Origin of the sequence: Olleya marilimosa CAM030 (genome assembly GCF_000518485.1) — a bacterium.
Lineage (GTDB): Bacteria > Bacteroidota > Bacteroidia > Flavobacteriales > Flavobacteriaceae > Olleya > Olleya marilimosa.
On the sequence record NZ_KI912443.1, the window covers coordinates 173015 to 230685 of the forward strand.

43 protein-coding genes (2 of these 43 running past the window's edge) are annotated in these 57671 nt (G+C 32.5%); 31 read left to right on the forward strand and 12 right to left on the reverse strand.

Annotated elements, in window-relative coordinates; all coding sequences use genetic code 11:
- From rpsB to M890_RS0114740, 7 genes are all read right to left on the reverse strand, one after another.
- Positions 1–64, reverse strand: partial view of a 30S ribosomal protein S2 gene (rpsB, locus tag M890_RS0114710; protein WP_028284247.1) — the start only. 707 nt of this gene lie to the left of the window's left edge; the window shows 64 of its 771 coding nt (coding positions 1–64); it begins with the start codon at positions 62–64; the stop codon falls past the left edge of the window.
- A 155-nt stretch (positions 65–219) separates the two neighbouring features.
- Positions 220–606 carry a 30S ribosomal protein S9 gene (gene rpsI / locus M890_RS0114715; RefSeq protein WP_028284248.1) on the reverse strand — a complete coding sequence of 129 codons (387 nt, stop codon included), beginning with the start codon at positions 604–606 and terminating at the stop codon, positions 220–222.
- The gene (gene rplM, locus M890_RS0114720; protein WP_028284249.1) at positions 606–1061 is read right to left on the reverse strand and encodes a 50S ribosomal protein L13; all 456 of its coding nucleotides are present in this window, start codon (positions 1059–1061) and stop codon (positions 606–608) included. Before rplM ends, rpsI begins: the two co-directional genes overlap by 1 nt.
- A gap of 192 nt (positions 1062–1253) precedes the next feature.
- Entirely contained in the window at positions 1254–4172 is a 2919-nt protein-coding gene (locus M890_RS0114725) for an alpha-amylase family glycosyl hydrolase (RefSeq protein ID WP_028284250.1), read from the reverse strand.
- 75 nt (positions 4173–4247) lie between these two features.
- Positions 4248–5624, reverse strand: coding sequence for a SusF/SusE family carbohydrate-binding protein (locus M890_RS0114730; RefSeq protein WP_028284251.1), 1377 nt, complete (start codon positions 5622–5624; stop codon positions 4248–4250).
- A 15-nt stretch (positions 5625–5639) separates the two neighbouring features.
- Complete coding sequence (locus M890_RS0114735; RefSeq protein WP_028284252.1) at positions 5640–7181, reverse strand: RagB/SusD family nutrient uptake outer membrane protein; 1542 nt, start codon at positions 7179–7181, stop codon at positions 5640–5642.
- A gap of 12 nt (positions 7182–7193) precedes the next feature.
- Complete coding sequence (locus tag M890_RS0114740) at positions 7194–10316, reverse strand: SusC/RagA family TonB-linked outer membrane protein (protein ID WP_028284253.1); 3123 nt, start codon at positions 10314–10316, stop codon at positions 7194–7196.
- A 268-nt stretch (positions 10317–10584) separates the two neighbouring features.
- Between M890_RS0114740 and M890_RS0114745 the strand changes: the two genes are divergently transcribed.
- From M890_RS0114745 to M890_RS0114785, 9 genes are all read left to right on the forward strand, one after another.
- A complete protein-coding gene (locus tag M890_RS0114745; RefSeq protein WP_028284254.1) occupies positions 10585–11625 on the forward strand; it encodes a LacI family DNA-binding transcriptional regulator in 1041 nt (346 codons plus the stop codon).
- Between the two features lie 132 nt (positions 11626–11757).
- The gene (locus M890_RS0114750; protein ID WP_028284255.1) at positions 11758–13131 is read left to right on the forward strand and encodes an MFS transporter; all 1374 of its coding nucleotides are present in this window, start codon (positions 11758–11760) and stop codon (positions 13129–13131) included.
- A gap of 3 nt (positions 13132–13134) precedes the next feature.
- Positions 13135–13791, forward strand: coding sequence for a beta-phosphoglucomutase (pgmB, locus tag M890_RS0114755; RefSeq protein WP_028284256.1), 657 nt, complete (start codon positions 13135–13137; stop codon positions 13789–13791).
- A 60-nt stretch (positions 13792–13851) separates the two neighbouring features.
- Complete coding sequence (locus M890_RS0114760; RefSeq protein ID WP_028284257.1) at positions 13852–16158, forward strand: maltose phosphorylase MdxK; 2307 nt, start codon at positions 13852–13854, stop codon at positions 16156–16158.
- 20 nt (positions 16159–16178) lie between these two features.
- Complete coding sequence (locus M890_RS0114765; protein ID WP_028284258.1) at positions 16179–18098, forward strand: glycoside hydrolase family 13 protein; 1920 nt, start codon at positions 16179–16181, stop codon at positions 18096–18098.
- Between the two features lie 72 nt (positions 18099–18170).
- Positions 18171–21647: a TIM-barrel domain-containing protein gene (locus M890_RS16295; RefSeq protein ID WP_051437560.1), complete on the forward strand. Its 3477-nt coding sequence runs from the start codon at positions 18171–18173 to the stop codon at positions 21645–21647.
- 7 nt (positions 21648–21654) lie between these two features.
- Positions 21655–23328, forward strand: a complete 1674-nt coding sequence (locus M890_RS0114775) for an alpha-amylase family glycosyl hydrolase (RefSeq protein WP_028284259.1) — start codon at positions 21655–21657, stop codon at positions 23326–23328.
- Positions 23329–23336: 8 nt separating this feature from the next.
- On the forward strand, positions 23337–24758 hold the full coding sequence (locus M890_RS0114780) for an alpha-amylase family glycosyl hydrolase (protein WP_028284260.1): 1422 nt from the start codon (positions 23337–23339) through the stop codon (positions 24756–24758).
- Positions 24759–24884: 126 nt separating this feature from the next.
- The gene (locus M890_RS0114785; protein WP_157243306.1) at positions 24885–27272 is read left to right on the forward strand and encodes a GAF domain-containing protein; all 2388 of its coding nucleotides are present in this window, start codon (positions 24885–24887) and stop codon (positions 27270–27272) included.
- On the opposite strand, the gene M890_RS0114790 is transcribed toward M890_RS0114785, so the two are convergent.
- A complete protein-coding gene (locus M890_RS0114790) occupies positions 27262–28536 on the reverse strand; it encodes a Pycsar system effector family protein (RefSeq protein WP_028284262.1) in 1275 nt (424 codons plus the stop codon). The genes M890_RS0114785 and M890_RS0114790 overlap by 11 nt on opposite strands.
- Before the next feature lie 55 nt (positions 28537–28591).
- On the opposite strand from M890_RS0114790, the gene M890_RS0114795 reads away from it, so the two are divergent.
- Both M890_RS0114795 and M890_RS0114800 read left to right on the forward strand, forming a co-directional pair.
- Entirely contained in the window at positions 28592–32302 is a 3711-nt protein-coding gene (locus M890_RS0114795; RefSeq protein ID WP_028284263.1) for a metallophosphoesterase, read from the forward strand.
- A 10-nt stretch (positions 32303–32312) separates the two neighbouring features.
- Positions 32313–33599, forward strand: coding sequence for a DUF2254 domain-containing protein (locus M890_RS0114800; protein WP_028284264.1), 1287 nt, complete (start codon positions 32313–32315; stop codon positions 33597–33599).
- Here the strand turns inward: M890_RS0114800 and M890_RS0114805 are convergent.
- A complete protein-coding gene (locus M890_RS0114805) occupies positions 33594–34400 on the reverse strand; it encodes an SdiA-regulated domain-containing protein (protein ID WP_028284265.1) in 807 nt (268 codons plus the stop codon). The genes M890_RS0114800 and M890_RS0114805 overlap by 6 nt on opposite strands.
- A gap of 85 nt (positions 34401–34485) precedes the next feature.
- Between M890_RS0114805 and M890_RS0114810 the strand changes: the two genes are divergently transcribed.
- From M890_RS0114810 to M890_RS0114820, 3 genes are read left to right on the forward strand one after another with little or no spacing between them, the layout of a single operon-like run.
- Positions 34486–35172 carry a glycerophosphodiester phosphodiesterase gene (locus M890_RS0114810; protein ID WP_028284266.1) on the forward strand — a complete coding sequence of 229 codons (687 nt, stop codon included), beginning with the start codon at positions 34486–34488 and terminating at the stop codon, positions 35170–35172.
- Positions 35169–36380 carry a BaiN/RdsA family NAD(P)/FAD-dependent oxidoreductase gene (locus tag M890_RS0114815; RefSeq protein ID WP_051437561.1) on the forward strand — a complete coding sequence of 404 codons (1212 nt, stop codon included), beginning with the start codon at positions 35169–35171 and terminating at the stop codon, positions 36378–36380. Before M890_RS0114810 ends, M890_RS0114815 begins: the two co-directional genes overlap by 4 nt.
- A 3-nt stretch (positions 36381–36383) precedes the next feature.
- Positions 36384–36917, forward strand: a complete 534-nt coding sequence (locus M890_RS0114820; protein WP_028284268.1) for a DUF1697 domain-containing protein — start codon at positions 36384–36386, stop codon at positions 36915–36917.
- On the opposite strand, the gene M890_RS0114825 is transcribed toward M890_RS0114820, so the two are convergent.
- The gene (locus M890_RS0114825; RefSeq protein ID WP_028284269.1) at positions 36914–37474 is read right to left on the reverse strand and encodes a TetR/AcrR family transcriptional regulator; all 561 of its coding nucleotides are present in this window, start codon (positions 37472–37474) and stop codon (positions 36914–36916) included. The genes M890_RS0114820 and M890_RS0114825 overlap by 4 nt on opposite strands.
- Positions 37475–37680: 206 nt before the next feature.
- Between M890_RS0114825 and M890_RS0114830 the strand changes: the two genes are divergently transcribed.
- From M890_RS0114830 to M890_RS0114850, 4 genes are all read left to right on the forward strand, one after another.
- Positions 37681–38763 (forward strand): diphosphomevalonate decarboxylase, encoded by a 1083-nt coding sequence (locus tag M890_RS0114830; RefSeq protein ID WP_028284270.1) that lies wholly within the window; start codon positions 37681–37683, stop codon positions 38761–38763.
- A gap of 27 nt (positions 38764–38790) precedes the next feature.
- Positions 38791–39720: a mevalonate kinase family protein gene (locus tag M890_RS0114835; protein WP_028284271.1), complete on the forward strand. Its 930-nt coding sequence runs from the start codon at positions 38791–38793 to the stop codon at positions 39718–39720.
- Between the two features lie 141 nt (positions 39721–39861).
- Positions 39862–40767: a geranylgeranylglycerol-phosphate geranylgeranyltransferase gene (locus M890_RS0114845; RefSeq protein ID WP_028284272.1), complete on the forward strand. Its 906-nt coding sequence runs from the start codon at positions 39862–39864 to the stop codon at positions 40765–40767.
- 76 nt (positions 40768–40843) lie between these two features.
- Positions 40844–41692, forward strand: a complete 849-nt coding sequence (locus tag M890_RS0114850; protein WP_028284273.1) for a pseudouridine synthase — start codon at positions 40844–40846, stop codon at positions 41690–41692.
- Positions 41693–41782: 90 nt separating this feature from the next.
- Here M890_RS0114850 and yihA read toward each other — a convergent pair whose 3' ends face one another.
- Positions 41783–42388 (reverse strand): ribosome biogenesis GTP-binding protein YihA/YsxC, encoded by a 606-nt coding sequence (gene yihA / locus M890_RS0114855; protein WP_028284274.1) that lies wholly within the window; start codon positions 42386–42388, stop codon positions 41783–41785.
- A gap of 71 nt (positions 42389–42459) precedes the next feature.
- Entirely contained in the window at positions 42460–43224 is a 765-nt protein-coding gene (locus M890_RS0114860) for an alpha/beta fold hydrolase (RefSeq protein WP_028284275.1), read from the reverse strand.
- A gap of 279 nt (positions 43225–43503) precedes the next feature.
- Here M890_RS0114860 and mraZ point away from each other — a divergent pair, with 279 nt between their 5' ends.
- The 13 genes from mraZ to ftsZ all read left to right on the forward strand — a co-directional run.
- Positions 43504–43974, forward strand: coding sequence for a division/cell wall cluster transcriptional repressor MraZ (gene mraZ / locus M890_RS0114865; protein WP_028284276.1), 471 nt, complete (start codon positions 43504–43506; stop codon positions 43972–43974).
- Complete coding sequence (gene rsmH, locus M890_RS0114870) at positions 43958–44857, forward strand: 16S rRNA (cytosine(1402)-N(4))-methyltransferase RsmH (protein ID WP_232219162.1); 900 nt, start codon at positions 43958–43960, stop codon at positions 44855–44857. Before mraZ ends, rsmH begins: the two co-directional genes overlap by 17 nt.
- Before the next feature lie 2 nt (positions 44858–44859).
- The gene (locus M890_RS0114875; RefSeq protein ID WP_028284278.1) at positions 44860–45177 is read left to right on the forward strand and encodes an FtsL-like putative cell division protein; all 318 of its coding nucleotides are present in this window, start codon (positions 44860–44862) and stop codon (positions 45175–45177) included.
- Positions 45178–45239: 62 nt separating this feature from the next.
- Positions 45240–47192, forward strand: coding sequence for a PASTA domain-containing penicillin-binding protein (locus tag M890_RS0114880; protein ID WP_051437562.1), 1953 nt, complete (start codon positions 45240–45242; stop codon positions 47190–47192).
- Entirely contained in the window at positions 47189–48652 is a 1464-nt protein-coding gene (locus M890_RS0114885; RefSeq protein ID WP_028284280.1) for a UDP-N-acetylmuramoyl-L-alanyl-D-glutamate--2,6-diaminopimelate ligase, read from the forward strand. The genes M890_RS0114880 and M890_RS0114885 overlap by 4 nt, the downstream gene beginning before the upstream one ends.
- Before the next feature lie 62 nt (positions 48653–48714).
- Complete coding sequence (gene mraY, locus M890_RS0114890; protein ID WP_028284281.1) at positions 48715–49947, forward strand: phospho-N-acetylmuramoyl-pentapeptide-transferase; 1233 nt, start codon at positions 48715–48717, stop codon at positions 49945–49947.
- A gap of 43 nt (positions 49948–49990) precedes the next feature.
- The gene (gene murD, locus M890_RS0114895; RefSeq protein ID WP_028284282.1) at positions 49991–51328 is read left to right on the forward strand and encodes a UDP-N-acetylmuramoyl-L-alanine--D-glutamate ligase; all 1338 of its coding nucleotides are present in this window, start codon (positions 49991–49993) and stop codon (positions 51326–51328) included.
- A 45-nt stretch (positions 51329–51373) separates the two neighbouring features.
- On the forward strand, positions 51374–52582 hold the full coding sequence (locus M890_RS0114900) for an FtsW/RodA/SpoVE family cell cycle protein (protein ID WP_028284283.1): 1209 nt from the start codon (positions 51374–51376) through the stop codon (positions 52580–52582).
- A 56-nt stretch (positions 52583–52638) separates the two neighbouring features.
- Positions 52639–53745: an undecaprenyldiphospho-muramoylpentapeptide beta-N-acetylglucosaminyltransferase gene (gene murG / locus M890_RS0114905; protein ID WP_028284284.1), complete on the forward strand. Its 1107-nt coding sequence runs from the start codon at positions 52639–52641 to the stop codon at positions 53743–53745.
- On the forward strand, positions 53745–55097 hold the full coding sequence (murC, locus tag M890_RS0114910; protein ID WP_028284285.1) for a UDP-N-acetylmuramate--L-alanine ligase: 1353 nt from the start codon (positions 53745–53747) through the stop codon (positions 55095–55097). The genes murG and murC overlap by 1 nt, the downstream gene beginning before the upstream one ends.
- A complete protein-coding gene (locus tag M890_RS0114915) occupies positions 55087–55806 on the forward strand; it encodes a cell division protein FtsQ/DivIB (RefSeq protein WP_028284286.1) in 720 nt (239 codons plus the stop codon). Before murC ends, M890_RS0114915 begins: the two co-directional genes overlap by 11 nt.
- Positions 55807–55809: 3 nt before the next feature.
- A complete protein-coding gene (ftsA, locus tag M890_RS0114920) occupies positions 55810–57135 on the forward strand; it encodes a cell division protein FtsA (protein WP_028284287.1) in 1326 nt (441 codons plus the stop codon).
- 71 nt (positions 57136–57206) lie between these two features.
- Positions 57207–57671, forward strand: the beginning of a protein-coding gene (ftsZ, locus tag M890_RS0114925) for a cell division protein FtsZ (RefSeq protein WP_028284288.1). It continues 1509 nt past the right edge of the window; only the first 465 of its 1974 coding nucleotides appear in the window; the start codon lies at positions 57207–57209; its stop codon lies off the right edge, out of view.

Genomic DNA, 57671 nt, shown 5'->3' on the forward strand with positions numbered 1-57671 from the left:
ACTTACGTGTAAGGTGACCAAAGTGTACACCTGCTTCAAGTAATTCTTTTACTTCTACTGCCATTTTGTAATAGTTTACGTTCTGTTGAATTAGCAATGTTCCATTTGCTTTATGCTTTTGGCTTCATTTAGATGCTAAACTAAATCCTGTTTTTACACTAGGACAACAATAACTGTTTGATTTTTTGTTTTGTGTTGAAAATAAATTCAACAAAGGTATTAACGTTTAGAGAATTGGAATTTCTTACGCGCTTTTTTCTGTCCGAATTTTTTACGCTCAACCATTCTTGGGTCTCTTGTTAATAAACCTTCAGGCTTTAAGATTAATCTGTTTTCAGCATCTAATTCGCACATTGCACGAGAGATTGCTAAACGAACAGCTTCAGCTTGACCTGTGATACCTCCTCCAAATACATTTACTTTAATATCAAAAGCACCTTCATTATCTGTTAAAGCTAATGGTTGGTTTACTTTGTATTGTAATGTTGCAGTATCGAAGTAGTCTTTAATGTCTTTTTTGTTAATCGTAATATTACCTTTTCCTTCAGATAGGTAAACACGAGCAACTGCGGTCTTACGACGACCAATTTTGTGAATTACTTCCATTACTTGAATTCGTTTAAGTTAATTACTGTTGGCTTTTGTGCTTCATGTGAATGAGCTGCACCAACAACAACATTTAAATTACGGAATAATGTTGCACCTAATTTGTTTTTAGGTAACATTCCTTTTACTGATTTTTCTACTAATCTTGCTGGATCTTTTCCAAACATTTCTGTAGCAGTTAAACTTCTTTGACCACCTGGATAACCTGTGTGACGAATGTACGTTTTGTCATTCCATTTGTTTCCAGTTAAGTTGATTTTTTCTGAATTGATAACAATTACGTTATCTCCACAATCAACGTGTGGTGTGAAGCTAGGTTTGTGTTTTCCTCTTAAAAGTTTTGCAACTTTAGAAGCTAAACGACCTAATGATTGACCTTCAGCATCTACTAAAACCCACTGCTTATCTGCAGTTGCTTTGTTTGCTGAAATCGTTTTGTAGCTTAATGTGTCCACGTTATTAATTATTTTTTATTAAACATTCCTCTCTCAAAAAGAGTTTGCAAATTTACGATTATATATTTGATTACCAAATACTGATAGCACTTATTTTTAATAAGTTTGTTCATATCTTTTTGAGTATCAAAATGCACTACAAAAAAGCTTCAATTAAATATTGAAGCTTTTTATATGATTACAGGTGTTAATTTAAGATTTTATTAGTTTGGATATTTTAGTTTGTCCGTTAGTGTCTTCTAACTGTATTATATATAATCCGTTAACTAAATTTTCAATATTAAATTGATGTCCTGCGTCAAATGTTCCTTTGTATTCAATTAACTGTTTTCCTGACACGTCTAAGATTTTAACTCCTGTTATTTTAGTTGTTAATTTAAAGGACGTTTTTGCAGGATTAGGATATAATTTAAAGTTATCGGTAATTTCAAATTGATCTGTGCTTAGGCTTTGTGGTACCGAATTACCATATATTTTAAACTCTCCTGCTGGTATTGTTATTGGTGTTGCAGTGTTGCTAACATTTATAAATGTACTATTTGTAGGGTCCATTAAATCATACCATGTACCTGTATACGGAAAATCTGGTGTTACGTTTTGTGATGTAACATCAAAGTTTGCTAATATGACTACGTTTTTTAATTCTGTAGATGGTATTGTGTTATCAAAAATATAAATTCTTGGTGTTAGCGTATCTACATTTGGGTTACTACTGTCATTAATTATATAATCCCCTTCAAAGACAGCTTCGTTTACCTTTAAGTCGTTAATCCTAGACCAATCATTATATACTTGACTTCTATTAACGTCAGTAAGCCATCCATTTGTCCATTGTGGTTGTGGTTTTGTATCTAGTTTACAATTACCATCAATAGCATCTGCTTCAGTATTTACAGTCCCATTATTACATGTATAAATAGAGTTTTCCATAGCAAGTTCTCCAAAATGCCAAATCATTTTAGGTCCAGGTATGGTTAATGATACTGCACCTAAAGCAGACATTCTTTTAGTTGCTATTTCTAAATTAGTAACATTATGGCTAGCATTACTGCTGTTTCCAAATTGGATGTTTTTATACATTAGGCGTTCTTCATCATGACTTTCTGGATAACCAACTAATCTTGGAGCATCATAATTACGACTTGCATCTTTATGACCCATTCTGCTAATGTCTGTACCAGAGCTATAACCCATTGTTAATTGATTGTAAGGGTCTGTCATTTTTCCCCAAAGCATGATACCTTTGCCTTCATCTATTCTATAATCAGCCCATTCTTTTTCTTCTACAGCGCTTCCGCCAAATCCTAAATGTTCAAATATAACGTAGTGGTCTGGATCCAAACTCCATGAGTAATCTGCATATTCTTTTAAAATAGCGACTCTGTCTGCTTGGTAGGCATTAGTTTGTGTCTCTCCTGAAGAGGCGTTTTGAGTAAATCCTTTAGTTAGATCCCATCTAAATCCATCAATTTTATATTCTTCGATCCATTGTTTTACAACTCTTTTAGAATATACTTTTGTGAATGAGTTTGAGTGGTCAAAATCAGAACCAACACTGTAACTATGTGTTGCGACTTGATTAAAATATGGGTTTTCACTACTTGGTTCTCCCCAACCGTCTCCATCTGCATCATCCATCCACATACGTACCATTGGGTTACGCCCAAATGCGTGGTTTAGTGCAAGGTCTAATATTACAGCAATTCCGTTTTGATGACAAATATCGATAAGCTCTTTAAGTTTGTCTTCTGTACCATAGTATTTGTCTAAAGCCATATGAAAAGAGGTATTATATCCCCAACTTTCATTGCCTTCAAATTCCATAATTGGCATTAATTGAATAGCATTGATGTTTAGATTTTTAAAATAATCTATTCTATCTATTATATCCTGAAAGTTTTTATTTGCGTCAAAGTCTCTAACTAATACTTCATATATTACTAGATCTTCTTTTTTTGGTTTTTCAAAATTAGTTACTACCCATGGGTAATCTGTTTGACCAGTTTGTAGAACAGTGACCTCTCTATCTTGACCAATTGGATAGGTTGGAATATTTGGATATGAAGTTGTAGGAATATAAGGATCATCAAAAGGTGATAAGACTAACGTTGAATAAGGGTCTGCAACTTTAACTAATTTAGGAGAATTAGCTAAAGGAGTTTTATCTACAACCCAATATTGATAGGTTTCTATTTGTCCAGGAGTTAAACCAGTTAATGTTATCCAGTATTTATTATTTCTTGTTGGATCTCTTTTCATGGCGTAACTACTGTCTGGCTGCCAATTATTAAAACTTCCTGCTACGTAAACAAAGTCCTTGCCTTGTGCATATAGCACTAATGTTGCTTTTGTTGGATCAGCAGGATCGTATGTAATTCCATCTTGATAGTTGGTCGGCATAATAGCAAAAGTACTACCAGGATCCACAACTACTGAGAAAGATTTTGTTTTAGTTTGTCCACCAACTGTTACATCTAAAATGTAGTTTTTGTTTACTGTTATAGCTGTGTCCTGAAAGTTATACGAAGACACGCCATTTTGAGTGTTAATAGTTGTTCCATCTGCACTTAAAACGTAGTTTGCAGATCCACCAGTATTATTAGCAGAAATGTCAAAGTTACTTCCAGCATCAATAATTGTTGTTGAATTGTCTTCAGGAGTAGTTAAAATGACTTGGAATGAGCCAACATCCTCAAGTATATCTTGAGACTTTTTGTCTCCTGAAGCGTCTTTAGCTTTTAAAAGAAATCCAATACGTCCAATGCCAGTCCTATTATAAAAGTCTTGTGGTATAAACGAAATAGAATATGTATCGTTTCCAGCATTATAGGTTAGCAGGTTTGGTGTAGTAGCATTAGAAGAGTCTGTCCAATCACCATTATTTGGAGCGTCTTGTTGATTAATTAAATTTAAATCGTATGACCATGACCAAAGATAAAGTTCATTATTTATAACGTTCCAAGTAGCTTCGTTAATACTGCTACCATTAAAAGTAAGTGTTACCATCTGGTCTTCTTCAATTGTTGAAGGAGTAACACTGTAAGTTACATTTTGTTGTTGCGCTAATGTAATTTGACACAACAAAAAAATAAAAAATATAATTTTTTTCATAGCGAAGTTAGTTTTAAAAAAAGAGGCAGCTTACCAAATAGGATGCTGCCTCTTAATTAATATTCAAATTAATTATTATTTAGTTATAAATACATATGTTGGAGCACTAGGATCTGTAAAATCTAATTTAATATCATAAACTCCAGCAGTTACAACAATGTTATTATCACTATCAGTATCTAATACACCATCAAGTGTTGCATCACCATAGTTAGTTAAAGACCAATCTTCATTTAAGCGTATTTTAATTTCGCCATCAATTAAGGTCACGTTTTCTGCTAACCATTGTGAGTCTGTTAAAGGTGTAAAAGTAGCATCAGGACCTGCGTTACCCCAATCATTATAACCAGAACCTACAACTCCCCATAAATCAGTTGGCACTAATGTGTAAGAAAAATCGTTTAAGTTTATAGTCATTAAATAGAATCCTGCAGTTACAGCAATGTTGTTATCACTATCAGTATCTAATACACCATCAAGTGTTGCATCACCATAGTTTGGTAATCCCCAATCTTGATTAAATCTAACTTTCATCTCACCATCAATTAGTTTAACACCTACTTTAAAAGTATCTGTTGTGTAATCATAATGGAATTTAGCATCAGGTCCAGCATTTCCCCAATCGTTGTATGCAGAACCAACAATTCCGTAAGAAAAAGCTTCAATAGTATAAGCTAATGTGTTTGTGTTAAATACAATTTTATAGTCTCCAGCAGTTACTGCTATGTTATTATCGTTATCAGCATCAAAAACTCCATCTAAAGTTGCATCTCCATAATTAGGTAGTGACCAATCATTACTTTGTCTAACTTTAAACTCTCCATCTTTTAAATTAACATAAGCTACCACAACATCAGGATCTGAAGTTGTGTAAAATGGTAAGTCTGGACCAGCATTTCCCCAATCGTTAGCTGCAGATCCTACAACTCCCCAAATAGATGGTTCTATTCCAGATCCACCACCACCATTAGTAGTAGGAGGTAAGTAAACGTTTAATACTTGTGGAAAAGACATTAACTCTGTTCCATTTCCAGTATCACCAACGTAAGCTCTTAATCTAAAAGTAATACTTCCTGCATTTAGCTCTGGTGTTGCAGGATCGTTATTTAAACCTGCTTCTTCCGCAATAGATAACATGTCTCCAATAGTCACAGCTAGCTCATTAGCACTTGTTGTTTCTACAACAACCATATCTGTAAAGTCTCCAGTTAATGAACGTTGTAGCTCATAAGACGTATTAGTAGGGACATTAAAATTAGCATCATCCCAAGTAAATCTTTCTGCGATGTTACTAGACGCTTGAGATGTTAAAACATATTGTTCTAAAAAAGAATTTGAAAAGGTAAAATCACCTGTTGGAGCTGCTGTGAAAACTAAATCATCGTCTTCTTGACAAGAGTTAAAGCCAATCATAGCGATAACTACAAGTAATAAAATTTTAAAATTTTTCATTGTTATTTTATTTAGTTAGTAACCTGTATTTTGTTGTAAATTTGGATTTGCTTCTAAAGCTGTTTGTGGAATAGGAAATACATTATATGTGTCAGGAATTGAAGTTCCGTTTAAAGTTCCACCTTTCCAAGGCCATAAGTAGCTTCCTCCTGTAAATTTTCCAAAACGAATTAAATCTGTTCTTCTGTGTCCTTCAAGGTTTAATTCTCTACCTCTTTCATCTATGATAAAGTCTAAGTTTAACTCTCCCATTGAAATAGTTGTTGCATGTGATCGTGTTCTTACTAAATTAACATAGTTTAAAGCGTCTGTCATGCTTGCTCCAGCTGCACCACGAAGTGCACATTCTGCATACATAAGGTAAGCGTCTGCTAAACGGTATAAAGGAAAATCTGTTCCAGAAAAACTTGTAGGAGTATATTCTGAATTAAATGTTGTGTTTCTAAATTTTGTTGAAGGATAACCATCTGTCCATACAGTGTAGTCATTCATTTCATAGTTGTGACCTTCAGTCCAAAATAAATCAGCTCTATCATCTGTAGATGTGTCTAAATCTCCAAATAATCCATACCAAGCTTTAGTGGCTCTGTGTCCTTGCCAACCTTCTGTTGCTCCAAATTCTGAAATAGTTATTGTGTCTGGACTTAAGCTTCCGTTTACAATATAAGTTGTGTTTCCATAACTTTGGCTTACAATTGGATCTGCGATTAGTGGATAAATAATTTCTGTAGACATATCATTATCTCCTGAGAAATTTTCAACAAAATTATCTGTTAAGGTATAACCACCTTCAGTAATAACTTTATTTACATAAATATATGCTTGATCATATCTTGGTGTCCCTGTATAGACTTCAGCATTTAAATAAAGTTTTGCTAATAACATGTCTACAACGTAGGTGTTTGCTCTTCCATAACCGTTAAAGGTTCCTATTAATGGTTCAATTTCTAAAAGTTCAGACTCTACGTAATTAAATAGTTCTTCTCTTGAAGATTCAGGTAAAAGTTCTGATTGACCAAAGTTTTCATCAGTAGCTAAAACACCTTTTCCAAAAACATCGATTACATAAAAGTAAGCTAGCGCTCTTAAAAATCTTACCTCAGATACAACTGACTCGCCAGCATCAGTGCTTGCGCTATTTAATACATTAAGTAAGTTGTTACATTGAGGGATTGTGTAGTAAGCTCTGTTATATAAATATCTAAAAAACTTATTATTACTTGTCCATTCTGATGTTGTTGTAAGTTGATCTAATCCATCATCTCCCCAACGATTTTTCATTCCGTCTGCAGTAAAGTCTTGTAAATTTACAATTCCTCTTAAAAAAGGAGATTCTCCTGCGTCGTCACTTATATCAGAACTTCCAGGACCACTTGGACCTGACAATGCAAATGATGCATATAGTCTAGATAAAATACCTTCTACAGCATTTGGATCATTTTCTAATAATTGTTCCAAAGTTAATTCTACTTTAGGCGCTGTGTCAAGGTCATCAACACAAGACGATAGTGTTGTAAATAACGCTAGCCCTAAAACTGTTAATATTATTTTTTTCATGTTCATAGTTTTTTAAAAATCAATATTCACACCCATGCTAATTGTTGTAGGTCTTGGATAGAAAGCACCATCAATACCACCATTATTTTCTGGATCTTGACCTTCGTAATTAGTAATAATAAATGGATTGTTAACCGATCCATAAATTCTCATACTTGTGTTTTTAATAAAATTACTATCAAAGTTATAACCTACAACAATGTTTTGACATCTTAAAAATGATGCATCTTGTAGGAAGTAATCTGAAAACTGAGTATTACCAATAACTTCATCAAACACAGGGTTAGCTGCACCATCATAAAAGTTTAAAACATTTGTAATACTTGTGTTGTTGTTTGGCTCTGCACTACCTGTGTGGCCATATCTTAATTCATTAAAGTCATAAAGTTTTCCGTCTAATTGTCCTCTAAAACTTGCTGATAAATCCCAGTTTTTGTAGTTAACATTTAGTCCAAAACCAAACGTCCAATTAGGTGCTAAAGCCTCAAAGTACTTATCGTCTTCTGTTATTTGATTGTCACCATTTAAATCTACAAAAGCACCAGGAATTGGGTTTCCAGAAGCATCGTATACTTGTTTAAATACACCAGCTAAACCAGGTTCTTCCCCTAATTTATTAAAAAACAAATTAGAACCTGTTCCTAAAAGACCTCCTCCAATTCTTAAAGTGTTTATACCACCTAAATCAGTTACTTCTGTTGTAGCGTAGCTAATGTTTCCGTTAAACGATAGGTTGAAATCTTCATTCTGAACAGGGTTAAGGTTTAGGTTAAGTTCAAAACCTTCACTTTCTGTTGTTCCTACGTTTTTAATAAATGAATCTGTTAAACCTTGTCCTGGCGGAATTAAAGCATCTGTTAATAGGTCTGTTGTCTCTCTCTTAAAGATGTCAAAAGAACCACTAATTAAGCTGTTTTTAAAGAAGTTGAAGTCTAAACCTAAGTTGTAAGTTGATGTTTTTTCCCAAGTTAACCCTGTTTGAAATGGTAATGCCGAATATAAATTAGCACCTGGAAGGTATTGACTGTTTTGAGATCCTACTGCAAAAAGTGGGCTAGTTGGATAAAACGTCCCAACTGCTCCTGAAATATTTTGTTGACCTGTCTTACCATAACCTAATCTTAATTTTAAGTCGTTTACAAAGTTAACATCCTTTAAAAAGTTTTCTTGTTTGATTTTCCAAGCTAAAGCTGCTGCTGGAAAAAATCCCCATGCTTCTTCTGCCCAAATATCATCGGTTACAAAAAATGACGAACCATCTGCTCTTAATGATACAGTTACTAGGTACTTGTCTAATATGTTTACGTTAGTACGTCCAAAAAACGATTGTAAGTTTTGATCGTTATAATATCTATTATTAGGGTTTTCTGGATTAAAATCTACTTCTCTAAAACCTGTATCTACGTTGTTACGGAAACGATCGCTATTTCCATCTGTTTTAAAGTTTTGGTAAGAATAACCCAATTGTACATCATATCTAGTTATTAAGCCTTCTTCTATATTTTTAGCATATTGTAAATACGAATCAAAAGTAGCGTTAGTAATGTGTTGTCTCTCTCTATAGCTAACACCTGGATTAAAAACTACTGCATTATCATTTGTAGTATCAATACCAAATGCAGAAATGGCATTATTGTCAAAGCTTTCTTTTATTTTAGAACGTGATGCGTCTAATCCAACATTTACAACCGCTTTTAATTCTGGTAAAAAAGGCATGGTATAATCAAATTCTACATTTCCTAAAAATCTGTAAGCTCTTTCAGGTCTTTCTCTTTGCTCTAATAGTGCTAATGGGTTTGATTGTCCATCAATTAATAATCTTGTACCATCTAAAGCTGTATTAGTATAGTATCCTCCAAAAATCGAATTATTATCATACACAGGTTTTGTTGGGTCAAAAACAATTGCACCTCCCAACGCACCACCTGCATCTGTAGCATTTTTATCTACAAAAGTTAATTTAGCATTGGCATCAATTTTTAAATTATCATTTAATAATTTTGGAGATAATTTAAAGGCAGCACTATAACGTTTATAATCGTCTGTTCTTACAACACCTTCTAAATCACTATAACCTACAGAAGCTCTAAAAGGTAATACACCTCCAAGGTTAGCTCTAACACTAAAGTTGGTATTACTAGAAATAGCAGTTCTTAAAATGGCATCTCTCCAATTAGTGTCATAAACAGCTCTGTTTTCTGTTCCCGTGATATTTCCATCCGTATCGTAAATATTTACCTGGATAATGCTAGAAGGTTCAGTGGTTGAAACTTCTCCAACTGGTACTCCTAATTCTGATTGGTATGTTGGATGATATTGTTTAATAAAACGAACATATTCTTCGCTATTCATCATATCTAAACCTTCACCTGCACTATCAACTGACACATTAGTGGAAAATGTATATTTTGCTTCGCCAGAAGTTCCTTTTTTAGTTGTAATAATAATAACACCATTAGATGCTCTAGATCCATAAATAGCAGTAGCAGAAGCATCTTTTAAAATAGAAAAGCTTTCTACATCATTTGGGTTAATTAATGATAAAGGGTTTGATACTCCAGCTGGATTTTGACCTCCAAGAGCAACACCATCAATTACAATTAATGGACTGTTATCGGCAAATAAAGATGCGCCACCACGTATTCTAATTGTTGGAGCAGAGTCAGGTGATCCACCACTATCGGTAATTCTTACACCTGCTGCTTTACCTCGTAATAATTGATCTGTAGATGTAATGGCTCCTTTATTAAAATCTTCAGAAGTAACAACATCCACAGATCCTGTTAAGTCTTCTTTTTTAACACTACCATATCCTATAATAACGACTTCTTCAAGTTGCGCAGCGTCCTCTACTAAACTTACATCAATTTTTGATTGTCCGTTATAAGTAATTTCTTGAGATAAATAGCCAATGTAAGAAAAGACTAATACATCTCCGTTTTCAACCTCTAGAGTATAATTACCATCAAAATCGGTTGCTGTTCCTCTGGATGTATCCTTAATTATAACATTAACCGTAGGTATTGGTAAGGCTGTAGCTTGTTCTGTAACTGTACCTGTGACTGTACTTTGCGCAAGTATAATCGTTGGTAAAAACAGTAAAGCTAATAGTAGCCTTTTAAAAATTGTTTTCATACAATAATATTAAGTTAGTTTAAATTTTAAATGTATATTTTTACTTCTCGATGATAAATCTATGTAAATTTTATGTTAATATTTTGTCACCTCTTGTATATCAGGCAACGAAAACGTTTTCGTGTTGACAACTTTTTGAGTATTTAAGATTATTGCCTACTAAATAATGAATTATCGTCATTTTTTAATGGATATTTGACCTAATCCAATAAGTTTAACCTCTTATATTTGATAAATCTTAATCAAGTATTTCATTTTTATTATACTTATGAAAAAAAAAATCACCCTAAAACAAATAGCTAGAGAACTAGATGTGTCAATATCTACTGTGTCTAAAGCACTTAGAAATAGTATAGAAATTAGTGAAGACACACGTCAAAAAGTACAAGCTTTTGCTAAGTTTTATAACTACAGACCAAATAATATAGCATTAAGTTTAAAAAATAGAAAGACTAAAACTATAGGTATTATTATTCCAGAAATAGTACATCACTTTTTCTCTAAAGTTATTAGTGGTATTGAGGCTGTTGCTAATAAACGAGGTTATAATGTTATTGTAGGATTGTCCAACGAGTCCTTTGCTAAGGAGGTAATTAACATGGAAATGTTAGCTAACGGAAGTATAGATGGTTTTATATTGTCTATAGCTAAAGAAACCTTGCAACAACAAGATTATCATCATTTTACTGAAACCATTAGTCAAGGTATGCCCATTGTTATGTTTGATCGTGTTGTAAATGATATAAAATGTGATAAGGTAATTGTAGATGATGCCCAAGGCGCAAAAAAAGCAGTGACAAAATTAATTCATAATGGTTGTAAAAATATCGCAATTATAACTACTAAAGATTACGTAAGCGTTGGTAAGTTAAGAACACAAGGTTATTTGGATGCTTTAGAGGCACACAAAATAAACCCTAAAGCGAGCTTAGTTTTAAAGGTTGATGACGAATTATTATCTGAAGACCATTTAGATTCTCTTGAAAAAGAAATAGAACACTTATTTAATAAAAACAAAAAACTTGACGGAATTTTTGCAGTTAACGAGCTTTATGCAATCACAGCAATGAAGGTTGCTAGAAAGCTTGGCTTAAAAATGCCAGAAGATTTGCAAATCATTGGTTTTACAGATGGTGTCTTGTCTAAACACGCTGTGCCAACTTTAACAACAGTAAGTCAGCATGGTCAAAAAATTGGTGAAAAAGCTGCCGAATTATTGATAAATAATTTAGAAAGAGAAGATGAAGAAGACATCTACGAAACAGTAATTATTGAAACTGAATTAATAGAACGTGAGTCCACAAAATAAAAAATTAACATTGCTCATTTAAAAACTTTTATATCTTTACAGCATTCAAAACTTATATTTTTACTTCTCAGGTAATATAGTTTTGATAGGTTTTTTCGCTTATCAAATAGTATCAACTAATAAAATACTATTATGAAAAAACGCACGCTTGGCTTTTGGGAAATCTGGAACATGAGTTTTGGTTTTCTAGGAATCCAATTTGGTTTTGCATTACAAGGAGGCTTCATGTCTCGAATATTTCAAACATTAGGAGCAAGTAAAGACGAAATCCCATTATTATGGATTGCAGCACCTTTAACTGGTTTATTGGTTCAGCCAATAATTGGTTACATGAGTGATCGTACTTGGAGTGTTAAATGGGGAAGACGTAGACCGTTTTTCTTAATTGGAGCAATCTTAAGTTCGTTAGCATTATTTTTTGTGCCTTATTCTCCAGCACTGTGGGTAGCAGCAGGATTTTTATGGATTTTAGATGCTTCAATCAATGTGTCCATGGAACCCTTTAGGGCTTTAGTAGCAGATAAATTACCTGACTCTCAAAGATCTTATGGATTTGTTGTACAAACCTTAATTATAGGTATTGGTACTTGGGTTGCTAGTAATTTACCATGGATGGTGTCTCAATTTGGAGTTAGCGATTCTGCAGACTCTGGTGTAATTACAGACTCAGTTAAAATTGCTTTTGCAATAGGCGCATTTGTTTTTTTAGCTAGTATCCTTTACACTGTTTTTACTACAACAGAATATCCTCCAGAAGACATGGAAGAGTTTAATCGCGAAAAAGCTAAAAAGAACAACTTCATTCCAGACATTTTAAATAATATTGGTAACATGCCATTAACTATGAAAAAATTAGGAGTCATCCAATTCTTTTCTTGGTTTGCCTTTTTTACTATGTGGAGTTTAGCTAATCCAGCACTTACAGAGCATGTGTTTAATACTCCTGCTCCAATAGAAAGTGCTTTTGATATGGCAGATACTGTGCAAAAAGCTGCATTTGACACACAAAATACAGCCTTTCAAAAATCATCAAATTTAGTAGGTTCAGCAATGGGTGTATATGGATTATCCTCTATGGCTTTTGCATTATTACTAGTGCTATATACAGCCAAAAGGCGCATAAACCGTAAGCTAGTACATATGGTATCACTAATGTTAGGTGGTGTAGGGTTTTTGTTAATGAATTATGCTTCACCAGAACACTTAAAGTATTGCTTTATTCTTATTGGTTTTGCTTGGGGAAGTATTCTGTCCATGCCATATGCTATGTTATCTAGTTCAGTAGACCCAAAAAAAATGGGTGTAATTATGGGAATATTCAACATGTTTATTGTAATCCCACAAATTATTGCAGCTCTTGGAGGTATTAATTTTATATCAAGTTTATTAGGAGAAGAAACAATAAATGCGATGACAGTTGCAGGAATTAGTTTAATAATTGCAGGTCTTTGCAACTTATTAATTACAAACAAAAATGCAATTTCATATCAAGCAGAAGAAATTTAAAAGATGAATAAAAAAGGATTCATATTCGATTTAGATGGTGTCATAGTAGACACTGCAAAATATCACTTTTTAGCTTGGCAAAACCTTGCTAAAAGTATAGATATAGATTTTACACACGAGCAAAACGAACAACTTAAAGGTGTTAGCCGAGTAAAATCATTAGAAAAAATACTGGAATGGGGAAATAAAACCATTTCAGAAGAGCTATTTACCTCGTTAATGGGTAAAAAAAATGAAGAATATCTAAGCTTCATTTCAAAAATGACAGATGAAGAAATTTTATCAGATGTACCAAGAGTATTAGATTATTTAATAGAAAAGGCACAGCCAATTTCCTTGGGTTCTGCAAGTAAAAATGCACGACCAATTTTAGAAAAAGTCCATTTGCTTTCAAAGTTTGATGCTATTGTGGATGGAAACGATGTTAGTAAAGCAAAACCAAATCCAGAAGTGTTTTTAATAGCTGCACAACATTTAAACATGAAACCAGAAGATTGTATTGTTTTTGAAGATTCTGTAGCTGGTGTTCAAGCTGCAAATACTGCAAATATGATTTCTATTGGTATTGGTGAAAAAGACGTATTACATGAAGCAGATTACATTTTTTCAGATTTTACTGAAATTGAAAATAGCTTTATAGAAGAATTAATAAATAGATAAAAAATGTTGAAAGTCACGCTTATTTTATTCAAAGTGATTTTCATCAAAAAAATATAAAAAATGAATCAAGATTATATACAACCAGACAATTGGTCTATAATTGAAGAAGGCTTTGATAAAGAAAGAGTAAAGTCGTCAGAAAGTTTATTTAGCATCGGAAATGGTGCAATGGGTCAACGTGCTAATTTTGAAGAACAATACACAGGTCCAACCTTTCAAGGAAGCTACATTGCAGGCGTTTATTATCCTGACAAAACCAGAGTTGGTTGGTGGAAAAATGGCTATCCAGAGTATTTTGCTAAAGTGCTAAATGCACCAAATTGGATAGGTATTAATATAGAAATTAATGGCGAACAATTAGATTTAAACACGTGTGTTTCGGTGTCTAATTTTAGACGAGAACTTAACATGCAAGAAGGTTGGTTGTCTAGATCGTTTACTGCAACACTTCAAAATAATTTAGAAATTGAAGTGAAAGCACTTCGTTTTTTAAGCTTAGATTTAGATGAGGTTGGAGCTATAAATTACCAAGTAACACCTTTAAACGGAGAAGCGACTATTAAGTTTCAACCGTATTTAGATTCAGGTATTACAAATGAAGATACCAATTGGGACGACCAATTTTGGGATACTTTAAACGTAAGTACAGAAAACGAGCAAGCGTTTATTGAAGCCAAAACCATGAAAACAGGTTTTCATACTTGTACATTTATGCAGTCTTCGGTTTTTGTAAATAATACAAAACAAGACCAAACACCAAAAGTAGATAAACAAGCAAACACTGTTTCATTTACGTATACAGTTTCTGTAAATGCAGGTGAAACTGCAAGCATCCAAAAGTTTGGTGGTTATACAGTAGATAGAAATCACGATAAGAATCAGTTAGTTTCAGCAGCTAAAAAAGCATTAGATACTGCTTCAAATTTAGGATTCAATGCACTTTTAAATAAGCAAAAAGAGGCTTGGTCAAAAATTTGGGAAATGTCAGACATTACCATCGATGGTGATGTAAAAGCACAACAAGGTATTCGTTTTAATATTTTCCAATTAAACCAAACCTATTTAGGTAAAGATTCTACCTTAAACATTGGTCCAAAAGGATTTACAGGAGAAAAGTATGGAGGAAGTACTTATTGGGATACCGAAGCGTATTGTATTCCTTTTTATATGGCTACCAAAGATCAAAAAGTAGCACGAAGCTTACTGCAATATCGTTATAATCATTTAGAAAAAGCGATTGAAAATGCAGAAAAATTAGGTTTCAAAAATGGAGCTGCTTTGTATCCAATGGTAACCATGAATGGTGAAGAATGCCATAACGAATGGGAAATTACCTTTGAAGAAATCCACAGAAATGGAGCCATCGCATTTGCCATTTTTAACTACTATCGTTATACAGGAGATTACAGCTATATTCCAGAAATGGGATTGGAAGTGCTTATCGGAATTGCTAGATTCTGGCAACAACGCGCAACCTTTTCTACAGACAAAAATAAGTATGTTATTTTAGGTGTTACAGGTCCTAATGAATATGAAAACAACATCAATAATAACTTTTATACCAACTATTTAGCTAAATGGTGTATTGATTATGCTTTAGAGCAAATCGAAAAAGTAAAAGAAGGTCATCACGAAGATTATTTGCGTATTGCTGGAAAAACAAAGATTACTCACGAAGAGTTACATACTTGGAAAAAAGTAGCAGATAACATGTTTTTTCCTTATTCTGAAAAGCACCAAGTATACTTACAACAAGATGGCTTTTTAGATAAAGAATTAATTACGGTTGCCGATTTACCAAAAGCTGATAGACCAATAAACCAAAAATGGAGTTGGGACCGCATTTTACGTTCGCCATACATCAAACAAGCAGATACGTTACAAGGCTTTTACTTCTTTGAAGATCAATTTACAACCGAAGAATTAAAGCGTCATTTCGATTTTTACGAGCCATTTACAGTACATGAAAGTTCACTTTCTCCTTGTGTACACAGTATTCAAGCTGCTAAATTAGACCAAATGGAACAAGCGTATACCTTCTATTTACGTACCTCTCGTTTAGATTTAGACGATTATAATAAAGAGGTAGAAGAAGGCTTACACATTACCAGTATGGCTGGAACTTGGATGAGTATTGTAGAAGGTTTTGGTGGTATGCGTGTTAAAAACGATACGTTACATTTTGAACCTCGTATTCCTAAAGAATGGGAAGCGTATTCATTTAAAGTAAACTTTAGAGATCAAATTTTAAAAGTGAATGTGTCACAATCTGAAACGACTTTCGAGTTAGAAGGTAATACAGATTTAAACATTCAAGTAAATAATAATTTGGTAACGGTATCTCCAAATAATTTGGTGAAAATTTAAAACTAAACACACTAATTAAGATGAAAAAAATAATACAGATAGCATTAATCATTTTAATTAGTGTTAGTTTTTCTTGTGAAAATAAAACTGAAAAACTAACAACTTATGAAGTTGTAACTGGAGTTAAAAACGACATTGAGCGTATAGAACCTCCACACTGGTGGACAGGTTTTACTAATACACAAGTACAATTATTGGTGAAGCATCCAAACATTTCGGAAGCAACACCTAGTATAAATTATGAAGGCGTTTCTATTAAAAAAGTGCATAAAGCAGATAGCCCTAATTATCTGTTTTTAGATTTAAATATTTCAGAAAGTGCTAAAGCAGGACAATTCAATATTCATTTTAAATTTAATGAAGAAAAGGAACTCGTTCAAACTTACGAAGTAAAAGCACGTTTAAAAGAGGCTTCCGATTATCAAGGTTTTGATAGTACAGATGCTATTTATTTAATCACTCCAGATCGTTTTGGAAATGGCGATACTTCTAATGATATAAAGGAAGGTTTAAAGGAAAAAACCATCAATAGAAAAGACGATTATGCACGTCATGGTGGTGATTTACGAGGTATTATTCAGCATTTAGATTATATAGAAGATATGGGTTTTACACAAATTTGGTCGTGTCCTTTATTAACTAATGATATGCCAAGGTCTTCGTATCATGGTTATGCGATGACCGATTTTTACCAAGTAGATCCACGTTACGGAAGCTTAGAAGAATACCAAGAGTTAGCTACAAAAGCCAAAGAGAAAGGTATGGGTTTAATCATGGATCAAGTTGCTAATCATTGCGGAAGTGCACATTGGTGGATGCAAGATTTACCGTTTAAAGACTGGGTGAACCAACAAGACAGTTTTGAGAATAATAAACCATTAAATAATTCCAACCACAGACGTACCAGTAACCAAGATTTGTATGCTTCCAAACGCGATAAAAAAGAAATGGCAGAAGGTTGGTTTGTACCAACAATGCCAGATTTAAATCAGCGTAATCCGTTTATGGCAAACTATATTATTCAGAATAGTATTTGGTGGGTTGAAACATTAAATCTTAGCGGAATTCGTCAAGACACCTATCCTTATCCAGATAAAAATTTCATGTCTAATTGGGCAGGAGCTATCATGAACGAATATCCTAACTTTAGTATTGTTGGTGAAGAATGGAGTACCAATCCGTTATTAATTGCCTATTGGCAAGAAGGTCATGACAATAAAGATGGTTACGATTCTAATTTAAGATCGACTATGGATTTTGCTATGCAAAAAAATACGGTCGATGCTTTAAATGAAGACGAAAAATGGGATACTGGATTGGTGAAAATATATGAAGGGTTGGCTAACGATTTTGCCTATGCATCACCAAAAGATATTATGGCATTTCCAGATAATCATGATATGAGTCGCATTTTTACACAGCTAAAAGGAGATGTGCCAAATACCAAAATGGCATTGAGTTATTTACTGACTTTACCTAGAATTCCGCAAATATATTATGGTACAGAAATACTAATGCATGACTTTGAAAAACCTGGCGATCATGGTTTAATTCGTACCGATTTTCCAGGAGGTTGGCAAGGAGATGCTGTTAATGCATTTTCAGGTGAAGGCTTAACAGATGCACAAAAAGACATGCAGTTATTCCTTAAAAAAGTATTGAATTATAGAAAATCTAGTGATGCCATCCATAATGGAAAAACCATTCATTTTGCTCCATTTATGGGAACATATTTTTTATTTAGAGTGATTGAAGGTGAAACGTTTGTTCATATCATAAATAAAAATGAAGAACCAATTACTATCGATTTAAATCGTTACGAAGAAGTCGGTTTAAACGGAAAAACATTAAAAAATATCATCACTGGTGAAACTTTCAAGTGGCAAGATGAAATTATCTTAAGCGAAAGAGGAAGTTTGTTATTAACCACAAAAATATAATTGGTTGTCATTCCGCACTTGATGCGAAAATCAAAGATTCAGTATATCCTAATCTGCTCTTAAAGATTAAATATGAAAAAAATATTATACATATTATCCTTTTTACTATTTCAAGTAACAGTTGCACAAGTCACAATAATTATTGATGAACTTCCAAAAGACACACCAAAAGACGCATCCCTATTTATTTCAGGAGATTTTGAAGGTTGGTCTGGTGGACATAAAGATTACCAATTGCAGCAAGTAAATGGACAGTACCAAATCACGCTTCCTAAAACAGAACAACGCATTTTATATAAGTTTACCTTAGGGAATTGGGAGACTTCAGAAAGCACCAATACAGGTGAAAAAATAGATAATCGTATCTATAAATTTACAGAACCTAACGACACAATACATGTAAAAATCGCTGGTTGGAGCCATTTGTTTGATGCTAAGGAAGTTTCTACAGCTTCAAAAAATGTTTCCATTATTTCAGAAACTTTCAATATACCACAACTTAATAGAAAACGTCGTGTTTGGATTTATTTACCTCCAGATTATAATACATCAAAACAAGATTATCCTGTTGTGTATATGCATGATGGTCAAAATATTTTTGATGCTAAAACCTCTGGTTATGGTGAGTGGAATGTAGACGAAACTTTAGATAAATTATTTAAAGACAACCTAAAACTTATTGTGGTTGGTGTAGATAATGGTACTTCTAAACGATTAGATGAATATTCTCCATGGGTAAACAACAAATATGGTGGAGGCGAAGGTGAAGCCTATGTCAATTTTATTGTAAACACATTAAAACCTTATATAGACACTAATTATAACACCAAAAAGGATAGAAATAATACAGCAATTTTTGGAAGCTCTATGGGAGGATTAATTTCGCATTATGCTGCTTTAAAACACCCAACAGTTTTTGGTAAAGTTGGCGTGTATTCTCCTGCATTTTGGTTTGCTCCAGAAGTTAAAGCATTTACTAAACAGCATGCTAATCTTCAAAATACAAAAATGTACTTTTTAGCAGGAGGAAAGGAAGGCGAAAAAGCAGGCTATGATGAGATTAGTCAAACCGTTACAGACATGAATAGTATTACTTCTATTTTAAAAAATAACGGTTTTCCTGAAAAAAATATACAATCTAAAGTCGTTCCAGAAGGAAAACATAATGAAGCACTTTGGAGTAATAATTTTGAGGAAGCCATTACTTGGTTATTTGAAGATGCAATGCAAAAAAGAGAGTTCAAGATAGCAAGCTTTCAAGACAATCAATTACATATTCAGGTTTCAGATGGAAATTATAAAATGCATTTTTACCATCCTGAAATTATCGAAACTACATTTTTACCAAAAGGAGAAGTATTTAATAAAAAGTCACACGCAGTTGTTTTAGACAAAGTATTTTCTGATGTAAAATTTAATGAAACAGCTTCAGAAATTCGTTTTCATTCTGAAAAATTAACAGTAAAAATCACAAAAGCACCTTTTCATATTTCGTATTGGAAAGATGGAAAAGAAGTCACTTCTGTAAAAAATGGCTATCAAAAAACAGACGACTTTGAAACCATTAGTTTCAACCTAAAACCTGAAGAAGTGTTGTATGGTGGAGGCGCGAGAGCATTAGGTATGAACCGAAGAGGAAACCGCTTAGAGTTATACAACAAAGCAGATTATGGTTACGAAGATAGAAGCGAGTTAATGAATTACACTATGCCAATCGTAATCTCATCTAACAAGTATCTTATTCATTTTGATAATGCACCAATTGGCTTTTTAGATTTAGATTCTAAAAAACACAATACATTGACTTACGAAACTATTTCTGGTAGAAAAACCTATCAAGTAGTAGTTGGTGATTCTTGGTTAGACCTTACTAAAAACTACACCCAACTAACAGGAAGACAACCTATGCCACCACGTTGGGCTTTAGGTAATTTTTCTAGTCGATTTGGTTACCATTCGCAAGAAGAAGTAGAAACTACAGCTCAAAAATTTAGAGACGAAGAGATTCCGTTAGACGCCATAATTATCGATATTTTTTGGTTCGGAAAAACCATTCAAGGTACTATGGGAAATCTAGCGTTTGATCGTGATTCTTTTCCAAATCCAAAACAAATGCTAAAAGGATTAAAAGACAATAATGTGAAAACGGTTTTAGTCACAGAACCGTTTGTATTAACCACTTCTAATCGTTGGGACGAAGCGGTAAAAGCAGATGTTTTAGCTAAAGATTCTATTGGGAATCCGTTTACTTTCGATTTCTATTTTGGTAATACAGGTTTGATTGATATATATAATCCGAAAGGAAAAAAATGGTTTCAAAATATTTACAAAGACTTGGCTAATTTAGGTGTTTCTGGTGTTTGGGGAGATTTAGGAGAGCCAGAAGTACATCCTAAAGGATTACTGCACGCTACAGGAACAGCAGACGAAGTACATAATATTTATGGTCATCATTGGGCAGAATCTGTACAAGAGATGTACACACAAAATTTTCCAAACACAAGACCGTTTATTTTAATGCGTGCTGGTAGTTCTGGATCCCAACGTTTTGGTATGATTCCTTGGTCTGGTGATGTCAATAGAACTTGGGGAGGATTACAATCTCAACCAGAAATTGCACTGCAAATGGGACTACAAGGTTTGGCGTATATGCATAGCGATTTGGGTGGATTTGCTGGAAATAATTTAGACGATGAGCTGTATGCACGATGGTTGCAATATGGCGTTTTTCAGCCAATTTACAGACCACATGCACAAGAAGAAGTGCCTGCAGAACCTGTTTTTAGAAGCGATAAAGCGAAAGCTTTAGCAAAACAGGCAATAGAATTACGATACCAATTACTACCTTACAATTACAATTTGGTATTTGAAAATAATCAAACAGGAGCACCTTTAATGCGACCATTATTTTTTGAAGAAAGCAACAATGCAAAGTTGCAAACTGTAGCATCAACTTACCTTTGGGGAAAAGACTTTTTAGTGACTCCTATTGTTAATGCCAACCAAACAGAAGCTGAGGTGTACTTTCCTAATAACAGTAATTGGTTTAATTTTTATACCAACGAAAAGGTAGAAGGCGGACAAACATTGTCCGTAAAAACAGAAGCACACTATATTCCAACCTATGTTCGTGGTGGTGCTTTTATTGCTACAGCAAAACCAATGCAAAGTACTGTAGAATATAACGGAAACACCTTCGACTTACATTATTATTTTGATGCATCAGTTACTGAAAGCGAGCGAACTCTTTATAATGACGATGGTGAAACTAAAAATGCTTTTGAAAAAGAGAATTATGAAATCTTAGAATTTGAAGCAGAAACAACAACTAAGAATTTAGAATTAGAGTTTGAAGCAGAAACCGGTACTAATTACAAAACAACTACTAAAAACATAGATGTTGTAATTCACAATTTTCCAAAAGCACCAAAACGCATAAAATTCAACAGAAAAAAAATAGAGTTTAACTATAATGAAGTTCTAAAAACATTGACTTTTCAGGTGAATTGGAATACTTCAAATGAAGTAGAAACACAAATTAAATATTAAGTATAACATGAAAAAGAGCATACTTTTAATCGCAATAGCTATTCTTGTTTTCAGTTGTAAAACTGATAAAAAAGCAAATCAAGATATCGCAGAAAACAAGAAAAAAGAAGAAGTTAAAACACCTTTTGTATGGGAAGCTGCAAATGTCTATTTTTTATTAACCGATCGTTTTAATAATGGTGACAAAACCAACGATGTTAATTATAACCGAACCAAAGAAACTGCTGTGTTACGTGGTTTTGAAGGTGGCGATTTACAAGGAATCACGCAAAAAATTGAAGACGGTTATTTCACCAATTTAGGTATCAATGCCATTTGGATGTCACCAATTGTAGAGCAAATTCATGGCGCAACCAATGAAGGTACTGGTAACACCTATGGTTTTCATGGCTATTGGACTAAAGATTGGACCAACATCGACGCTAATTTAGGAACCAAAGCAGACTTAAAAAAACTTGTAGATGTTGCACACAAAAAAGGAATTCGTGTACTGTTAGATGCAGTAATTAATCATACTGGTCCAGTAACAGATCAAGATCCGGTTTGGCCAAGTGATTGGGTAAGAACAGAGCCACAATGTAGTTATGATAATTACGAAAACACGGTTACTTGTACTTTGGTTAAAAATCTTCCAGATATTAAAACTGAAAGTGATGAAGCTGTAGAATTACCACCACAATTAGTGGAAAAATGGAAAGCCGAAGGTCGTTATGACCAAGAAGTTGCAGAGCTAGATGCCTTTTTTAAAGCCACAGGTCATCCTCGTGCACCTCGTTTTTATATCATGAAATGGTTAAGTGATTATATCACAGATTTTGGTATTGATGGTTACAGAGTTGATACTGTTAAACACACAGAAGCTTTTGTTTGGCAAGAGTTTAAAGACGTATGTGATAACGCTTTCGCGGAATTTAAACAGCAAAACCCAAACAAGGTTTTAGACGATAATGCATTTTACTTGGTTGGAGAAGTGTATAACTACGGAATTTCAGCAGGAAAAGCTTTCGATTTTGGCGATAAAAAAGTCAACTATTTTGATGATGCTTTTAATAGCTTAATCAATTTTGAATTTAAATGGAATGCTGCACAGCAAACCTACGAAGAGCAATTCAAAAAATACGATAGTCTTTTACATACCAACCTAAAAGATTATGGAGTACTAAACTATTTAACCTCGCATGATGACGGACAACCTTTTGATAAAAATAGAGAGAAAACCTACGAAACTGCAACACGATTATTACTCTCTCCAGGAGCTGCACAAGTATATTATGGAGACGAATCTGCAAGAGATTTAACTATAGAAGGCACTGTTGGAGATGCTACTTTAAGAAGTTTTATGAATTGGAATGAAATAGCACACCAACAAGACTTGTTAATCCATTGGCAAAAATTAGGTCAGTTTAGACGTAATCATCCTTCGGTTGGAGCAGGAAAACATACCATGCTTAGTAATTCGCCTTACCTTTTTAGCAGGAGTTATGCTAAAGACGATTTTAAAGATGAAGTCGTTATTGGAATCGATATTCCTAAAGGAAAACATACTATTGATGTGTCTTCAATCTTTAAAGATGGAGCACAAATTAAAGACTTCTATTCAGGAGAAATTCTAGAAGTTACAAACGGAAACATTACAATTGAAACAGAATCTAACATCCTATTATTAGAAAATATTAAATAAATACTCACATGAAAAAACTAATATTATCCCTTGCAATACTTAGTGTTTTTGCTTGTAAAGAAGAAAAAAAACAAGAAGAAACAAAAGTTGATACTAAGGAAGAAGTAGCAATACAACCTATTTCGGCTTCCGATTTAGAAACTGCTGTTATCTATGAAGCAAACATCAGACAATATTCACCAGAAGGGACTTTTGAAGCTTTCACAAAAGACATTCCACAGTTAAAACAATTAGGCGTAAAAGTCATTTGGTTAATGCCTGTTTTTCCTATTTCAGAAACAAAACGAAAAGCAACAGGAGGAGAAGATAGCAAGTTTGCAACCGATTTTCCTGAAGCAGAACAAGACAAGTATTTAGGTAGTTATTACGCAGTGTCCGATTTTACTAAAATCAATCCAGAATTCGGAACAATTGAAGATTTTAGAAGCCTAGTAAATACAGCACATGATAACGGAATTTATGTAATTTTAGATTGGGTTCCTAATCACACAGGTTGGGATCATACTTGGTTAAAAACCAATCCAGAATATTACACACAAAACGACAAAGGCGAAGTGGTGCATCCTGTAGATACAGATTGGACAGATGTTGCCGATTTAAACTACGACAACCAAGAGATGCGAAAAGCAATGATTGCAGACATGAGTTATTGGTTAACCGAAGAAGGTGTTGATGGTTTTAGATGTGATGTTGCAGGATCTGTACCAACCAACTTTTGGGAACAAGCAATACCTGAATTACGTGCTAAAAAAGACATTTTTATGTTAGCGGAAGCTTGGGAACCAGAATTATTAAAAGACGGTTTATTTGATATGGCTTATGGTTGGGATAGACATCATGCTATGAATCATATTGCAAAAGGCGAAAATGATGCAACGGAATTCACAACAGCTTTACAAACCGATTTTGAGCGTTATGAAGCAGATGATATTTTAATGAATTTTGTAACCAATCATGATGAAAACTCTTGGAATGGTACCATTAAAGAACGTATGGGAGAAGCTGGTGAAATGATGACTGCTTTAGCCTATGTAACTCCAGGAATGCCATTAATTTATTCTGGTCAAGAATACGATTTAGACCATAGATTATTGTTTTTTGAAAAAGATAGTTTCACGCATACCAAAGGTAAAACATGGAAAGTATTAGAGAAATTAGCGACTTTAAAACAGAATAATGCTGCTTTACATGGCGGAAAAGCTTCAGCTAAATACAATGCAATAGATAATGGAAAAGATGTGATTTCTTTTTCAAGAACAAAAGGAAATGATGAAATTGTGTTTATAGCAAACGTTTCAGAAGAAAACGTAAAAGCTAACCTACCTCAAAAAGGAAATTATTTAGATTTTATGACTAATGAAACTATAGAATTAAAAGGCGATGCAATTATGTTAGAGGCAAATCAATATAAGATATTGGTTAAGCAATAATAAGCAACATCCATATAAACTAATATATCAAAAGTGCCTTAGGGCACTTTTTTAGTTTTAGCAATGTCATTTTGTTAAAGTAAATGCGACTAACCATTATAATGCGTATTTTTGCGTAATTTTAAGATGATGATCAAAGACCTAAACGATAATATAAATTTACCTTTCTCGTTACAGATTAGCTTTAATAAGTTAATAGAACGTTATGAAGGTTTAGCTAAAAGCAATGACCAGTTTATTGCTGCCAAGGCTAGTCGTGTCTTAAAAGCGCAGGAGCCTTATCCTGTTTTAAGAGAGGGTTTTAGCAAAACGTCAGTATTATTTGAGCATGAAAAGGTAATTCAGATTTTATTACAAGATTCGTTTAGTGAAGTTTTAAGTTTAAACGAAATTAAAACAGCAAGTGTACCATATCATAATTTTATTTTCAATGCCTCTAAGCGTTTTGAAAATATAATTGAAGCTGCAGGACCAGATTTTGAATTGGTTATAAAAAATATGCCAGAAAACGATTGGTATATATTAAGTTGTACAATTATCATGAATTTTTGCTACGGTTACAATGCCAACTTTAAGCGACCATTATATTATGAAATTCCTGATGCTAATGGTATAACCAGAATTTATAAAATCTTGTATAATGCAGATTTTATGGAGATTGTGCCTACAGCTCAAGCACCTAAATTAACAGAGGATGATTTTGATCAACTATTAGATAATTTTGATAATATAGAGTTATGGAAAGAGAAGTTTCCGCCAAACAGCTATGTGTCAAAAGGATTTGTAATCTCTAATATTTTTGATGTTACAGATGATCAATCTATATCAAATATAAAAACGACATTAATTGGAAACAATAAGCGTAAAGATGAAAGCTTTATGGCTGATTTTCAAAAAATATTTCGTTCGTTATTAAATATCACAGATTTAGAAGTTGGTTTTTCTATTTTTAATAAAGAAGAAAATACCTTAATGAAGGTGCACGACTCTAGTATTAATAGTTTTTTATTAAAGGCTAAAGAAGAATTTAAATGCGAAAATCTATTTTGTCATTATAGTTATGACAAAATATTAAAGGATAAAACTAATTTTTCAATTAGTGATGTGGATAAAAGTTTTGCGCAATGTAATGGTCAATCACCACAAATTAAAGTTTTAAAACAACAAGGTTTTAAAAGTGCCATTTTTGCTCCAATAGCAGAAGATGGTGAGTTGTTAGCAGTATTAGAATTAGTATCTAGAACACCTAAAGCCTTAAATAGTATTAACTCCAATAGATTGGCAGACGTGATGCCATTTATATTATCTGCAGTTAAACGCTCTAAAAGAGACGAAGAAAACTTAATACAAGCCATTATACAAAGGGAATGTACATCTATACACCCAAGTGTAAAGTGGAAGTTTGAGCAAGCTGCTAGACAATTTATAGCAGAAGAAGCTCAGGGAAATGACAATCCAACATTTAGCAAGATAAGTTTTGATAACGTTTACCCTTTATTTGGTCAAATAGATGTGAAAGGGTCTTCTGATGCCAGAAACAATGCCACACAAAAAGATTTATCGCTTCAGCTTAAACTTGTAGAAAAAATAGTAGCAACTGCTTTTGAAACTGAAAAATTACCCATTTTTGAGCAGTTATTATTTCAAATTAAAAATTATAATAAAGCGCTAAAAACAAACTTTAAAGTTGATAGTGAGCAAAAAATAACTCAGTTTTTTATAAATGAAATTGAGCCTCTTTTTAAATTTCAATTAAAATCTAAACCTTATATTTTAGAAGCTATTGAAGACTATTTTAATAAGGTAGACAGTAAATTAAACGTGATATATTATTATCGAAAAAATTACGATGATACTATAAGTTTGATTAATAAAAACATGTCGTCACTTTTAGATAAACAACAAATTAAGGCTCAAAAAATGTATCCTCATTTTTTTGAACGCTATAAAACGGATGGTGTTGAGCACAACATGTATATTGGAGAGGCTATTACTAAAGAGGACTCGTTTAACGAAATCTATTTATACAACTTGCGTTTATGGCAAATGCAGGTCATGTGTAACATGGAATCTGTGTTTTATAATCAGCAAAACGAATATCCCTTAGCTTTAGATGTGGCGTCAATGATTTTGGTCTTTAACCAACCATTATCCATTAGATTTAGAACAGATGAAAAGCATTTTGACGTGGATGGTACTTATAATGCTAGATATGAAGTTGTAAAAAAACGAGTAGATAAAGCAAATATTAAAGGTACTGATGAGCGTATAACTGCTAAAGGAAAATTAACAATCGTTTATTCTCAAAAAGAAGATGAAATCGAGTATTTAAAATACATTAATTTTTTACAATCCAAAGGACAGTTAGGTGATGAGGTCGAAATTTTAGAGCTAGAAGACCTGCAAGGTGTAACAGGACTAAAAGCTATAAGAGTTAATATACTATATCATGGTAAATTCGATAAAAAAGAATTTTACACCTATGATGATTTAATGAAAGAAGTTAACCATTAACAACGTAAGCTTCTTCCATAATTTTTGCATTTGTCTGTATATTTATTTGAGACGTACTATCCAAAACATCTTGAATATTAACTCCAGGGTTTTGTTTAACAGCAACACCAAAAGCAATTAACGATACAATTATCCCTATCATAAATACAGTATAAGTTATTCTTAATAGTCGGTATTTACGTTCTAATACTATTCCTAAAAAATATAAATCCTTGGTAAGCGATTTGTAAATGTACTCTTTGTCATTTATCATTTCGTTAATAGCCCATTCAAACTCGTTAAGTTTCATTTTATGGAAATTTCCAAAAAACGTTAAGTTAACTTCTTTATTTTTTACATCTTCCTTGGTAAATTGACCAGAAGTCACATTTGGTCTAGTTGCAATTATGGACATTACCATAGATATAACACTAAATAATGTAAAAATTACTGTAGGCCAAGTTAGGTATGGGTTAGTGTCTAGTTTAGAAATTAAATTAGCTAATACTACTGATATTATAATGGCATTAACAGACAATAAAATGTTTGCTTTTGTATCTGCAATATCACTTAATTTTATGTGGTTTCTTAACGCTGTTCTGTAAAAAGATTGGATAGCACGTTCTGGACTTTCGTTTTTATATTGTGCTTTATACTTAGCTTTTAGCTCTTCTGTTTTTTGTTTTGTCTTTTGTTTCTTTTTAGCAAGAATTAGTTTAGCTAGATTTTTTTCTTTTCTTTTTTGCCAATTTTGTAAGGCGTAATCCGTGTAATAACTATGTTTTTTAGATAATACTTTAATGTTTTCATCCAGCCATTCTCTAGGAGTATAGTTAGCAATGCCTGCCAACTCTAATTCTTTTCTTAAAAATTCGCTAGCTTCAGGAAAATATTTTTTACCAAAATGAGAAGCATCAGCATCCCGCAAAATTTTCTCTAATTCTGTTTGTGGCGTGCTATCAAACTTAGTAGCTAGTATACAGTCTTCAACAGCTTTAATAGTTTTTTCATCTACATGTTGTTTAGATAAAAAGTCTCTTGCTATTTGCGCACTAACTTCTTCATGACCTTCTCTTTTTTGTGTATAACCTACGTCATGTAATAATGCTGCTAATTGAAGTATTTGAGCATCATTAACATCAATTTTAGAATTTTCTATAATTTCTTTCGTACTTTTAAATACTCGTAAGGTATGCGTATGATTGTGATAAACTATCGTGTTTGGTAGCTCATTTTTAAGGAGTTCAAATACAAAAGCTTCGGTTTTTTCAATTAGTTTTGACATGTGTGCATAATTATTCTTATCCAAAGTACTAAAAAAATAAAACTATCAACCTTTAATGACAAAAAATAACATATTTCTAACGTTTGTTTTAGCTATTCTATTGACTAATTGTGCCAGTTTTGAAGCGCAATACAAAGAGAAAGATGAAACTGTAGTCGCATTACCTAATAAACCAATAGATAAAACTTTTTATTTGGTTGGTGATGCAGGCAAATCTCCAATGGGTGGGTTTAGTAAAGGTCTGACTGCTTATAAAAATCTGATAAAAGATAAAGATACAAAAGGTGACTATACCATATTTTTAGGCGATAATATTTATCCAGCAGGTTTGCCATCTAAAGACGATCCATATTATGACGAAGCTAAAAATCATTTACAAGCACAAGTAAATTCGGTTGCAGGTTTTAAAGGAGAAGTATTATTTATTCCTGGTAATCACGATTGGTATGCAGATGGTTTAAATGGATTAAAAGATGAAGAAAAATTTATCGAAGATGCGTTGGGTAAAAACACCTTTCAGCCAGAAAATGGGTGTCCATTAGAAGTGGTTGAGGTTAGTGACAATATCGAGCTAATTATTATAGATACACAATGGTATTTGGAAAATTGGAATGACCATCCTACTATTAATGACGAGTGCGAAATTAAAACTAGAGAGCGTTTTTTATTAGAATTAGAAGGCGAGTTTAAAAAAGCCCAAAATAAAACAGTAGTAGTAGCTATGCACCATCCAATGTACACAAATGGTACACATGGAGGGTTTTACAGTGCAGACAAACATTTATATCCAACACAAAGTAAAATTCCGGTCCCGATTTTAGCATCCTTTTTAACGCAGGTTAGAACACAAGGAGGTGTGTCTATTCAAGATAGATATAACGAGCGTTATAATAAGATGATGAATCGTATTGAAACCTTAGCCTTAGAGTATACTAATATAATTTTTACTTCTGGACACGAGCATAATTTACAGTACATAGAAAATAACGGTATCAAACAAATTGTATCTGGTTCTGGAGCAAAACAATCAGGAGCAGCCTTAAGCAATAATGGTTTGTTTTCTTACGGTAAACAAGGCTTTGCAACATTAACAGTGTATAAGGATGGTAGCAGTTATGTCAGTTTTTATGGCGAAGATAATGAGCAGCCAAAACTATTGTACACAAAACAAATTGCTGAAAAAAACTCTGCAGAGTATGATTTGTCCACATTACCAGATAGTTTTTCTCAAACCATACAAGCATCTATTTATACTGAAGAAGAAACAGACAAATCTGGAGTCTATAAAACTTTTTTTGGTGAAAAATACAGAGATATTTATAGTCAAAAAATAGAAGTGCCAGTAGCTACATTGGATACACTTTATGGCGGTTTAGAAATTGTTAGAGAAGGAGGTGGTCACCAAACACGATCTTTAAGATTGCAAACCAAAGATGGTAGACAATTAAACATGCGTGCGTTACGTAAAAGTGCAACACAATATTTACAAACTGTTTTATTTAAAGAAACGTATTTAGAGGACGATTTTGATAAAACTAAAGTCGAAGATTTAATACTAGACTTTTATACAGCAGCACATCCTTATGCTTTTTCTGTAGTGCCAGATCTTTCACATGCAGCAGGTGTGTATCATACCAATCCTAAATTGTTTTACATTCCTAAACACAAATATTTAAAGGATTACAATTATAATTATGGAGGCGAATTATATTTAATTGAAGAACGTCCGGAAGATAATTATACAGACGAAAAAAACTTTGGATATGCAGACGATATCGAGAGTACACACGATATTATTAAAAAAATAAGAACAGACGAAAAGTATAAAATTGATGAAAACGCTTTTGTTAGAGCACGTTTATTTGATATGCTTTTAGGAGATTGGGATAGACATCAAGACCAATGGAGATGGGCTCAGTTTAATCAAGACAATGGAGATAAATTATACAAGCCAATCCCAAGAGATAGAGATCAAGTGTTTTCTAATTTTGATGGTGCATTATTGGATATTATGCGCTTTATTTCTGGTTCAACTAAACAGCTACAAGTTTATGATGGCGAGTTGAAGGATATAAAATGGATGAATAGTGCAGGAATTAAATTAGATAAAGTGCTAATCCAAAATTCAGATAAATCTGTGTGGATAAAACAAGCACAATATTTACAAGATAATATTACAGACGCTGTTATTGAAGAAGCTTTTAGTAAAGTCCCAAAAGAAGTACAAGAAGAATCTTTATTGCAGATTAAAACATTTTTAAAAGAAAGAAAAAATAATTTACAAGATATAGCAGAGCGTTATTCTGACTACTTAAATCAATTAGTAATATTAACTGGTACAGATAAAGATGACTATATTGAAGTTAACCGTATTGCTGACAACCAAACCCAAGTTGTAATCTCTAGAATTAAAGATGGAAAAAAAGCAGATGTTATAGTTGATCGTACATTTAATAAGGATATTACTAAGGAGTTATGGATTTATGCTTTAGATGATGATGACGTAATAGAAGTAAGTGGTAAAGCTAATAACTTAATTTTTACACGAATTATTGGTGGTCAAAACAACGACGAATATATTATTAACAATGGTAGACGTGTACGTATATATGATCACAAGTCTAAACCAAATACGATTACAAAAAATAATGGTGCTAAAATAAAATTTACAGATATCTATAATAATAACCTTTTTGATTTTCAGAAAAACATAGTAAAAACAAGTGTAGTTACTCCTAGTCTTGGCTATAATCCAGATGATGGCTTTAAGGTAGGTGTTGGTCTAAATTATACTGTTAAAGGATTTTCTCGTAACCCATACTCGCAACAACATCGTTTTAAAAGTGGTTACTTTTTTGCAACTAGTGGTTTTAGTTTAAACTATGATGGCGAATTTGCAAACCTTTTTGGAGAGTGGAACTTACATGTTGCTGGACAGTTAACCAGTGAAAATTTTACCAATAACTTTTTTGGTTATGGTAATGAAACCGTTAATAATGATGATGATCTAGACTTAGATTATAATAGAATTAAAACAAGTATTTATGCAGCTAGTGTAGGTGTTCTTAAAAAAGGAGATTTTGGATCTGACTACGGAATTAAAATCACAACAGAAGCTGTTGAAATTGGAGAAACACCAGATCGTTTTATTGAAACTCAGGAGTCGTCAGCTACAACAACGGATTTTTATAACAGACGCTTTTTTGCTGGTTTAGAAGGGAATTTTAATTATCATAGTTTTGATAATGCAATCAACCCATCAAGAGGGATGACATTTGATTTAGGTGTAGGAGGTAAAACCGAAGTCAAAAACTCTAAATATACTTACGGATTTGTTAATACAGCACTAGGATTTTATAATGCATTAAGTATTAACAGAAAATTAGTGTTAAAAACAGATGCTCGTGCGCAAATGCGATTCGGAGATGACTTGATATTTTATCAAGCAGCAAATATTGGAGGTGCCAATGGGTTGCGTGGCTATAGGTTACAACGTTTTACAGGTCAAAATAGTGTGACAGGTAGTGCAGATATTCGTTATAGTTTTAATCAGTTTAAAACAAAAACATTACCATTACAATTAGGTGTTTTTGTTGGAGGTGACGTAGGTCGTGTATGGACTAAAAACGATGATTCTAGAATTTGGCATAATGATTATGGAGTAGGGTTTTGGGTAACTGCAGCAGATAGTGTGTCAGGTACATTTAACTTTTTTAATAGTGAGGAAGGACTTCGTTTTTCTTTTGGATTTGGATTAAATTTTTAAAAACCAATTAATGAAAAATGTAATAGTTAATGGTTTTGAATATTTAAAAAAGCTAGAAAGCAAAATAGCCTTTTATCCTACGCTTTATAGCCTTACAGGATTGGTGTTTGCTTTTTTTATGTACTATGCAGAAAATAAAGGAATATCCTCTTACTTAGCAGATAATGTGCCTTTATTGGTCATTAATAACACTCAAACTGCATTTAATATTTTAACTACATTTATTGCAGGATTAATTTCTATAATGGTATTTAGTTTTTCCATGGTTATGGTATTGCTAAATCAAGCCTCTAGTAATTTTTCGCCTAGAGTTTTACCTGGTTTAATTTCTAATAAACGTCATCAAAAAATACTAGGGATTTATAACGCAACTTTGTTGTTTTGTATTTTTACCATGGTAGGTATAGAGCCTGATGGAGGAGAAAACCAATTACCAGGGTTTTCAGTATTATTGGCTATTGTATTTATGGTAATTTGCTTAGGTGCTTTTATATATTTTATACATTCTATTTCTCAAGAAATTCAGGTACACAATATCATGCAACGTCTATTTAATGAAGCTAAAAACAGATTGGATCAGCTTATTAATTCCGAGAAAGATTCCAATCAAAAATTTCCGGATACTGATAATTGGACGGTTTATAAATCACCTGAAACTGGATTTTTACAAGATATTGTCTTAGATCCAATTATTCAGTTTGCTAAAGAAAACAACAATCAATTTGAAATTATCACTATCAAAGGACAATACGTTTACAAGGATAAACCATTATTTAAAAGTAAGACTAAGCTAAACGATGAAAGTCTAGAAGAGTTATTCAAGTATTTTCATTTTTCTAGAGACGAAATTATTGAAGATAACTACGTATTAGGCTTTAAACAAATAACTGAAATAGCAGTAAAAGCGATGTCACCCGGAATTAATGATCCAGGAACAACAATTATTGCTATAGATTATCTTGCAGAACTTTTTCAAATCAGAATGTACAAAAATGATATAAGTATTTTGTTTGAGGATAGTCAACCCTTAGTAAAAATTAACTCTGTGACATTTAAAGAGCTGTTATATTTTGTGTTAGCTCCAATAAGGACTTATGCTAAGCATGATGTTATTATAGTTAACAAGTTAATTAACATGTTTCAGCACTTAGCCTTTAATATAGATTGTGATAATAAAGGCTATCTATCAGATATAAATAAGGAGGTCAAACTTTTGTCTATTGATGCTAATAGTGCTATAAATAATCAAGAAGATTTAAAGTATATAAACAATAGATTGCAGTCTTTTAATTTATAGTTTAAACTTATAAATATTATTGTCCTCTTTGCCAGAATCCTCATCTGTAATATAGATTGTGGTATTGTCTTTAAAACAAACACCTTCCTTTTGACTGTCATGGTTTAAGGAGATGCTTTCTACACCACCACTAAAAAATGCGTCTGTATTAAAGTCAGTAAGCTTCCAGATTCTATCATGATTTAATAGCACAATTGTAGAGCCATCAGGACTAATATCTGCAGATGTTACACGTGTATCTTTACCTTTTAATTTATATTCTGTTACGTAGGTGGCAACATGGTTTCCTATGCTGTTAGGCACCTTAATAACCATTGTTTTTTTGCTTTCTTTACTAAAAATATAGAAGTGGTTCTTCCATAAAAAGAAGGCTTCAAAATCTTCAGATTTCATATCATCAGGTAGTGTAAAGCGGATAGTTTCAGCTTCGGTTTTATCGGTCGTATTTGCTAAGTTTTTAACTTTGTATATAAAAAAATGATCTCGTTTTCTAGAGTTGTTTCCAAAATCACCAATGTATAAATTCCCATTGGTGTCAGCAGCTAAGTCTTCCCAGTCATGGTTTTTAATATTACTTATATCAACATCTTTAATTATGTGACCTTTTTTATCTAAACCATAAACATTGTTTTTATTTCCTGCATCTTCAATGGTCCAAACTAGATTAGAGCCACTAATTAATTGTGCTGCTGAGGCTTCGTCTAAATCACTATCTATGGATCCTAAAACAGTCAGTTTTCCTGTATTGCAAGACATAAAAAGTAATGCTGAAACTAGTATTGGTTTTAATTGAAAAGTCATAAATTGTCATGTTTAAAATAAGATTAAATATAAGCATATAACAAACTATGCTAAAGTTTGTAATCTTAAAGTATTTATAAAATTAATGAGTGAAATATTAAAATTTGGTCACAGAGGAGCCAAAGGATATGTGACAGAAAATACCTTAGCTTCCATTCAAAAAGCAATGGATTTAGGTGTAGATGGGATCGAAATTGATGTACACGTCTGTAAAACTGGAGAGCTTATTGTTTTTCATGATTTTACATTAGACAGAATAACTAATGGTACAGGAGAAATAGGTAAATTAACTTTATCAGAAATAAAGCAGTTAAAGGTTGAAAAATTATATAGTATCCCAACACTTACCGAAGTATTAGAGGTAATAAATAATACAATAATAATTAATATTGAATTAAAAGGTGAAAATACTGCTAAGCCAACATGCGCAATAATACAAGACTATATTGATACTAAAAATTGGACCATGGACAATTTTATAGTTAGTAGTTTTCAAGAAAAAGAGCTAGTTGATGTGTTTAATCACAATCCTAAAATACCTTTAGGGGTTTTAACAAAAGCTAGTGTAAATCAAGCATTAGTTTTGGCAAAAAAAATTAATGCTAAAGCTATACATCCTAATTTGGCATTATTAAGTAAGGATAATGTTAAGCAAGCTCAAGATGCTGGCTACAAAGTAAATGTGTGGACAGTAAACACCAAACAGGCTATTGAGCGTATGAAAAGGTATAATGTTGATGCTATAATAAGTGATTTTCCGGATAGATTATGAAACAGTATGATGTAATAATAATAGGTGGTGGAGCAGCTGGTTTTTTTGCAGCTATAAATATTGGCGAGTTATATCCCAATTTAAATATTGCCATTTTAGAAAGAGGTAAAGATGTACTAGGCAAAGTTAAAGTGTCTGGTGGTGGACGTTGTAATGTAACGCATGCCGAGTTTGTTCCGCAAGAATTAACCAGTTATTATCCAAGAGGAGAAAAGGAACTTTTAGGACCTTTTCACACCTTTATGACAGGAGATACTATGGAGTGGTTTGAAAACAGAGGTGTGCCATTAAAAATTGAAGATGATGGACGTATATTTCCAACAAGTAATAACTCGCAAACCATTATTGATTGCTTTTTAAACGAAGCTAACAAATATAACGTTGAGGTGTTAACCAATCAGTCGGTTACTAGTTTTAATCCTTTAAATGATCAATGGGAAGTGGTTACAAAATCCAATCAATTTTCCGCTAAAAAATTAATCGTTGCAACAGGAAGTAATCCTAAAATTTGGTCTTTTTTAGAGCAGTTAGGACATACAATTGTTAAGCCAGTACCTTCTTTATTTACTTTTAATATTAATGATAATAGGATTAAAGATATACCAGGTGTTGTTGCGCAAAATGTAACAGTTAAAGTAATTGGTACTAAGTTGGAATCTTCAGGACCATTACTTATTACTCATTGGGGAATGAGTGCGCCAGCAATCCTTAAGTTATCTGCATTTGGTGCTTTAGAGCTAGCTAAGAAAGACTATAAATTTAATATTGAAGTTAATTTTATAAATCAAGATGTGGAAGATGCGCTTTCTAATTTAAAAACATTTAAGCAAGATTTGTCAAAAAAAACAGTGCTTAAATCCGCTCAGTTTGATATGCCAAAACGTTTATGGAAAACGTTGGTTTTAGCAGCTGGAATAACAGAGGATACACGTTGGGCAGATTTAAATAAATCTCAATTAGACGATTTAGCACACCAACTTACAACTGCAGTTTTTAAGGTAGACGGAAAAAGTACTTTTAAAGAAGAATTTGTAACTGCTGGAGGAATAGACTTAAAGGAAGTAAACTTTAAAAATTATCAAAGTAAATTGCATAGCAATCTATATTTTGCAGGCGAAATTATAAATGTTGATGCCTTAACAGGTGGATTTAATTTCCAAAATGCTTGGACAGGAGCTTACATTGTTGCTAAAAATATTGAAGCTTAACTTATGGAAACGCTGTTTGTCTTTTTAAGAGGAATTAATGTTGGTGGACACAATAAAATTGCTATGCAAGATTTACGTCAAATGTTAACAGATTTGGGGTTTAAAGATGTGAAAACCCATATCCAAACAGGTAACATTGTGCTAAAAACACAATTAAATGATAAAATAGCAATTGCCACTAAAATAGAGCAATCTATTTTAGAAAGTTTTGGCTTAAATATACCAACTTTAGTAAAAACAAAAGTAGACCTTGATTTAATATTAAAGGATTGTCCTTTTATTGATGCAGAAAAAGAAAACAGTTATTTTGCACTGCTTTTTAATGCTCCCAGTCAAAGCCAAATCACTGCGTTATCCGCTTATGATTTTCCAAATGAAAAATTTACCATATCTAACCAATGTATCTATCTTTATTCAAGTGTAGGTTATGGTAGGACAAAGGCAAATAGTAATTTTTTTGAAAATAAATTAAAAATCAAGGCTACTGCCAGAAATTATAAAACACTTACTAAAGTGATGTCGCTAATAAATAATTAGTTTTTGTAACAAACAGCATCCCAAGACATTTCAATAGCCAGATCAATTTCTTCTTTTGTCATCTCTAACTCTTCGTTAAACTTAAGTCTAACAGCAGATATTACAGATCCAAAAGCCATTTGTAATATTAATCTAATAGGTACATTTCTGATTTGCTTTTCTTCAATTCCTTTTAAAAAGAAATCTCTAATATTTGCAATGTAAGGTACAGATTGCTTAACAATCTCTTTAGATATAATTGGTGGAGCAGCAACATATTCTACAAATTTAAAAGCTAAGGGGTTTCCAACAAAGTAACTGTATAGGTTGGTCCACATAATTTCAAATTGAGCTTTAAAATCTTCTTCAGGTAAATTAGCCATTAAAACGACACCATAATCTTTTACAATCATCTTGTATAATTCTTGGATGACCTCATTTTTGTTTTCAAAATAATGGTAAATAGTGCCAACAGCTACATTAGCTTCTTTGGCAACTTGAGACATAGGTGTAGCATGTACGCCTTGTTTAACCACTAATTCTAACATAGTGATTATTATACGTTGTTTTTTGTCCATTTAGACAGGTTGTATTTTGCGGTAAAAAGCGGTGAAGCAAAGTCTTAAGGGGACTTTTTTACCTATCAGTTAACAATATAATATTTTTAGAAAGACAAACGATTTGTTAAGGGTTGTTAATCAGTAAATTGAATGATCATTCGGTCGCCAAAATTAATAAATTAGTTTAAATATTAAAGCTATATTTGTATAAATTTAATTGTTAGATGGATTTAACGCGTTTTTTATTAAAAAACTATCAAAATAAGCTAAATAATGGAAGTGTAACTTGGTCGTCTCCAAGTAATATTGCATTAGTCAAATATTGGGGAAAAAAAGAACATCAAATTCCCGAAAACCCTTCAATTAGTTTTACACTAGATTCTTGTAAGACAATAACAGAGCTGATTTATAGTAAAAAAAATGAAGAGCATAATAGTTTTGATTTTGAAGTTTATTTAGATGAAGTATTAAAGCCTGACTTTCATCCTAAAATCGAAACGTTTTTTAAGCGAATAGAAAGTTATGTGCCTTTTTTAAAAGAATTTAAATTTACTATTAAAACAAAAAACACCTTTCCGCATAGTTCTGGTATTGCATCATCTGCGTCAGGTATGAGTGCTTTGGCATTATGCATAATGAGCATAGAAAAGCAATTAAACCCAAATTTAACTGAAGAAGAATTTATACAAAAAGCATCTTTTTTAGCAAGATTAGGTTCTGGTAGTGCTTGTAGAAGTTTGGAAGGGGATTTAGTAGTTTGGGGTCATCATCCTAATATTAAAAGTAGTAACGATTTATTTGGTGTAAAATACCCATATAAAGTTCACGAGATTTTTAAAGATTATAATGACACGATATTATTAGTCGATAAAGGAGAAAAACAAGTTAGTAGCACAGTTGGTCATAATTTAATGCATGGACACCCATTTGCTATCCAGCGTTTTGATCAAGCAATAGAGAATATAACTAAAATCAAATCGATTTTAGAATCAGGAGACTTAGATCAATTTATGGCTTTAGTAGAAAGTGAAGCTTTGACGCTACACGCTATGATGATGACAAGTATGCCTTATTTTATATTAATGAAGCCTAATACACTACAAATTATTAATAAAATCTGGCAATTTAGACAGGAAACAGGCTTACCAGTTTGCTTTACTTTAGATGCTGGTGCTAATGTACATGTCTTATATCCAAATAAATATAAAGATGAAATTTATGAATTCATTAAGGCACAGTTAGTTGCATATTGTCAAAACGGTCATTATATTTGCGATAAAATTGGTTTTGGCGCAAAACAATTGTAATTTTATAAAACCAATGCATAATTGCTTATGAAAGGCCCTTTATTTTATTCAAAAATTTTATTATTCGGAGAGTACGGTATAATTAAAGACTCTAAAGGTCTGTCAATACCTTATAATTTTTATAATGGTGCGCTAAAAATGGAGGATAATCCATCGGAAGTAGCCCAACAATCTAACAAAAGCTTACAACGCTTTGCAGACTATTTATCTAAAATAGACAATTCGTTAGTCGTTTTTGATATACCGTCGTTAAATAAAGACGTAAATGCAGGTATGTACTTTGATTCTTCAATTCCACAAGGATATGGAGTGGGAAGTAGTGGTGCATTAGTTGCAGCTATTTACGACAAGTATGCACAAGATAAAATTACTGTTTTAGAAAACTTGACACGTGAAAAGTTGTTATCGCTTAAAGCGATTTTTTCTGAAATGGAATCTTTCTTTCATGGAAAATCTTCTGGCTTAGACCCTTTAAACAGCTATTTAAGTTTACCAATTTTAATAAATTCTAAAGAAAATATCGAAGCAACTGGTATTCCTATGCAAAGTAGCGATGGTCAAGGTGCTGTGTTTTTATTAGACTCTGGTATTATCGGAGAAACTGCTCCAATGGTTAGTATCTTTATGGAAAACATGAAGCAAGAAGGGTTTAGGACTATGCTTAAAAATCAATTTATAAAGCATACAGATGCTTGCGTAGAAGACTTTTTAAAAGGAGATATAAAATCACTATTTAAAAATACTAAGCAGTTGTCTAAAGTGGTGCTAAATAACTTTAAGCCAATGATTCCAGCACAGTTTCATGAGTTATGGAAAAACGGAATAGAGACTAATGACTACTATCTAAAACTTTGTGGTTCTGGTGGAGGAGGATATATCTTAGGATTTACACCAGATATTAAAAAAGCACAACAAGCATTAAAGGACTATAAATTAGAAGTTGTTTATAATTTTTAAAATTAATTATAGATGGAAGCAACGTTAACAGATTTTTCTTTAGGCCTATTTTTAATACAGGTATTTGCTTTTCTTTTTACTAGTGCTATTTTATATGTTGTTTACAGAGTTTTAAGAAAATTATTAGCAAACAAATAATTAATGCTAACTAGAAAGCAAAAACATATTTTTCTTAAGTTTTTTAGTATGTTTTCTGTAGTTAGAGGCTACAACATTTTAGTTGTAGTGCTAGCACAATATTTAGCTTCCATATACATATTTGCATCAGACAAGCCTTTAAAAAACGTGCTATTTGATGTTAATCTTTTAATGTTAGTGCTTGCAACAGCTGCAGTAATAGCAGGAGGTTACATAATTAATAATTTTTACGATTCTGAGAAAGATTTAATCAATAGGCCTAACAAAACCATGTTGGATAAGTTGGTTAGTCAAAATACTAAGTTATCCTTTTATTTTGTACTCAATTTTTCTGCAGTAGTAATGGCTAGTTACGTGTCTTTTAAGCCAGTGTTGTTTTTTTCATTTTATATTTTTGCGATTTGGTTTTATTCACATAAATTAAAAAAAATGCCAATTATAGGCAATGTAGTGTCGTCCATATTGACATTAACTCCCTTTTTTGTAATCTTTGTGTATTATCATAATTTTAAGTCTGTTGTGTTTGTACATGCTACTTTTTTATTTTTAATAATTGCTATTAGAGAATTAACTAAGGATTTAGAAAACATTAAAGGAGACTTAACGCTTAATTATAGGACTATTCCAATAGTGTATGGTGAGCGTACATCCAAAAAAATGATTAGCGTTCTGGTTGTTGCTACATTATTTCCAGTCTATTTTTTAATAACCAAATTTGACATAGGATACATGTATGTGTATTTTTATGTCTGTGAGGTGTTATTAGTTATCTATTTGTTTTTATTGTGGCGATCTGTAACCAAAACACACTATTTATGGTTGCATAATATCTTGAAAATAATTATAGTAGCAGGAGTGTTTAGTATACTGCTAATCAATATTGATTTAGTATTAAATCGAATACTTTAAAGGTTAAATCACTAACATTCATACGATAATTAACAACAGATGAAAAATTCGTTGTAGATTTGCAAAAAATTATATTATGAGTAGACATAAAGGTGGCAATGATAAAGGAAAGTCTTCAGGAAGAGGAAGTGGTAATGCTAAGAGTAAAACTTTTGCTAGAGGCAATGCGCCTATTAAAAAGAAAGTTGCTCCAAAAACAAAACCTACTAGCAATACTAATTCTGATTTAATCAGATTAAATAAATACGTTGCTAACTCTGGTATGTGTTCTCGTAGAGAAGCTGACCAACATATTGCAATGGGTTTAGTTACCGTAAATGGTAAGGTTGTGGTAGAAATGGGTTATAAAGTTAAGCTAGACGATGAAGTACGATATGATGGAGCTAGAATTAATCCAGAGAAAAAGGCTTACGTTTTATTAAACAAGCCTAAGGGGTTTGCAACGACTACAAGTGAGCAAAAAGGACGAACGGTTATGGATTTAGTTGCTAATGCAACAAGTTCTAGAATTAAGCCTATTGGACGTTTAGGACGTAACTCCACAGGTTTATTACTTTTTACTAATGACGAAAAAATTGTAGAGCGTTTTACTAATTCTAATAAAGGTGTAGAAAGATTATTTCATTTAGAGTTAGATAAAAATTTAAAAATGGAAGACCTTAAAAAAATTAGAGAAGGATTTAAGGTTGAAGGTAAACAAGTAGGTGTTGAAGAAATTGATTACGTCAACAATACAAAAAACGAAGTTGGTGTAAAAATTAAAAATACTGGTAACACTATTTTACATACAATTTTTGAGCATTTAAAATATGAGTTAGTTAGAATTGATTGTGTGCAAATAGCGCATTTAACTAAAAAGGATATACCAAGAGGAAATTGGAAAATACTATCAGAGCAAGAAGTTAATACATTAAAAATGATGTAATTTACTTGTGATCTAAGAAAAAAACTCGCTGTTTAAGCGAGTTTTTTTTTGTTTGTAATAATCTAATGTTAATGTGTTTTTAGGTAGATGTTATTCAATAATTATATTTTCGTTTAATCCATCAATATAATTTAGGACATCATCTTTACCAATGTCTTTGCTTGAAGAAGTGATAAAGTAATTAGGCATTTCTTCCCAAGTTTCTAACAATATTGTTTTGTAGTCTTCAACGTGGTTTTCAATAGCTTTTGGTTTTAACTTATCTGCTTTTGTAAATATGATAGAAAAAGGAATTCCGCTTTCGCCTAAATATTGCATAAATTCCTGATCAATAGGTTGAGGTTTGTGTCTAATATCTACTAATACAAACGCTGTTACTAATTGCTCTCTGTTTTCAAAATAATGTGTAATAAATTTTTGGAAAACTTTTTTTGTGCTTTTTGATACCTTGGCATATCCATAACCTGGTAAATCAACTAAAAACCAATTTTTGTTAATTATAAAGTGATTTATAAGTTGTGTTTTTCCTGGTCTTCCAGAAGTTTTTGCTAAACTTTTTCTACTGGTAAGCATGTTGATTAAAGACGACTTTCCAACGTTACTTCTGCCTATAAAAGCATATTCTGGCAAGCGATCTTTTGGACACTTTGAAGCATCAGAATTACTGGTTACAAATTCGGCAGATTTAATATGCATTACTATATTAGTTTTTGTTTTTGGCTAAAACCAAAAATCTTAGATTAAGGTTTGTTTTAGGATATGATATATTAAATATCACGTTTTTTAAACCAATCAAATAATATTTGATTAAAAGTTTCAGGATGTTCCATCATGGCAGCATGACCGCATTTTTCAATCCAAAATAAATCAGAGTCTGGAAGAAGTAAATTAAACTCTTCAGCAACTTCTGGAGGAGTAACACCATCATTTCTACCCCAAATTATACAAGTTGGAATATTCATTTTAGGTAAGTCCTTAGCCATGTTATGTCTAATAGCGCTTTTTGCTATTGCTAAAGTTTTAATCAGCTTATTACGGTCGTTTACGGTTTCGTAAACTTCATCTACAATTTCTTTAGTTGCAACTGCAGGATCATAAAATACCTCTTGGGCTTTCTTTTTAATAACCTCATAGTCACTACGTTTGGTGTAGCCTCCTCCCATCGCGCTTTCATACAATCCAGAGCTACCTGTAATAACTAATGCCTTTACTTTTTCGGGATGCATTTTTGAGTGATATAAGCCAATGTGCCCTCCTAATGAGTTGCCTAACAAAATGACGTTATCTAGTTCTTTAAAAGCTATAAAATCGTATAAGTATTTAGCAAACGCTTTAACGTTTGTTTTAAGTAAGGACATGCTATAAATAGGCAGTTCTGGAATGATTACTTTGTAACCCTTTGTGCTAAAAAAAGTGGTTACAGCATCAAAATTACTTAAGCCTCCCATTAGTCCATGAAGTACAATTATTGGTTGTCCTTCACCAACTTCAATATAGTTGAATTTTCCTTCTTTTTTAAGTATACGCGTCATTAATGGCTAGTAGTTTACATCAAAAGCAAATATAACTAATTCATTTAAAAAACAGACATTTTAATCATTTACTTCAGTGTCTTTCTTGTTAATAAAAAGTAAAAATTCCCACTTGTCACTTTGTTTAATTTTACTGACTTTGTTTAAGCTTGAGTGTGATTTACTTGCTAAAAGGTGTTAAAATTGGAATACTTATCAACAAAGTGGTAAAATGTGGTAAAATGTGGTAAAATTTTCAATATATTTGATTTTTACAAATTCTGACAATTTAAAACGGTTGTGAACTCATTAATAGGAACATACGAATGTAAAGTAGACGCAAAAGGACGCCTTATGCTGCCTGCTGCGCTGAAAAAACAGTTGGATCCTGAGTTGCAAAATGGGTTTGTTTTAAAGCGTGCTGTGTTTCAGGAATGTTTGGAATTATATCCAATGCAAGAATGGAATGTATTAATGCAAAAAATGAACAAACTTAATCGTTTTAAAAAGAAAAACAATGACTTTATTCGCAGGTTTACTGCAGGAGTAAAAATTGTTGAAGTGGATGCTAATGGTCGTTTGTTAATTCCAAAAGATTTGGTAGCGTTTGCTTCTATAGCTAAGGATATCGTGATGTCTTCAGCTGTTAATATTGTAGAAATTTGGGATAAAACGAAGTATGAAAAAGCTATTGATGATGCAGCAGATGATTTTGCTGATTTAGCTGAAGAGGTAATGGGTCAAGATGAAGAATATGACAGCATATCATAATCCAGTATTATTAAACGAAACAGTAGATGGTTTGGCTATAAAGCCAGATGGAGTCTACGTGGATGTTACTTTTGGAGGAGGTGGACACAGTAAGGAGATTTTAAGTCGTTTGGGTGAAAACGGAAAGCTGTATGCTTTTGATCAAGATGTAGATGCGTTAGAAAATGCAATTGACGATCCAAGATTTACTCTAATTCATGAAAATTTTAGATATATCAAACGTTTTTTACGCTTTCATGGTGTAAAGCAAGTGGATGGTATTTTGGCTGATTTTGGTGTGTCGTCTCATCAATTTGATGTGGCTTCTAGAGGGTTTTCTACACGTTTTGAAGCGGATTTAGATATGAGGATGAATCAAAATGACACGCTGTCTGCGTTTCATGTGATTAATGAATATGATGAGGAGCAGTTAAGGCAAGTGTTGGCGCAATATGGAGAGCTTCGTTCTGCACCAGCAATGGCAGGTTTAATTGTAGAGCATCGTAAAAATGAAATAATTAAAACTAGTGATCAGCTTAAAAAGGTGTTACAAAGATTTTTGTCGCCTAAGCACGAAAACAAAATATTGGCTCAGATCTATCAAGCTATTAGGATAGAGGTGAATCAAGAAATTGAAGCTTTAAAAGAGTTTTTACAACAAACACCTGAGGTTTTAAAATTAGAAGGACGATTAAGTTTAATTTCTTACCACTCTTTAGAGGATAGATTGGTAAAACGATTTATTAGAAATGGATTGTTTGAAGGAGAGCCAGAACGCGATGTTTTTGGTCGTTTTGAAGTGCCATTAAAAAAAGTTGGAGGATTAATAATCCCAACTAAAGAAGAAATTAAAATTAATAACAGAGCGCGAAGTGCAAAGTTGCGTATTGCTGAAAAAATATAACATTGAAAAAAAGTATCTATAGCATATTAAGAGGGACTTTTTTAGTCAGTGAAGATTCATTTAAAAACTGGAAGCTAATCATATTTATTTCAGTTTTAGCAATTGTAATGATAGCTAGCTCGCATAGTTTAGATAAAAAAGTGCATCAAATAGCAAAACTTAATAATCAGGTTAAAGAGTTGCGATCCGAGTTGTATGATGGAAGAACAAAACTGATGCAGTTAAAAATGGAATCTTCTGTTGTAAAAAAAATGAAAGAAAAAGGTTTGGCGCCTTCTGTTATTCCGCCAAAAAAAATAATTGTTAAACCGCAAACTTAGTTCCACTCGTGGCAGTAAACGAAAAGAACATATTAAACAAATTATATTTTGTCGCAGGATGTATGTTCATCTTTGGACTGCTTGTGGTTGGAAAATTGTTAACCATTCAGGTTGTTCAAGGTGATAAGTATAGGGCTTTGGCAGATAAGCGTGCTATTAAGGACGTGGTTATTCCAGCAAACAGAGGTAACGTTTATTCTGCAGATGGTAGTTTGTTGGCAACATCAATACCTAAGTATGACATATTATTTGACGCAATTACACCTTCAGATAAAAATTTTAAAGCCAACTTAAAGCCATTAAGTGATGCCTTATCAAAATATACAGGTAAACCTTCAAGTTTTTATCAAAAAGAACTAGGGAAAGCTAGAGCTAATAAAAACCGTTATTTTTTATTGGCTAGAAATATTGGCTACTCAGAGTATTTAAAGTTTAGAGAATTTCCATTATTAAAATTAGGAGCTTTTAAAGGTGGTTTAATAGTAGAACAAAAAGTTAAAAGAGAACATCCTTTAGGTGAAGTCGCGCAAAGGACTATTGGTTATGAGCGTACTGATGATGAAGGTAATGTCACTAGAGCAGGTATTGATGGTGCTTTTGGTGTCGATTATTTAAGAGGAAAAGATGGTAAGCGTCTAAAACAAAAAATTGGAAAAGGACAGTGGAAACCTATTTTGGATTACGATCAAGTAGAGCCTAAAGATGGTTTTGATGTGTACACGACAATAGATGTTAATATTCAAGATATTGCACACCATGCGTTATTAGAGCAATTAGAATTGTATCAAGCAGAGCATGGAACTGTTGTGGTAATGGAAGTTGAAACAGGTGAAATTAGAGCTATTTCTAATTTAGGTAAAACAGCGTCAGGTCATTATTGGGAAAAAAGAAACTATGCGGTTTATGAAGCGCATGAGCCTGGATCTACCTTTAAGTTAATGGCTTTAATGGCTGCGCTTGAGGATAAGAAAATAGACACGTCAGATATTGTTGATACAGGAAACGGTTACAAAGTATTTTATGGTAGAGGCATAAAGGATTCTCATGGAAACGGAAAAATTTCTGCAGCAAGAGCTTTTGAAGTCTCTTCAAATATTGGATTAGCTACAATTGTAGACAATGCCTATGCAAAGGATCCAAACCGTTTTATAGATATTTTAAGTAGTTGGAATTTAGATAAAAAATTAGGAATTTCTATAAAAGGAGAAGGTCAACCTATGATTCCAAGACCAGGAGATGGTAAATGGAGTCGTAATGCTTTACCGTCTATAGCTTATGGATATAACCTTAAAATCACACCTTTACAAACCCTAACTTTTTATAATGCTGTTGCTAATAATGGAGTTATGGTTAAGCCACGATTTATTAGAGAGGTAAGGGATTTGAATAAGCAAATTGAGGTATTTGATAAAACGATTATTAACAAGAAGATTTGTTCTGACGAAACATTGCGTGCAGCTCAAGAAATGCTTAAAAATGTTGTTGTAAAAGGTACTGGTAGATCGTTATACTCGGACTATTTTTCTATGTGTGGTAAAACAGGAACTGCAAGGGTAGAATATTGGATGGACGACTGGGCTAAAAACCCACGTTACATTTCTTCATTTGCAGGATATTTTCCTGTAGATAATCCTAAGTATTCTTGCATTGTTGTAATCCATAAACCTAGTGTTAAAAAAGGGTTTTATGGTGCTGACGTTTCTGGTCCAGTATTTAAAAAAATAGCTCAAAAAATTTTTACAGACACACCATTAATTGATCAGGTAGCATCACTAAATGTTAACGATGTAAAAGTGGATAAAGAGTATGAGAGTTATTATAAAATAGCAAATACTTACAAAACAATTATGCCAGATGTAACAGGATTACCTGTTATGGATGCTATGGCTTTGTTAGAAAACATGAACGTAAAAGTAAATGTAAAGTGTCAAGGTCAAGGGACTGTAAAAAGTCAGTCAGTTAATAAAAACACCAAATTAAAAGATAATCAAACTATAGTTTTAGAAGCCTCGTGATAGCATTAAAAGACATATTATATAAGGTAACATTAGATACTGTTGTAGGTAGTACAAATATCTTAGTGCGCAATATTCATTTTAATTCTCGTAATGTAGCAATTAACGATGTTTTTGTGGCTGTTAAGGGTAGTCTAACGGATGGGCATCAGTATATAGAAAGTGCGATACAGCAAGGTGCAATTGCTGTTATTTGTCAGGAGCTTCCAAATGTTATTAAAACTGGAATTACATATGTTAAAGTGGATGATTCAAGTGCTGCTTTAGCAATAATGGCTTCAAATTTTTATGGAAATCCTTCAGAAAACTTAAAGCTAGTAGGTGTAACTGGTACTAATGGAAAAACCACAATTGCTTCGCTTTTGTATCAACTGTTTAAAAAAGCAGGTTTTAAAGTTGGTTTGCTTTCCACAGTAAAAGTTATGGTGGATAATCAGGAGTTTCCTGCAACGCATACCACACCAGATTCTTTAACTATCAATAGGTACTTAAAGTTAATGAATGATGAAGGTGTAGAGTTTTGCTTTATGGAGGTTAGTTCTCATGGAATTCATCAAAACAGAACCTTAGGTTTAAGGTTTGAAGGCGGAATATTTACAAACCTTTCACATGATCATTTAGATTATCATGATACGTTTGCTGAATATAGAGATGTTAAAAAAAGATTTTTTGACGAATTGCCTAAAACTGCATTTGCATTAACTAATGGTGATGATAAAAACGGAAGCATAATGCTTCAAAACACTAAAGCAAAACAATATTCGTATGCTTTAAAAAGCTTTGCAGACTATAAGGCTCAGATTTTAGAAAATCAGTTTAATGGATTGTTGTTAAAGCTAAATGATAATGAAGTTTGGGTTAGGTTAATCGGAAATTTTAACGCGTATAATATTCTTGCAATTTTTGCTACAGCAGAACTTTTAGGTCTTGAAAAAGAGGAAACGTTACGATTAATTAGCGAGTTAGAGAGTGTAAGTGGGCGTTTTCAATTTATAATTTCTGATCAAAAAATAACAGCTATTGTAGATTATGCACATACACCAGATGCGTTGCAAAATGTATTAGAAACTATTAATGATATCAGAACCAAAAACGAGGACGTAATTACTGTCGTTGGTTGTGGTGGAGATAGGGATAAAACTAAGCGTCCAAAAATGGGTCACATAGCTTCAGCGTTAAGTACTAAAGTTATTTTTACAAGTGATAATCCACGTACAGAAGTAGCAGAAGTAATTATAGATGATATAGAAAAAGGTGTCGAGCCACAAAATTTTAAAAAAACAATGTCAATTGTGGACAGAAAGCAAGCTATTAAAACAGCTTGTCAATTAGCAAATCCAAACGATATTATTTTAATAGCAGGAAAAGGTCACGAAACTTACCAAGAGATAAACGGAAAGCGCCATGATTTTGACGATTTTAAAATAGTTCAGGATTTTTTAAAGCAATTACAAAAATAATAAATGAAATTATGCTAATCGTAACAGTATTAAAACGGTTTAGCTAAATAAAAGCAATATAAATGTTATACTACTTATTTGAATTTTTAGAAAAAAACTACCAATTCCCTGGTGCTAGTGTGTTTCAATTTATCACATTTAGGGCAGCCATGGCTATTATATTGTCATTGTTATTTTCTACAATATTTGGTAAACGTATAATTGTAGCGCTACAAAAAAAGCAAGTAGGAGAGTCTGTTAGAGATTTAGGATTAGATGGACAATTAGAAAAAGCAGGCACACCAACAATGGGTGGAATTATTATAATTCTTGCAACACTGTTGCCAGTATTGTTATTAGCTAGATTAGATAATATATATGTCATTATGTTAATTGTAACCATGTTATGGATGGGAGCAGTTGGGTTTACGGATGACTACATAAAAGTATTTAAAAAAGATAAAAAAGGTCTTAGCGGAAAGTTTAAAGTGTTAGGGCAAGTAGGTTTAGGTTTATTTGTAGGTTCGATTATGTACTTCCATCCAGGAATTACTATCAAAACAGAAAAGGTTAATCCAGTTTTTGAAACTGAATTAATAACTCAAAGTTCTGAAAGAGAATTTAATGTGGAAGAGCAGTCGCTAAAAACAACCATTCCTTTTGTAAAAGATAATGAGTTTGATTATTCAAATTTGGTGACATGGATGGGAGACGATTATGCTAAATACGCATGGTTGGTATTTATACCAATCGTAATTTTTATAATTACAGCAGTTTCTAATGGTGCCAATTTAACGGATGGTATAGATGGGTTAGCAGCTGGTAGCTCGGCAATTATAGTTTTTGTATTGGCAATATTTGCTTTTATCTCTGGTAACATCGTATTCTCAGATTATCTTAATGTGATGTTTATACCACGACTAGGTGAAATGGTTGTGTTTATAGCAGCTTTTGTCGGAGCCTTAATCGGTTTTTTATGGTATAATACATATCCTGCACAAGTATTTATGGGTGACACAGGTAGTTTGACAATAGGTGGTGTTATCGCTGTAATAGCAATAGCAGTAAGAAAAGAGTTGTTGATACCTGTATTATGCGGAATCTTTTTCGCAGAATCATTATCAGTGATTTTGCAGGTTAGCTATTTTAAATTTACACGAAAAAAATATGGAGAAGGACGACGTATATTTTTAATGTCTCCTTTGCATCATCACTATCAAAAAAAGGGTTATCACGAAAGTAAAATAGTAACTCGCTTTTGGATTGTTGGAATTTTTCTAGCAATACTGTCCATAGTAACATTAAAATTAAGATAAAAGCTAAGACTCAAAATAAACAAGTCTATAAGTTTAAGTATAAATGAAAAAACAAAAATTAGTCATATTAGGAGGTGGAGAAAGTGGTGTTGGTACAGCACTTTTAGGAAAGGCAAATGGCTATGCTGTATTTGTTTCTGACAAAGGAAAAATAAAAGAAAAGTACAAGCATGTTCTTATACATAATGAGATTGAATGGGAAGAAGAGCAACACACTGAAGATAAAATATTTGAGGCAGATTTTGTAATGAAAAGTCCAGGGATTCCTGAAAAAGTGGCAATAGTTAAAGTGCTTATAGATAAAGGTGTGCCTGTAATTTCTGAAATAGAATTTGCCTGTCAATTTACTGACGCGACCATTGTAGCCATTACAGGTAGTAATGGTAAAACAACAACCTCTATGTTAACGCATCATGTGTTAAAACAAGAGATAGATGTTGGGTTAGCAGGTAATATTGGAGATAGTTTTGCAAAACAAGTTTTTGAGCATAATTATAAAAATTATGTTCTAGAAATAAGTAGCTTTCAATTAGATGGTTGCATCAATTTTAAGCCAAACATTGCTGTTATTACCAATATAGTGCCAGATCATTTGGATAGATATGACTATAAATTTGATAATTATATCGCTTCAAAATTTAAGATTACCCAAAATCAAACAAAAGAAGATTACTTAATATATGATGCAGATGACGAAGTGATTTTGCAATATATAAACAACAATAACATTCAAGCTACATTATTACCGTTTTCGTTAACTAAAACAATACAAAATGGTGCGTATTTGGATCAAGACAACATTATAATAACAATAGATAATAATCAGATAATTATGCCAACAAAAAATATCGCTCTAGAAGGAAAACACAATACTAAAAATGCTATGGCTGCTTCAACAGTAGCACATTTATTACAAATTAGAAAGCAAACCATTCGCGAAAGTTTAGAAAATTTTCAAGGTGTAGAGCATCGTTTAGAAAATGTACTTAAAATCAATAAAGTGCAGTACATAAACGACTCTAAAGCTACCAATGTAAACGCGACTTATTTTGCTTTAGATAGCATGGAGTCTCCTACGGTATGGATTGTTGGTGGTGTAGATAAAGGGAATAATTATCAAGAATTATATCCTTTTATTAACGAAAAGGTTAAGGCTATCATTTGTCTTGGTGTTGATAACGAAAAGCTGTTGGCAAGCTTTGGTAAAATGGTCGATGTTATTGTAGAAACACAGTTTATGAGTGAAGCTGTTAAAATAGCTTACAAGTTGGCAGAGGCTGGTGATAGTGTGTTATTATCTCCTGCATGTGCAAGCTTTGATTTATTTGAAAATTATGAAGATAGAGGTCGACAGTTTAAAGAAGCTGTAAGAAACCTTTAATAGTATATCAAGTTGTTTAAAATCTAGTTAGTACTAAATAAGTAAATGCAAAACACAATAATAAATAATATAAAAGGCGATAAGTTAATATGGGCAATTTCTGCGCTATTAGCTATATTTTCGTTTTTACCAGTATATAGTGCTGCAAGTAATTTGGCATACATTGGTGGAGACGGTAATACCTTTGGTTTTTTTATTAAGCATTTAATGCACTTGTTTTTAGGTTTTTCTATTATGTACGGAGTGCACAAAATCCCTTATCGTTATTTTAGGGGATTGTCAATGGTTATGATGCCTATTGTATTTGTGTTGTTAATTTTAACAATATTACAAGGGACTACTATTGATGGTGCTAATGCAAGTCGCTGGATTAGGATTCCGTTTGTAAATATGTCATTTCAAACATCAACATTGGCAGCTGTTGTTTTAATGGTTTACATAGCAAGGTATTTGTCTAAAATTAAAGACAAAACAATAACTTTTAAAGAGTCTGTTTTACCCTTATGGGTTCCAATTTTTATAATTTTGGCATTGATATTGCCATCAAACTTTTCGACTACAGCAATAATATTTGTAATGACTAGTGCCTTGTTATTTTTAGGAGGTTATCCTATTAGATATTTAATGGCAATGGGATTAGTTGGTTTAGTTGGTCTTACAATGTTTATTTTAGTTGCTAAAGCTTTTCCAGATGCTATGCCAAATCGTGTAGACACTTGGATAAGTAGAATTGATAGTTTTTTTAATAACGAAGATACTGAAGAGGATTATCAAATAGAAAAAGCAAAAATAGCTATAGCTTCTGGAGGAATAGTTGGTGTTGGATCAGGAAAAAGTATTCAAAAAAACTTTTTACCTCAATCTTCCTCCGATTTTATTTATGCCATAATTGTTGAAGAATACGGTTTAATTGGAGGTCTAGCCTTAATGGTTTTGTATATGTGGTTGCTATTCAGGATTATTATAGTAGCTCAAAAAGCAGATACCGTTTTTGGAAAATTATTAGTATTGGGTGTTGGCTTACCAATAATTTTTCAAGCTATGATTAATATGGCTGTAGCTGTAGAGTTGTTTCCTGTTACTGGACAAACACTACCATTAATTAGTAGTGGAGGAACAAGTATATGGATGACTTGTTTGGCAATTGGAATAATTTTAAGTGTAAGCGCAAAACGAGAAGAAATTATAAAAAGTGAAAAAGATTCTGATGAAACCAATCCATTAGATATTTTATCAGAAACATTGGAAGATTAAATTTTAAAAAAAAATATAGGCTAAATCTATTTTCAATACGTAGTTTAAAAAGTAAAGTGAGTAATACAAATAAAGCATATAAGATAATATTATCAGGTGGAGGCACAGGAGGCCATATCTATCCTGCAATCGCGATTGCTAACGAGTTGAAGTTGCGCTATCCAGAATCAGAATTCTTATTTGTTGGTGCAAAAGATAGAATGGAGATGGAGAAGGTGCCACAAGCTGGTTACCAAATTAAAGGATTGTGGATTTCGGGAATCCAACGTCAATTAACGCTTAAAAACATGATGTTTCCATTTAAACTAATTAGTAGTTTATGGAATGCTAGAAAAATAATTAATCAGTTTAAACCAGATGTTGCAATTGGAACAGGCGGTTTTGCAAGTGGTCCATTATTACATATTGCAGCTTTAAAAGGTATTCCAAGTTTAATACAAGAACAAAATTCTTATCCAGGAATTACCAATAAATTGCTGTCTAAAAAAGTAGCTAAAGTTTGTGTAGCTTATAATGGTTTAGAACGCTTTTTTCCTTCAGAAAAAATCATAAAAACAGGTAATCCTGTTAGGCAAGATTTGTTAGATATTTCTTCAAAAAGAGCCGAAGCGATTAAGCATTTTAATTTAATAGAAGGTAAACAAACCTTACTTGTGTTAGGCGGAAGTTTAGGTGCAAAAGCTATTAATGAGTTAATGGTTAATGAGCTTGATTTTTTGCAAACGCTAAACATCCAAGTCATTTGGCAATGTGGTAAGCTATATTATCAAACATATAAGTTGTATGGCAATACAAAACATGTGCAAGTACATCAGTTTATTAATAAAATGGATTATGCATATGCAGCAGCAGATTTTATTATATCTCGTGCAGGAGCTAGCTCTGTAAGCGAGCTTTGTATAGTAGGTAAACCAGTAGTGTTTGTGCCTTCTCCTTATGTTGCAGAAGACCATCAAACAAAAAATGCTAATGCAATAGTAAAAGAAAACGCTGCCATATTAATTGCTCAAGAAGATTTAAAAGTAGACTTTAAAAATAAATTTGGACAATTAGTGGCTTCAAAAGAAAAGCAAGAAGAGTTAAGTCAAAATATAAAAAAACTAGCATTAATTAATGCAACAAAAGATATAGCTGATCAAGTTGAAAAACTATTAACTAAATAATGAATTTAAATAACATACATAACATCTATTTTATTGGTATTGGAGGTATTGGTATGTCTGCTATTGCACGTTATTTTAACGCAAATGGTAAACAGGTTAGTGGCTATGATAAAACTAAAACAGATATCACTGATAGTTTAGTAGATTTAGGTATTACTGTTACATTTAGTGATGACATCAATAACTTAGAGGGGCGTTATTTAAATCCAGAAACAACATTAATAGTTTATACGCCTGCAGTTCCTAAAAATCATGCGCAATTAAATTACTTTTTAGATAATAAATTTAAAGTTCTAAAGCGTTCTGAAATATTAGGTCTTATAACAGAAAATTCGTTTTGTTTGGCAGTAGCTGGTACACATGGTAAAACAACAACTACTAGTATTTTAGGACATTTGTTAAATGAATGTAATGTTGACTTAACAGCTTTTTTAGGAGGTATTAGCGAAAATTATAATTCCAATCTTATACTAAATGGTGATAAAGTAAGTGTCGTTGAAGCAGATGAGTTTGATAGATCCTTTCTTACTTTAAGTCCAGATATGGCATGCATTACTTCCATGGATGCAGACCATTTAGACATTTATGGAGACGCTTCAGAGCTAATTAAAACGTTTGAAGCTTTTACTAAAAAATTAAAGCCTAATGGTAAGTTATTTGTAAAAAATGGCTTGCCTTTACAAGGGATAACTTATGGTATAGAGGATAATGCAGACTATTCTGCACAAAATATTACCATACAAAATGGTGCTTATGTTTTTGATGTAAAGACACCAAAAACAGTGTTAAAACAATTTAAATTTAATCTACCTGGTAGACATAATTTATCAAATGCACTAGTCGCATTAGCTATGTCGTTAGAGTATGGTTTGCCTCAAGATCAATTAGTAAAAGCATTAGCATCTTATAAGGGTGTTAAACGCAGATTTACATATCAAATTAAAACAGATGACTTAGTTTTTATTGATGATTATGCACACCATCCAGAAGAGATTAATGCAGTGCATCAAGCAGTCAGAGAAATGTATCCAAAGGATAAGGTGGTTGCAGTTTTTCAACCACATCTTTTTTCCAGAACACAAGATTTTGCACAAGACTTTGCAAAAAGTTTAGCGCAGTTTGACCAAGTCTTGCTTTTAGATATTTATCCTGCAAGAGAAATACCAATACAAGGTGTTACATCGGACTGGTTATTAGATATGATTGATAATAAAAATAAAAAATTAGTAACTAAACAGACTGTTGTTCAGCATATAAAAGATAGTAAAGCCAGAATTGTATTAACAATTGGAGCTGGAGATATTGGTGCAGAAGTATCAAAAATTAAAAAACAATTATTAAATGAAAGCTAATTGGAGCTATATAAAAATGGGATTACTACTAGGTTTAGTAGTGTTTTTGTATGCCTTCTCTTCAGCAAGAAGTGGTAAACGATTAGTGTCAAAACCTAATGTAGAATTCATTGGGAATAAAAACCTATTTATCACACATGAAGATGTTAGTAAGTTGTTAATACAAAATCAACAAAGTGTTACCAACAAGTCTAAAGAAATTTTAGATTTGAATTTGTTAGAGACGACCCTAAATGCAAATCCAATTGTCGAGTTTGCAGATGTTTACGTTAGCGTAACAGGTAAGTTAACAGCCAAAGTAAAACAAAAAACGCCTATTGCCAGAGTGGTAGCAGACGCGTCTTTTTATGTAGATAGCAATGGTGGCTATATGCCACTATCAAAAAACTACACAGAACGCGTACCAATGGTAACCGGATTTGTCAATAAAAACGACTTAGAAAAAGTTTATACCATAGCAACAAAAATTCAAGAAGACCAATTTTTGAAAAAGCATGTGGTGCAAATTCATCAAAATAAAAACAGCACAATTAACCTTAAGTTAAGACAGTGTGATTTTGTAGTCAAATTAGGCAGTTTAGAACAATTGGACAAAAAAATTAATAATCTAAAAGCTTTTTACTTAAAGGCTACAAAAGATAAAGTTTTAGATAATTATAGTATAGTAAACTTACAATTTGGTAATCAAGTTGTTTGCACAAAAGCATAAGTTATGGAACAAAACATTGCAGTAGGATTAGACATAGGAACCACAAAAATTGTGGCTATGATTGGTCGTAAAAACGAATATGGAAAAGTCGAAATTTTAGGCATAGGTAAGTCTAAAAGTTTGGGTGTGCATCGTGGTGTGGTTAATAACATAACGCAAACCATACAATCTATACAATTAGCAATTCAAGAAGCAGAAGCTGCAGCAGCTACAAAAATTGAAGGTGTTACAGTAGGTATTGCAGGACAACATATTAGAAGCTTACAACATAGCGATTATATTACTAGACCAAATAGCGAGACAGTAATTGATGAAGAAGATATAGAGCGTTTAATCAATCAAGTACATAAATTGGTAATGCTACCAGGAGAAGAGATTATCCATGTATTACCACAAGAATTTAAAATTGACGGTCAAGCCGAAATTAAAGAGCCTATCGGTATGTATGGTGGTCGTTTAGAAGCCAACTTTCATGTTGTAGTAGGTCAAGTATCTTCCATCCGAAACATAGGACGATGCGTACAAAGTGCAGGATTAGCATTAGAAGGGATCACTCTAGAGCCTCTAGCTAGTGCAAATGCAGTATTAAGTCAAGAAGAAAAAGAAGCAGGAGTCGCATTAATCGATATAGGAGGAGGTACAACAGACTTAGCTATTTTTAGAGACGGAATAATTCGTCATACAGCAGTCATCCCTTTTGGAGGAAATGTAATAACAGAAGACATAAAAGAAGGTTGTTCAATCATTGAAAAACAAGCCGAACTTTTAAAAATTAAATTTGGTAGTACTTGGCCAGGAGAAAATAAAGATAATGAGATTGTCTCAATTCCAGGCTTAAGAGGTCGCGAGCCTAAAGAGATAACATTAAAAAACTTGTCTAAAATAATTCACGCACGAGTAGTAGAAATTATTGAGCAAGTATACGTCGAGATTAAAAATTACGGTCACGAAGAACAAAAAAAGAAACTAATAGCAGGAATTGTTTTAACAGGTGGAGGGAGCCAGTTAAAACATTTAAAGCAATTGGTAGAGTATATAACAGGTATGGATACTAGAATAGGTTATCCAAACGAGCATTTAGCAGGAGACAGTGATGACGCTATAACCAGTCCTTTATTTGCAACAGCAGTGGGATTAGTTATGGACGGATTAAAACGTCAAGATCGTAAAAAAGCAGAAGCAGTAATTGAAGAAGAAATTCAAGCACAAGAAATTGCTAACGAAGAAGTGCCAGAAGTAGAAAAAATTGAACCACCTAAAAAACAACGTAAGTCGTTTTTAGATACGTTAACAGAAAGAGTCAAAGACTTTTTGGATAACGCAGAATAATAAATACATAAGAATACTAAGCGATGTATGTATCGCTAAAAAATAATAATTGATCCAGTAAAATAGAATTTATGAGCAGCAACAACGAATTCGAAAACATAGCATTTGATTTACCAAAAAACCAATCTAATGTCATTAAAGTCATTGGTGTAGGTGGAGGAGGTAGTAATGCCATAAACCACATGTTTCTTCAAGGAATAAAAGGTGTGGACTTTGTCATTTGTAATACAGATGCACAAGCCTTACAAAACAGTGGTGTTCCAAACAAAATCCAGTTAGGTTTAAACTTAACAGAAGGATTAGGTGCAGGAGCAAATCCAGATGTAGGAGAGCAATCAGCTGTAGAGAGTTTTGACGATCTACAACGTATGTTAGACACTAACACTAAAATGATATTTATCACAGCCGGAATGGGTGGAGGTACTGGTACAGGTGCAGCTCCAATTATTGCTAAAATGGCTAAAGATTTAGACATTTTAACAGTTGGTATTGTAACAATGCCTTTTCAATTTGAAGGTAAAATGCGTAATGCTCAA

Bases quoted from the DNA above. Each gene is read 5' to 3' on its own strand.
- rpsI (WP_028284248.1), bottom strand. From the start codon at position 606: ATGGAAGTAATTCACAAAATTGGTCGTCGTAAGACCGCAGTTGCTCGT.
- M890_RS0114725 (WP_028284250.1), bottom strand. From the start codon at position 4,172: ATGAAAAAAATTATATTTTTTATTTTTTTGTTGTGTCAAATTACATTA.
- M890_RS0114730 (WP_028284251.1), bottom strand. From the start codon at position 5,624: ATGAAAAATTTTAAAATTTTATTACTTGTAGTTATCGCTATGATTGGC.
- M890_RS0114735 (WP_028284252.1), bottom strand. From the start codon at position 7,181: ATGAAAAAAATAATATTAACAGTTTTAGGGCTAGCGTTATTTACAACA.
- M890_RS0114740 (WP_028284253.1), bottom strand. From the start codon at position 10,316: ATGAAAACAATTTTTAAAAGGCTACTATTAGCTTTACTGTTTTTACCA.
- M890_RS0114745 (WP_028284254.1), top strand. From the start codon at position 10,585: ATGAAAAAAAAAATCACCCTAAAACAAATAGCTAGAGAACTAGATGTG.
- M890_RS0114750 (WP_028284255.1), top strand. From the start codon at position 11,758: ATGAAAAAACGCACGCTTGGCTTTTGGGAAATCTGGAACATGAGTTTT.
- pgmB (WP_028284256.1), top strand. From the start codon at position 13,135: ATGAATAAAAAAGGATTCATATTCGATTTAGATGGTGTCATAGTAGAC.
- M890_RS0114760 (WP_028284257.1), top strand. From the start codon at position 13,852: ATGAATCAAGATTATATACAACCAGACAATTGGTCTATAATTGAAGAA.
- M890_RS0114765 (WP_028284258.1), top strand. From the start codon at position 16,179: ATGAAAAAAATAATACAGATAGCATTAATCATTTTAATTAGTGTTAGT.
- M890_RS16295 (WP_051437560.1), top strand. From the start codon at position 18,171: ATGAAAAAAATATTATACATATTATCCTTTTTACTATTTCAAGTAACA.
- M890_RS0114775 (WP_028284259.1), top strand. From the start codon at position 21,655: ATGAAAAAGAGCATACTTTTAATCGCAATAGCTATTCTTGTTTTCAGT.
- M890_RS0114780 (WP_028284260.1), top strand. From the start codon at position 23,337: ATGAAAAAACTAATATTATCCCTTGCAATACTTAGTGTTTTTGCTTGT.
- M890_RS0114785 (WP_157243306.1), top strand. From the start codon at position 24,885: ATGATGATCAAAGACCTAAACGATAATATAAATTTACCTTTCTCGTTA.
- M890_RS0114790 (WP_028284262.1), bottom strand. From the start codon at position 28,536: ATGTCAAAACTAATTGAAAAAACCGAAGCTTTTGTATTTGAACTCCTT.
- M890_RS0114795 (WP_028284263.1), top strand. From the start codon at position 28,592: ATGACAAAAAATAACATATTTCTAACGTTTGTTTTAGCTATTCTATTG.
- M890_RS0114800 (WP_028284264.1), top strand. From the start codon at position 32,313: ATGAAAAATGTAATAGTTAATGGTTTTGAATATTTAAAAAAGCTAGAA.
- M890_RS0114805 (WP_028284265.1), bottom strand. From the start codon at position 34,400: ATGACTTTTCAATTAAAACCAATACTAGTTTCAGCATTACTTTTTATG.
- M890_RS0114810 (WP_028284266.1), top strand. From the start codon at position 34,486: ATGAGTGAAATATTAAAATTTGGTCACAGAGGAGCCAAAGGATATGTG.
- M890_RS0114815 (WP_051437561.1), top strand. From the start codon at position 35,169: ATGAAACAGTATGATGTAATAATAATAGGTGGTGGAGCAGCTGGTTTT.
- M890_RS0114820 (WP_028284268.1), top strand. From the start codon at position 36,384: ATGGAAACGCTGTTTGTCTTTTTAAGAGGAATTAATGTTGGTGGACAC.
- M890_RS0114825 (WP_028284269.1), bottom strand. From the start codon at position 37,474: ATGGACAAAAAACAACGTATAATAATCACTATGTTAGAATTAGTGGTT.
- M890_RS0114830 (WP_028284270.1), top strand. From the start codon at position 37,681: ATGGATTTAACGCGTTTTTTATTAAAAAACTATCAAAATAAGCTAAAT.
- M890_RS0114835 (WP_028284271.1), top strand. From the start codon at position 38,791: ATGAAAGGCCCTTTATTTTATTCAAAAATTTTATTATTCGGAGAGTAC.
- M890_RS0114845 (WP_028284272.1), top strand. From the start codon at position 39,862: ATGCTAACTAGAAAGCAAAAACATATTTTTCTTAAGTTTTTTAGTATG.
- M890_RS0114850 (WP_028284273.1), top strand. From the start codon at position 40,844: ATGAGTAGACATAAAGGTGGCAATGATAAAGGAAAGTCTTCAGGAAGA.
- yihA (WP_028284274.1), bottom strand. From the start codon at position 42,388: ATGCATATTAAATCTGCCGAATTTGTAACCAGTAATTCTGATGCTTCA.
- M890_RS0114860 (WP_028284275.1), bottom strand. From the start codon at position 43,224: ATGACGCGTATACTTAAAAAAGAAGGAAAATTCAACTATATTGAAGTT.
- rsmH (WP_232219162.1), top strand. From the start codon at position 43,958: ATGACAGCATATCATAATCCAGTATTATTAAACGAAACAGTAGATGGT.
- M890_RS0114880 (WP_051437562.1), top strand. From the start codon at position 45,240: ATGTTCATCTTTGGACTGCTTGTGGTTGGAAAATTGTTAACCATTCAG.
- mraY (WP_028284281.1), top strand. From the start codon at position 48,715: ATGTTATACTACTTATTTGAATTTTTAGAAAAAAACTACCAATTCCCT.
- murD (WP_028284282.1), top strand. From the start codon at position 49,991: ATGAAAAAACAAAAATTAGTCATATTAGGAGGTGGAGAAAGTGGTGTT.
- M890_RS0114900 (WP_028284283.1), top strand. From the start codon at position 51,374: ATGCAAAACACAATAATAAATAATATAAAAGGCGATAAGTTAATATGG.
- murC (WP_028284285.1), top strand. From the start codon at position 53,745: ATGAATTTAAATAACATACATAACATCTATTTTATTGGTATTGGAGGT.
- M890_RS0114915 (WP_028284286.1), top strand. From the start codon at position 55,087: ATGAAAGCTAATTGGAGCTATATAAAAATGGGATTACTACTAGGTTTA.
- ftsA (WP_028284287.1), top strand. From the start codon at position 55,810: ATGGAACAAAACATTGCAGTAGGATTAGACATAGGAACCACAAAAATT.